The 57,671-nt window shown below is 41.3% G+C and carries 46 protein-coding genes and 1 pseudogene (2 of these 47 running past the window's edge); 22 read left to right on the top strand and 25 right to left on the bottom strand.

The genetic code is table 11. From position 1 onward, the window contains the following. On the bottom strand, positions 1 to 878 hold the 5' portion of the coding sequence (locus H6G83_RS09415) for a nucleoside hydrolase (protein ID WP_190470432.1). The gene continues 49 nt to the left of window position 1, outside the view; the window shows 878 of its 927 coding nt (coding positions 1–878); the start codon lies at positions 876 to 878; its stop codon lies off the left edge, out of view. A gap of 538 nt (positions 879 to 1,416) precedes the next feature. Between H6G83_RS09415 and H6G83_RS09420 the strand changes: the two genes are divergently transcribed. Then, complete coding sequence (locus tag H6G83_RS09420; RefSeq protein ID WP_190470437.1) at positions 1,417 to 2,898, top strand: cytochrome P450; 1,482 nt, start codon at positions 1,417 to 1,419, stop codon at positions 2,896 to 2,898. Positions 2,899 to 3,147: 249 nt separating this feature from the next. Here the strand turns inward: H6G83_RS09420 and H6G83_RS09425 are convergent, their stop codons facing one another. Continuing rightward, a complete protein-coding gene (locus H6G83_RS09425; protein WP_190470441.1) occupies positions 3,148 to 3,825 on the bottom strand; it encodes a response regulator transcription factor in 678 nt (225 codons plus the stop codon). An 896-nt stretch (positions 3,826 to 4,721) separates the two neighbouring features. On the opposite strand from H6G83_RS09425, the gene groES reads away from it, so the two are divergent. The 11 genes from groES to H6G83_RS09480 all read left to right on the top strand — a co-directional run bounded on the left by groES (position 4,722) and on the right by H6G83_RS09480 (position 17,451). Further along, a complete protein-coding gene (groES, locus tag H6G83_RS09430) occupies positions 4,722 to 5,033 on the top strand; it encodes a co-chaperone GroES (protein ID WP_066375868.1) in 312 nt (103 codons plus the stop codon). A gap of 108 nt (positions 5,034 to 5,141) precedes the next feature. Next, complete coding sequence (gene groL, locus H6G83_RS09435; RefSeq protein ID WP_190470443.1) at positions 5,142 to 6,776, top strand: chaperonin GroEL; 1,635 nt, start codon at positions 5,142 to 5,144, stop codon at positions 6,774 to 6,776. 148 nt (positions 6,777 to 6,924) lie between these two features. Continuing rightward, positions 6,925 to 7,320, top strand: a complete 396-nt coding sequence (locus tag H6G83_RS09440; protein ID WP_190470446.1) for a HEPN domain-containing protein — start codon at positions 6,925 to 6,927, stop codon at positions 7,318 to 7,320. An 11-nt stretch (positions 7,321 to 7,331) separates the two neighbouring features. Beyond that, positions 7,332 to 9,992, top strand: coding sequence for a ParA family protein (locus H6G83_RS09445; protein ID WP_190470447.1), 2,661 nt, complete (start codon positions 7,332 to 7,334; stop codon positions 9,990 to 9,992). Between the two features lie 95 nt (positions 9,993 to 10,087). Further along, the gene (locus H6G83_RS09450; protein WP_190470450.1) at positions 10,088 to 10,300 is read left to right on the top strand and encodes a DUF4351 domain-containing protein; all 213 of its coding nucleotides are present in this window, start codon (positions 10,088 to 10,090) and stop codon (positions 10,298 to 10,300) included. Positions 10,301 to 10,665: 365 nt separating this feature from the next. After that, positions 10,666 to 11,433 (top strand): class I SAM-dependent methyltransferase, encoded by a 768-nt coding sequence (locus H6G83_RS09455; protein WP_190470453.1) that lies wholly within the window; start codon positions 10,666 to 10,668, stop codon positions 11,431 to 11,433. Between the two features lie 209 nt (positions 11,434 to 11,642). After that, complete coding sequence (locus H6G83_RS09460) at positions 11,643 to 12,581, top strand: SPL family radical SAM protein (RefSeq protein WP_190470456.1); 939 nt, start codon at positions 11,643 to 11,645, stop codon at positions 12,579 to 12,581. Continuing rightward, on the top strand, positions 12,574 to 13,857 hold the full coding sequence (locus tag H6G83_RS09465) for a photosystem II assembly protein (protein ID WP_190470459.1): 1,284 nt from the start codon (positions 12,574 to 12,576) through the stop codon (positions 13,855 to 13,857). Before H6G83_RS09460 ends, H6G83_RS09465 begins: the two co-directional genes overlap by 8 nt. A gap of 50 nt (positions 13,858 to 13,907) precedes the next feature. Further along, positions 13,908 to 14,555 (top strand): hypothetical protein, encoded by a 648-nt coding sequence (locus H6G83_RS09470; RefSeq protein WP_242044508.1) that lies wholly within the window; start codon positions 13,908 to 13,910, stop codon positions 14,553 to 14,555. A 311-nt stretch (positions 14,556 to 14,866) separates the two neighbouring features. Further along, positions 14,867 to 16,012, top strand: a complete 1,146-nt coding sequence (locus tag H6G83_RS09475) for a hybrid sensor histidine kinase/response regulator (protein WP_190470462.1) — start codon at positions 14,867 to 14,869, stop codon at positions 16,010 to 16,012. Positions 16,013 to 16,068: 56 nt separating this feature from the next. Next, the gene (locus tag H6G83_RS09480; protein ID WP_190470465.1) at positions 16,069 to 17,451 is read left to right on the top strand and encodes an aldehyde dehydrogenase; all 1,383 of its coding nucleotides are present in this window, start codon (positions 16,069 to 16,071) and stop codon (positions 17,449 to 17,451) included. A gap of 69 nt (positions 17,452 to 17,520) precedes the next feature. Here the strand turns inward: H6G83_RS09480 and H6G83_RS09485 are convergent, their stop codons facing one another. The 3 genes from H6G83_RS09485 to H6G83_RS09495 form a co-directional block, all read right to left on the bottom strand. Beyond that, positions 17,521 to 18,111: a sulfite oxidase-like oxidoreductase gene (locus H6G83_RS09485; protein WP_190470559.1), complete on the bottom strand. Its 591-nt coding sequence runs from the start codon at positions 18,109 to 18,111 to the stop codon at positions 17,521 to 17,523. Between the two features lie 326 nt (positions 18,112 to 18,437). Beyond that, on the bottom strand, positions 18,438 to 18,611 hold the full coding sequence (gene rpmF, locus H6G83_RS09490) for a 50S ribosomal protein L32 (protein WP_190470562.1): 174 nt from the start codon (positions 18,609 to 18,611) through the stop codon (positions 18,438 to 18,440). A 332-nt stretch (positions 18,612 to 18,943) separates the two neighbouring features. Further along, positions 18,944 to 19,420 carry a hypothetical protein gene (locus H6G83_RS09495; protein WP_190470466.1) on the bottom strand — a complete coding sequence of 159 codons (477 nt, stop codon included), beginning with the start codon at positions 19,418 to 19,420 and terminating at the stop codon, positions 18,944 to 18,946. Between the two features lie 197 nt (positions 19,421 to 19,617). Between H6G83_RS09495 and H6G83_RS09500 the strand changes: the two genes are divergently transcribed. Beyond that, on the top strand, positions 19,618 to 21,567 hold the full coding sequence (locus H6G83_RS09500; protein WP_190470467.1) for a caspase family protein: 1,950 nt from the start codon (positions 19,618 to 19,620) through the stop codon (positions 21,565 to 21,567). A gap of 161 nt (positions 21,568 to 21,728) precedes the next feature. On the opposite strand, the gene H6G83_RS09505 is transcribed toward H6G83_RS09500, so the two are convergent. Then, a complete protein-coding gene (locus tag H6G83_RS09505; RefSeq protein WP_190470468.1) occupies positions 21,729 to 22,106 on the bottom strand; it encodes a Mo-dependent nitrogenase C-terminal domain-containing protein in 378 nt (125 codons plus the stop codon). A 391-nt stretch (positions 22,107 to 22,497) separates the two neighbouring features. On the opposite strand from H6G83_RS09505, the gene H6G83_RS09510 reads away from it, so the two are divergent. Further along, a complete protein-coding gene (locus tag H6G83_RS09510; protein ID WP_190470469.1) occupies positions 22,498 to 23,694 on the top strand; it encodes an anion transporter in 1,197 nt (398 codons plus the stop codon). A 423-nt stretch (positions 23,695 to 24,117) separates the two neighbouring features. Further along, positions 24,118 to 25,029, top strand: coding sequence for an AAA family ATPase (locus H6G83_RS09515; protein ID WP_190470470.1), 912 nt, complete (start codon positions 24,118 to 24,120; stop codon positions 25,027 to 25,029). 306 nt (positions 25,030 to 25,335) lie between these two features. On the opposite strand, the gene H6G83_RS09520 is transcribed toward H6G83_RS09515, so the two are convergent. The 4 genes from H6G83_RS09520 to H6G83_RS09535 all read right to left on the bottom strand — a co-directional run bounded on the left by H6G83_RS09520 (position 25,336) and on the right by H6G83_RS09535 (position 30,137). Further along, a complete protein-coding gene (locus H6G83_RS09520) occupies positions 25,336 to 25,896 on the bottom strand; it encodes a Uma2 family endonuclease (RefSeq protein WP_190470471.1) in 561 nt (186 codons plus the stop codon). A gap of 100 nt (positions 25,897 to 25,996) precedes the next feature. Then, on the bottom strand, positions 25,997 to 27,769 hold the full coding sequence (locus H6G83_RS09525; protein ID WP_190470473.1) for a ribonuclease J: 1,773 nt from the start codon (positions 27,767 to 27,769) through the stop codon (positions 25,997 to 25,999). A 303-nt stretch (positions 27,770 to 28,072) separates the two neighbouring features. Further along, positions 28,073 to 28,957: a 4-hydroxy-tetrahydrodipicolinate synthase gene (gene dapA, locus H6G83_RS09530; protein ID WP_190470476.1), complete on the bottom strand. Its 885-nt coding sequence runs from the start codon at positions 28,955 to 28,957 to the stop codon at positions 28,073 to 28,075. Between the two features lie 136 nt (positions 28,958 to 29,093). Next, positions 29,094 to 30,137, bottom strand: a complete 1,044-nt coding sequence (locus H6G83_RS09535) for an aspartate-semialdehyde dehydrogenase (RefSeq protein ID WP_190470478.1) — start codon at positions 30,135 to 30,137, stop codon at positions 29,094 to 29,096. Between the two features lie 952 nt (positions 30,138 to 31,089). On the opposite strand from H6G83_RS09535, the gene tig reads away from it, so the two are divergent. The 5 genes from tig to H6G83_RS09560 all read left to right on the top strand — a co-directional run bounded on the left by tig (position 31,090) and on the right by H6G83_RS09560 (position 36,344). Beyond that, positions 31,090 to 32,508 carry a trigger factor gene (tig, locus tag H6G83_RS09540; protein ID WP_190470480.1) on the top strand — a complete coding sequence of 473 codons (1,419 nt, stop codon included), beginning with the start codon at positions 31,090 to 31,092 and terminating at the stop codon, positions 32,506 to 32,508. Positions 32,509 to 32,883: 375 nt separating this feature from the next. Then, positions 32,884 to 33,582 (top strand): ATP-dependent Clp endopeptidase proteolytic subunit ClpP, encoded by a 699-nt coding sequence (clpP, locus tag H6G83_RS09545; protein WP_190470481.1) that lies wholly within the window; start codon positions 32,884 to 32,886, stop codon positions 33,580 to 33,582. Between the two features lie 9 nt (positions 33,583 to 33,591). Beyond that, a complete protein-coding gene (gene clpX, locus H6G83_RS09550) occupies positions 33,592 to 34,932 on the top strand; it encodes an ATP-dependent protease ATP-binding subunit ClpX (protein WP_190470483.1) in 1,341 nt (446 codons plus the stop codon). Positions 34,933 to 35,088: 156 nt separating this feature from the next. After that, positions 35,089 to 36,006 carry an alpha/beta fold hydrolase gene (locus H6G83_RS09555; RefSeq protein ID WP_190470486.1) on the top strand — a complete coding sequence of 306 codons (918 nt, stop codon included), beginning with the start codon at positions 35,089 to 35,091 and terminating at the stop codon, positions 36,004 to 36,006. Positions 36,007 to 36,110: 104 nt separating this feature from the next. Next, the gene (locus H6G83_RS09560) at positions 36,111 to 36,344 is read left to right on the top strand and encodes a hypothetical protein (protein WP_190470488.1); all 234 of its coding nucleotides are present in this window, start codon (positions 36,111 to 36,113) and stop codon (positions 36,342 to 36,344) included. A 186-nt stretch (positions 36,345 to 36,530) separates the two neighbouring features. Here H6G83_RS09560 and H6G83_RS09565 read toward each other — a convergent pair whose 3' ends face one another. Both H6G83_RS09565 and H6G83_RS09570 read right to left on the bottom strand, forming a co-directional pair. Next, the gene (locus H6G83_RS09565; protein ID WP_190470566.1) at positions 36,531 to 36,908 is read right to left on the bottom strand and encodes a hypothetical protein; all 378 of its coding nucleotides are present in this window, start codon (positions 36,906 to 36,908) and stop codon (positions 36,531 to 36,533) included. A gap of 849 nt (positions 36,909 to 37,757) precedes the next feature. Next, positions 37,758 to 38,786, bottom strand: a complete 1,029-nt coding sequence (locus tag H6G83_RS09570) for an NAD(P)/FAD-dependent oxidoreductase (protein WP_190470489.1) — start codon at positions 38,784 to 38,786, stop codon at positions 37,758 to 37,760. 231 nt (positions 38,787 to 39,017) lie between these two features. Between H6G83_RS09570 and H6G83_RS09575 the strand changes: the two genes are divergently transcribed. Continuing rightward, positions 39,018 to 39,860, top strand: coding sequence for a YaaW family protein (locus H6G83_RS09575; protein WP_190470492.1), 843 nt, complete (start codon positions 39,018 to 39,020; stop codon positions 39,858 to 39,860). A gap of 173 nt (positions 39,861 to 40,033) precedes the next feature. Beyond that, complete coding sequence (locus H6G83_RS09580; RefSeq protein ID WP_190470495.1) at positions 40,034 to 41,443, top strand: O-antigen ligase family protein; 1,410 nt, start codon at positions 40,034 to 40,036, stop codon at positions 41,441 to 41,443. 644 nt (positions 41,444 to 42,087) lie between these two features. On the opposite strand, the gene H6G83_RS09585 is transcribed toward H6G83_RS09580, so the two are convergent. The 13 genes and pseudogenes from H6G83_RS09585 to hpsE form a co-directional block, all read right to left on the bottom strand. Next, on the bottom strand, positions 42,088 to 42,903 hold the full coding sequence (locus tag H6G83_RS09585; protein ID WP_190470498.1) for a DUF3598 family protein: 816 nt from the start codon (positions 42,901 to 42,903) through the stop codon (positions 42,088 to 42,090). A 257-nt stretch (positions 42,904 to 43,160) separates the two neighbouring features. After that, positions 43,161 to 44,063: a cell division protein FtsX gene (locus H6G83_RS09590; protein ID WP_190470501.1), complete on the bottom strand. Its 903-nt coding sequence runs from the start codon at positions 44,061 to 44,063 to the stop codon at positions 43,161 to 43,163. A gap of 165 nt (positions 44,064 to 44,228) precedes the next feature. Next, positions 44,229 to 45,614, bottom strand: a complete 1,386-nt coding sequence (locus H6G83_RS09595; RefSeq protein WP_190470503.1) for a PP2C family protein-serine/threonine phosphatase — start codon at positions 45,612 to 45,614, stop codon at positions 44,229 to 44,231. A 682-nt stretch (positions 45,615 to 46,296) separates the two neighbouring features. Further along, a complete protein-coding gene (gene ftsY / locus H6G83_RS09600; RefSeq protein ID WP_190470508.1) occupies positions 46,297 to 47,904 on the bottom strand; it encodes a signal recognition particle-docking protein FtsY in 1,608 nt (535 codons plus the stop codon). A 65-nt stretch (positions 47,905 to 47,969) separates the two neighbouring features. Further along, positions 47,970 to 49,287, bottom strand: a pseudogene (locus tag H6G83_RS09605) (RNA-guided endonuclease InsQ/TnpB family protein). Between the two features lie 358 nt (positions 49,288 to 49,645). After that, positions 49,646 to 50,281: a transcription antitermination factor NusB gene (gene nusB, locus H6G83_RS09610; RefSeq protein WP_190470510.1), complete on the bottom strand. Its 636-nt coding sequence runs from the start codon at positions 50,279 to 50,281 to the stop codon at positions 49,646 to 49,648. Between the two features lie 214 nt (positions 50,282 to 50,495). Then, the gene (locus H6G83_RS09615; protein WP_190470513.1) at positions 50,496 to 51,218 is read right to left on the bottom strand and encodes a DUF502 domain-containing protein; all 723 of its coding nucleotides are present in this window, start codon (positions 51,216 to 51,218) and stop codon (positions 50,496 to 50,498) included. Between the two features lie 422 nt (positions 51,219 to 51,640). Next, on the bottom strand, positions 51,641 to 52,528 hold the full coding sequence (locus H6G83_RS09620) for a glycosyltransferase family 2 protein (protein ID WP_190470516.1): 888 nt from the start codon (positions 52,526 to 52,528) through the stop codon (positions 51,641 to 51,643). A 323-nt stretch (positions 52,529 to 52,851) separates the two neighbouring features. Then, positions 52,852 to 53,694: a hormogonium polysaccharide biosynthesis protein HpsJ gene (hpsJ-B, locus tag H6G83_RS09625; protein WP_190470518.1), complete on the bottom strand. Its 843-nt coding sequence runs from the start codon at positions 53,692 to 53,694 to the stop codon at positions 52,852 to 52,854. 356 nt (positions 53,695 to 54,050) lie between these two features. Continuing rightward, positions 54,051 to 54,701 (bottom strand): TIGR04282 family arsenosugar biosynthesis glycosyltransferase, encoded by a 651-nt coding sequence (locus H6G83_RS09630; RefSeq protein WP_190470520.1) that lies wholly within the window; start codon positions 54,699 to 54,701, stop codon positions 54,051 to 54,053. 527 nt (positions 54,702 to 55,228) lie between these two features. Then, positions 55,229 to 55,795, bottom strand: a complete 567-nt coding sequence (locus H6G83_RS09635; protein ID WP_190470522.1) for a pilus assembly FimT family protein — start codon at positions 55,793 to 55,795, stop codon at positions 55,229 to 55,231. 25 nt (positions 55,796 to 55,820) lie between these two features. Continuing rightward, positions 55,821 to 56,798 carry a glycosyltransferase gene (locus H6G83_RS09640; RefSeq protein ID WP_190470525.1) on the bottom strand — a complete coding sequence of 326 codons (978 nt, stop codon included), beginning with the start codon at positions 56,796 to 56,798 and terminating at the stop codon, positions 55,821 to 55,823. Next, on the bottom strand, positions 56,791 to 57,671 hold the 3' portion of the coding sequence (gene hpsE, locus H6G83_RS09645) for a hormogonium polysaccharide biosynthesis glycosyltransferase HpsE (protein ID WP_190470528.1). 142 nt of this gene lie beyond the right edge of the window; the window shows 881 of its 1,023 coding nt (coding positions 143–1,023); its start codon lies beyond the right edge, outside the window; it ends in the stop codon at positions 56,791 to 56,793. Before hpsE ends, H6G83_RS09640 begins: the two co-directional genes overlap by 8 nt.

Below are 57,671 nucleotides of genomic sequence, written 5' to 3' on the forward strand. Positions count from 1 at the left end.
GCCCAAACTACATTCATATTGGGCTGTTTATGTAGAACACCTAGCTGATCAACTACTGTAGCGCCCCTAGTTAGTTCACTCGTAATTTCCACATCTACAAAGTATTTGCCTTGACTTGTGACAATATCTGGATCAAGGGCAACTGCGATCGCTACAGGATCAGCTAAGGTTAAACCAACAGCACCTTGTATTTTCATGGAAGCCTCCAAGGCTGTTTGATTGCACTCCATTGCTAAACGCGCCCTTTGGGTTCCCAAGTTCATCACTGTTTCCACTTCCGCCGCCGTCAACGCTGCATCGTGGCGGCTCAACTCCCACCCTACCATCTCCATCGCCATCCCGCTATGAAAGACAATCTTGGCGGCTTCTGGGTCTACCCAAATGTTATACTCAGCCGCAGGTGTGACGTTACCGACTGTATTAGCAGCACCGCCCATAATTACGCAACGCTGAACTAATGCGGCAATTTCTGGGGCTTTTAACAGCGCAGCAGCAATATTTGTCAACGGCCCCAACGTCACCAGCGTAATTTCCCCTGGATATTTTTTAATAGTGTCAATAATTGCATCAATGGCGTGTTTTGATTCGGGTTTTCTTTTCGGTTCTGGATAGTACATATTACCCATACCATCTTTGCCATGAAACCAATCAGCATAACTAAATTCACGTAGCATTGGCTTAGTACAACCGACATATACAGGCGTGGAGGCGTTGCATACATCAAGGGTATATAAAGCATTCTTCACCCCTTGCTCAACGGGAACATTACCGTTAACTATTGTCACCGCGACAACTTCCACATCTGGCCAATGGTGCGCCATAATGAGCGCCACCGCATCATCCGAAGCCGTATCTGTGTCGATGATAAATTTACGCATATGATGAGGGTTAATAAAAACAACTAAAGAAAGAGTTTTGCTGATTCAGGACTTACCCAACTGGCACTTGGGGTAGGGTGCGTCAGATGTGAAAAATCCTTGAATGTGTACCAAATTATTAGGGCTGACGCACCCTACAGTTAGTTTGATTATGACAATGAAAAAAAGTTTTGCTGATTATAAAAAGCTACAACAAAAGAACACAATTAACAATTCGCGCATTCACGCATTCGCGCATTAAAGACATTTTTAGTTGGGGATTTAAACCCCAACTGAAAATTTGCTACGTACAGACGTAGGGGTCTTTAAACCTCGGAATTACGATAAAATCAAAATTCCACAATTAAAAAAACAACTTTCAACTGTCAACTGTCTAATAAAAAACTGACTCGAAAAGCACAATTTTAATGCTGTATTTTATTTAGCAAAAATCCATTAAATCTTTAACAGGTTAACCAGTTAATCGAGCATAAATTTTTATTATCTCACCAAATAATAATGAACTAACATTTTTATATTCCTGGTGTTTTATATAAAGATGGCAATAACCACTGATAGACCGAGATTAACTGTACCTGGGCCTAATCCTTTACCCATTTTTGGACGTATAGCACCGCTTATTGGATATGTCAAAGACTCTATCACTTTATCGCGTTGTCTATTTAAAAAATATGGTTCAGTGGTGTCTTTAGTGGCAGGAGGCGGGACAAATATTTACTCATCAGAAGATTACTGTCCCGGTACTGTGTTGGCTTATGGCCCGGAAAATGTTCGCCAAGTGACAACACAGCATGAGGTTTATCACAAATATCCTTTAACTGGAGGCTTGTATCGCAAGCGTCATGAGTCTCCACGCACGGAAACCTTAAAAAATTTTGGTGTGGGGTTATTTGGGGTTAACAGCACAACTCATCGTCAACACCGCCAGCTATTAATGCCGGCTTTTCATAGACAGCGCATTGAGTCCTATTGTGATGATATTGTGACTATTACCCAGTCGGCGCTAGAACAATTATCAATAGGTCAGTCTGTTAATCTTTGTGAAGTGATGCGAATGCTGACTTTGCGCGTGGCGACTAAAACCTTATTTGGTGCGGATATTGGTGATGAGGGGTTTAAGAGTGCGAGATTATTGCAGGAAATTGGCACTTTGTTGGGTTCACCTGCGATCGCCATCTTACCCTTTGATGTCCCAGGGCTACCTTTTCACCGTCTCCTCAGTTTGATGGCGCAATTAGATGAGCAGATGCGTACCCTCATACGCCAAAAACAAGCCCAAGGCTTAGACTCAAAGGATGTCCTCTCAATGCTTATCCAAGCGCGGGATGCGGACAGTGGTTTGGGACTAACGGAAAATGAATTGCTAGGTCATGTCAGCGTCATCTTTGCGGCTGGTCATGAAACTAGCGCCAACGCCTTAACCTGGACGTTATTTTTACTTTCCCAACATCCCCAAGTAGCCGCCGACTTGCTTGATGAGTTAGAGAGTGTTTTGCAAGGCGCAGCACCTACTGTAGAGAAGTTGCAGCAATTACCCTTGCTAGACCGAGTAATTAAAGAAAGTTTGCGAATTTTACCGCCTGTACCTTGGAATGCGCGAGTAACATCGCAACCAACATCTTTAGGAGGGTATGAATTACCGACAGGGACGGAAGTTTTCGTCAGCATTTACCACACCCATCATATGCCGGAAATCTTCCCCAACCCAGAGAAGTTTGCTCCCCAGCGCTGGGAACTCAAAGAACCCACAATGTATGAATACAACCCTTTTAGCGCTGGGTCTCGCATTTGTATAGGCGCACCCTTTGCGCTGATGGAGATAAAAATTGTCTTAGCAATGCTGTTAACTCAATATCGCCTGCAATACCTTTCTCAGCAACGGTTAGACAGGGATGCACTAATTGTCATGGCTCCCAAATATGGAATGCAAATGCTGATCCACAAACAAGACCGCCAATTTACCCAGGGTGTGGGGAAAGTGCGAGGTAATGTATGTGAGATGGTAGAACTAAATAATTAAGTCAGGAGGCAGGAGGCAGGAGATTTTGAGCTTCTTGACCTTGACTTATGTAGTTCAGTCTATTTGCCTGTTCCTACTTAATACCAATTCCCCAAAATTCAGCAGCAGACACAAACTTTAAAACTCAAATCAGATGTGAATTTCTGAATTTTTGAATTTTGAATGAGCGAATTTTGAATTGATATGAGCTATCAGCTGTCAGCTGTCAGTTAATCACTATCAAGCTGACGGCTGAATGCTGATAGCTATTTAAGCCATTTGGTTTTCAATCGCCCACCGTGCGAGTTCGGTGCGGTTGTGGAGATTGGTTTTGCCCAACATATTGGACACATGGCTTTCAACGGTGCGCTGACTAACGTTTAATTCTTCAGCAATTTCGCGGTTAGCTAAACCCCTGGCGACAAACTGCACTACCTTGAGTTCGGTGGGAGTTAACTGCACATCGAAAGGAACTTGAATGCGGGAGCCGTTTTCCCCGCCTTTGACTTGGTGTTCCTTCCAACGGATAGTTTGTTTCAGTGAAGATTCTACTTGTGCAACGAGTTCTTCTGGTTCAAAAGGTTTGACCATGTAAACATCTGCACCTTTGTTCAGACCTTTAACTCGGTCTGCACTTTGTCCTTTCGCTGAGAGGAAAAGAACAGGAATCCAACTGGTGCGTTCATTTTGCCGGACTTGTTCAACAAAGGTATATCCGTCCATTTCTGGCATCATCACGTCACAGATGATCATGTCTGGAACATCATGTTCGAGAATTTCCAGAGCTTCTCTTCCGTTTTCTGCCGTGATGACTTCGTATCCTCTAAATTCCAAGTAGTCCTTCACCAGCAAGATGAGGTTAGGGTCATCATCAATTAATAGGAGTCGTTTGTGATCTTTCATGCTGGGCTCTTTCATAGCAGTGGCACTTGTCGCGCTTCGATCCATCAAGGTCTTGAATGGTTATCCTTATATGGTGGATTGTTGAGATGTTGTCATTTTTCCCACTTAAGTTGCCCTTTCTTCCTTGGAGTCTTCAAAGTGGTTTTCACTTTCGATGACATCACCAGTGCATTGGCAAAATTCCAGTAAGGATACGCAGAGCAATAGTATTATAATGCGCTATTATATCTCCCTTTGAAAATTGCGGGTGAAAATACACTGATTAAATAATAATCTTTCTAGTCACAAGTAAGTATTGGCTTAAGATGACCCTAGCTGCAACACAACCCGCGTTTTCATTGGCTTACTGCTCTACAAATACCCTTCAGATTTTAAGCCTTTGTTAGATGTTTACAAGCAAGTAAGGGAACTTTCGGCAAAGGATGGGTTAAAAATGATATTCTTGCACCACCATTATGCCTATCAAGTGTTCTTGGATGATCCGCTCAATAACCTCCGGGTTTGCTTGGCGAAACCAGACACTTCCGGGTAGACAATTATTATCGATCTAGAACAACAAACACGCAAGCTCTAAACCTTGAGTTTTGTTGCACTACATGACTGTATTGTTACTCATTGAGCGTCTCTCTGATTACTGTTCTATAACAATTTCCCCACTTTGCAAATAAAGTTGTCCATATAAAAATATTCGTTACTTACAGAAAAAAACCTGAAAAATACGAATAATTGAGTATTATTACTTACGGGGCTGTTAAATCAGTTATCAGTTATCAGTTATCAGTTGTCAGTTATCAGTTATCAGTTATCAGTTATCAGGTTATTTCCACTGTTCACTGTCCACTGTTCGGAAACCCGTACCCATGAAAACATTGCCATGCTAGGATGGTTTTCGGTAAATTAGCACTCAGGAGTTGAGAGTGCTAACTCTGGAGAAATTAAATATGGCAGCTGTATCTTTAAGTGTATCGACAGTCAAACCTTTAGGCGATCGCGTTTTTGTGAAAGTGAGCGCCTCGGAAGAAAAGACCGCAGGTGGTCTGTATTTGCCCGACACCGCTAAGGAAAAGCCCCAAGTAGGCGAAGTAGTCGCCCTTGGCCCTGGCAGGCGTAATGACGACGGTAGCCGTCAAGAGTTGGAAGTAAAAGTAGGCGATAAAGTGCTGTACTCCAAGTACGCTGGCACTGACATCAAGCTCGGAACTGAAGAATACGTACTGCTTTCTGAGAAAGACATTCTAGCAGTGGTTGGGTAATAGGTAATGGGTAATGGGTAATAGTGAAACCAATTACCAATGACCAATTACCAATGACCAAATTTCATGACACAACAGTTGATTTAACTTCCTGAGATTGACACAACTATGGCAAAGCGCATTATTTACAACGAAAACGCTCGTCGCGCCCTGGAGCGTGGTATTGACATTTTAGCTGAGGCTGTAGCTGTTACCCTTGGCCCCAAAGGTCGGAACGTAGTATTAGAAAAGAAATTTGGTGCGCCCCAAATCGTGAACGACGGTGTAACCATCGCTAAAGAAATCGAATTAGAAGATCATATTGAAAACACTGGCGTTGCTTTGATTCGCCAAGCTGCTTCCAAAACCAACGATGCAGCAGGTGACGGTACAACTACCGCTACCGTTTTGGCTCATGCAATTGTCAAAGAAGGTTTACGCAACGTAGCTGCTGGTGCTAACGCGATTCTGTTGAAGCGCGGTATTGATAAAGCTACCAGCTTCTTGGTTGACAGAATCAGAGAACACGCTCGTCCTGTAGAAGATTCTAAGTCGATCGCCCAAGTTGGGGCAATCTCTGCTGGTAACGACGATGAAGTCGGTCAGATGATTGCTGAAGCAATGGATAAAGTCGGTAAGGAAGGCGTTATTTCCTTAGAAGAAGGTAAGTCTGTAACTACCGAATTGGAAGTAACAGAAGGGATGCGCTTTGACAAAGGCTATATCTCCCCCTACTTCGCCACCGACCCAGAACGGATGGAAGCGATTTTCGATGAGCCTTTCTTGCTGTTGACCGACAAGAAAATTGCTCTGGTGCAAGATTTAGTCCCAGTTCTTGAGCAAGTAGCGCGTGCTGGTCGTCCTCTGGTGATTATTGCTGAAGATATTGAAAAAGAAGCTTTAGCAACTTTGGTAGTTAACCGTTTACGCGGTGTACTGAATGTAGCTGCTGTCAAGGCTCCTGGTTTTGGCGATCGCCGTAAGGCTATGCTGGAAGATATCGCTATCCTCACCGGCGGTCAACTAATTACCGAAGATGCTGGTCTGAAGCTAGACAACACCAAGCTAGACAGCTTAGGTAAAGCTCGCCGCATCACCATCACCAAAGACAGCACCACAATTGTTGCTGAAGGTAACGACGTTGCAGTTAAAGCTCGTGTAGAACAAATTCGTCGCCAAATGGAAGAAACTGAATCTTCCTACGACAAAGAAAAACTCCAAGAGCGTTTGGCTAAACTTTCTGGTGGTGTAGCTGTAGTGAAAGTTGGTGCGGCTACCGAAACCGAAATGAAAGACAAGAAACTCCGCCTAGAAGATGCTATCAACGCTACCAAAGCTGCTGTTGAAGAAGGTATCGTTCCTGGTGGTGGTACAACCTTGGCTCACCTCACCCCCGACCTCGAAGCTTGGGCTACCAGCAACCTCAAAGATGAAGAATTGACTGGTGCTTTGATTGTTGCTCGTGCATTACCCGCACCATTAAAGAGAATTGCGGAAAACGCAGGTCAAAACGGCGCAGTAATTGCTGAACGTGTCAAAGAGAAAGCTTTCAACGTTGGTTTCAACGCTGCTACCAACGAATACGTTGATATGTTCGAGGCTGGTATCGTTGACCCCGCGAAGGTAACACGTTCTGCACTGCAAAATGCTGCATCTATCGCAGGTATGGTGTTAACAACCGAGTGCATCGTTGTTGACAAACCAGAACCCAAAGATAATGCTCCTGCTGGCGCTGGCGCTGGCGGCGGTGACTTCGATTACTAAGATTCTGTAGTTAGATAAGTGAAAAACAGCCGCTTCCACAAGGGAAGCGGCTGTTTTTTGTAGCAATATTTCAGTATTCCAAAGTATAAAATAAATAATTATTGTTTAATAATATACTAATCAAGCTTCAATTCTCAGTTTGCTAAGTATGGAAGATTACCAAGCCGCTTTTATGTACCGTCGCCTTGATACTGACAGTCTAAGTCAATCAGGAAGAAGAGTTGGAGCTATGCACTTTGGAGGTATAACCATTGAGTGTTTAATAAAAGCAATTATTTGTAACACTTTACGCGGAGTTACAAGTGATAACTTAAGAACACATAGTTATACAGAACTTCTAAGCAAACATAACAAACTTAAATCTAGAATTGATAATTTTGCCGAAGCAAGGAAATGGCTAGATCAAGTTGAAAATCCAATGGGTCAACATTTTATAGATATGCGTTATTCTGGCCTTGAGCCTGATGATTCCAATTACAGACGCTGGTTACACGCATACAATAGCATTACAAGTTGGTTAATGAAGCAAGCCACTCAACTTTAAAGAGGTGAAAAATGCAGGACAATTGGCAAGTTTTGCTAAAACAGCAGATTAATAATCAGTATGTAAATAATTTGCAAGAGTGGGTTGATATCAATATTTCTACGTCAGGCTTGCTAAATTTAACAATTGTGAGTGAAAAATTTATTAATTTATCTATTCCTCAGCGTAAAGAACAAATTTTTAACTTACTAAAATCTCAAGTTCCTCATTTATCTCCTGGGTTTATTTCCTTATATACACCTCAAGAAGCAGATTCACTAAATCTTTCAGCACCGCAGGTTTCCAATACACCTTCAGTACAAACTTGGCAAGATTTAGCAATTCAAGCTGCAAATCCGCAAAATCAACCTCAAATTCCCCATAGTGAACCTCGAATACCCAGAACAGTCACATTTTATTCCTTTAAAGGAGGTGTAGGCCGAACTACTGCCTTAACTCATGTTGCTTGGATTTTAGCAATGCGGGGACGTAAAGTTGTCGCCGTAGATTTAGATTTAGAAGCACCTGGTTTGAGTACAGCATTTAACCTTAAACCACAACCCAAATACGGAATTGTTGACTATTTTTATGAACGTTCCTACTTACCAAAAGGAGTAAAACCAAGTATTTCAATTGCTGAAATATTTGGTGAAGTAAGAATACCTAATGCCACAGGAAGATTATTCGTTGTTCCTGCTGGTTATCTTAATCTTGATTATGTCTCTAAGGTTGATGATCTTCATGCCACTACTGTTATTGATGGAGATCAAAATCTGTGGTCTGTTTTTAAGCGTGAAATCTATGAACAATTAAAACCTGATATTCTCTTAATTGATTCAAGGACTGGAATTAATCAATGGGGAGCTTTATCTTTAATTCAAGCTGCTGATGAAGCAATTATTTTTCTTTTCCCTAATGAACAAAATAGACAAGGAATAGAAGTACTTTTACAATCATTACAAAGTATTAAAAATTTATCAATTAATTTTGTTTTTTCTCCTGTACCTGATGTTAATAAATCTGGTTTATCTAAAGTAAAAAAAATATGGAATTTTTTGTTTAAGCAAATGAAAATTAAGGAAACTGATGAGGAGGAAGATTTAGATAATTTTCAATCAGAAATAGAAGAGCCTTTAGTGGTTCCTTATCTTTCCCTAATTGCTTTAGCTGAAAACTATCCTGTACCAGCTTTACTAGATTACTATAATAAAATTGCCAACTTGATTGATGAAGAGACAGATGAACTCCAACGCAGAAATATTTTAACTAATTCAGAGAAACGTTGGTCAATTATTGAAAGCCTACATTTTCCTGAAATAAATGCTGCTAATACAAAAGATTTGAGTTTCCTATTTCAGCGTACTACTGATTTTGAAAAATTTTTAGATGATACAACCTGTTTGATAAGAGGACGAAAAGGAACAGGTAAAACTGCTCTATATTCGCTTTTTCTTAAACACAAAACTGTTGCTCAGAAACTAGCTCGTGGACGCTTAGATAACACTATATTCTTATCAGCACATGGTAGTTTTAATGAACGTCGTCCCTCTCGTGATGAGTTTCAAACCATTCATCAATATTTGCAGCAGAATGGTGGCTCATGGGAGTCTTTCTGGAGGGCTTATTTACTGTTAAGATGTTATCAGGAAGGCTTGTTTAAGGTTCCTAGAGGTGATAAATTTAGGGAACTTAAAGAAATTATTAGTAATTTGCCTAAAGACCGATGGCCTTCTGAATCTACACAAGCTTTACAACAATTATCTATTCATCCTCATTTTATACTGATAATTAAGGATGGAATAGATATGATTAATCAAGAAATTAAAAATAAATCTCAAAAGCTGTGGTTTCTTTACGATGATTTAGATGAAGATTTTCGTAAAGTAGGGGAAGTAAGACAGGAAGCGCTTACTGGACTATTTCAATTAATACAATCTTGTGATGCTAACAAATTAACAGCAATTAGATTTAAAATTTTCTTGAGAGAAGATATATGGAATAGTTTGATTTTTGACAACAAAAGTCATTTTAATGGACGTGATATTCTTTTACAATGGACTAGAGTAGATTTTTTACGATTAGCCCTGCGTCAAGTAATACAATCTGAACAGTTCAAAAATTTAGTTGATCGATTTTCTCCCATTGCTGTTGAGAGCATTGATCAAGCCAGTGAAGAAGCGATTGATAAATCCTTAGAATTACTTTGGGGGAGTCGTCGTAGAACAGGGGACAAAGCTAAATATGTATCCAGATGGGTTTATGAGAGATTAACAGATTCAAGTGGTACAACTTTTCCTCGAAGTTTAAGTATATTACTAGAAGGAGCAAAAGAACAAGAATTAAGCTATAAAGGAAAATCATCAATTCAACCTCCTAGCGATCGTTTACTACGAAGTAAATCTCTAGAAAGCGGCTTGAAAAAAGCATCTGAAAAACGGTGTGATGAAATAAAAGAAGAATATCCCAATTTGGCTAATTTTTTTGATTCTCTTAAGCAAAAATCAGCTTTTTTACAAAGAGAAGAATTACATAATATATGGCAGGAATCAGTACAGGAGATAGAGGATTTTGAAGAATTTTCTTCTTTGTTAATTCAAATTGGCATTATTGAATGGCGCGAAAACCGTAAATGCTATAAGGTTGCGGATATATATGTATACGGTTTTGAGATGATTCGGCAAGGTGCGGTATAAAAATTGTTTAACTTGATATTGCAGGTTGCATAGAAATTCTAGCGGGTTTACGGTTTGAGAAAGGCTTGATTCGTCAATTGTTACGGGAGGACATTATGAAAGAGTCAGTGATTTATCAAGACATCGTTCAAAAGGAAGCATTTAAACTGATTAGTCGTATGCTTAGACGGCGTTTTGGCGATATCGACACTGCATTATTTGAACGTGTTGGGAATTTATCTGCTGATCAGTTAGAAGATTTAGGAGAAGCTTTATTTGATTTCACTGAGGTTCGTGATTTAGAAGCTTGGTTAAATCAGCAAAGCTAGGGTTAAGTTAACAAATACTGGAAACCAGCTACTTCAAAAAGGTGGCTGTTTTTTATGGGCAGGACTTACGCAAGTGTCACAATTGGTGCTTGGTGCGTGACGCTACAAGTCTGATTACTACGTTCAAATATTTTCGCAGCGTCACACACCCTACAGAAAAATATGCCAGTTGCGTAAGTCCTAATGGGAACAAAAGTAAATATCCTCAACTTTAAGTACAAGAACGTTGTCAATTAGTGACGGGAAATTTCTTTGAGTCTGTACCCAGTGGCGGTGATGGCTACTGTAATTGTGGAAAGAGAGCGAACAGCAACACCCCAACTCCCATATATTAAAAATTGACTCTAAGTTTTGCAGCAACATATATGAGCGAAACAGACACCACACTCCTACACACCCTCAACCCCCTGGATAGATTTTCCGATAGAGCTGAAGCTTATGTAAAATATCGTCCCAGCTATCCAGCCGCAGCTATTGATACTATTATTGAAGGCTTATATTCGCCAGTTGTAGCCGCAGATATTGGTGCAGGTACAGGAATTTCCTCACGCTTATTAGCTGAACGTGGTGTGAGAGTTATAGCTATTGAACCAAACGCAGCGATGCGAGAAGCTGCTGAACCTCACCCATTGGTAGAGTTGCGTGAGGGAACGGCAGAATTTACCCAAATAGCCGATAATTCGGTTGATTTGGTCACTTGTTTTCAAGCCTTCCACTGGTTTAACCCAGAACCAACTTTATTGGAGTTTCACCGCATCCTCAAACCATCGGGACGGTTGGCTGTGGTGTGGAATAACCGCGATCAGGAAGATGCGTTAACCGCAGAGTATAGCCGCATTGTCCGCCAAGCATCCAATAACCACCCAGCAGAATCAAGGATGCAGTCGGTAGAACCTTTGTTAGCTACTCCGCATTTTACTAATATTCGTGAGTATACATTTATTTATCGTCAAGAATTAGATTTATCTGGCTTAATTGGTCGAGCGATGAGTGTATCTTATTTCCCGCGTGCAGGTGCTGCTTATGAACAAGCGATCGCTCATTTACAAGATTTATATCAACAGTTTAGCAATGAGCAAGGTTTTGTTTATATGGTTTATCGTACTAGCGTACATCTTGGGGAAGCAGTTTGACAGTTATCAGTTATCAGTTATCAGTTATCAGTTATCAGTTCACATCCCCCACTCTAAACTTGATAACTGTTCACTGCTTTAATAGTAACAGTGGGAATTATGGCTACTGCAACATAGATTATGACATAAACAAATCATAAAATCTATATAGACAGCAACTTATCCATCTGTTTCCTGTCCCTTGTTATACATAAATATCTTTACTGACAATGGCAAAAATCAGGTATGAAGGTTACTGCGAAGGTGAACCAACTAGATTAGTCCGGGAAAAATTTGGTAATGCTAATGTTTATGGACAGCAGACTAAATCTTTGCTAACAAAAGCAACTGGTTTTATTGCTGCTTATGATTTTACATTAAATCCCTATCGTGGTTGTCAATACGGTTGTAGTTATTGCTATGCTGCGGCTTTTAGTCCCAATGATAAGATGCGCCAAGATTGGGGTAACTGGGTGATTTTTAAAGAAAATGCTGAGGAGGTTTTATCTAAGGAATTATATAAATGGTATGCAAAAAATCCCCAAACTCCTCCTCGGATTTATATGAGTAGTGTGACAGATCCTTATCAGCCATTTGAATCTAGATATGGACTAACTCGGAGGTTGTTGGAGGTGATGCTTGAGGTTAGAGATAATGGTTATCCTACACCGACTTTGGTGATTCAAACTCGCAGTCCGATTATTACGAGAGATATTGATTATTTGCAACGGTTTCAGCGCTTACGCATTAATATGAGTATCCCTACTGGGAGTGAGTTGGTACGGAAGGATTTTGAACCGCGATCGCCTAGTATTAAAGCTAGGTTTAATGCCATTTCTATAATTCAGCAAAAGATAGATGCTTTCAAAGGTTTTGTCCCGAAAATTTCCATTACTATTACGCCTTTACTGCCTACTTTACTAACTGATGAAACAAGTTTTATTGACAAACTTGCTATCGCTGATAGGATTGTAATTCAAGATTTCCATCCTAGCCATAATCGCTCACTTATAGCCTCAACTCGTCCAGAAGCTAATACAGTTAAGCCAAAATATGCTTGGTGGTATGCAAGTGAAGAATCAAGTTATATCAAATTCAAAGAAAAGTTAGTTTCTCGGCTGACTCATGTAGAAATTAAAGAAGGTAAAGAGGGTTTTGGTTATGAGTAACGTTATCGCCAATTGGTGGCGGAGTCAGCAGTTTAAGTTAGCTGTCAGCCGTGGTGAAAACAAAAAAGCAGTCAAAATATTACACGAAATTCAAAAGTCAGGTGCAAAATTATCTTGGATAGAAAAATTATTTATTGATAAACTACGACTTGAGCGTTTATCCCAGGAATATCAAGGTGAAATTACCAATTTAAGGCAGGCTATAACAGCAATACCAGAATCAGAGCCTAGTTTAACATTAAGCCCAAATCCAGATTTTATCGAATTTATTTATCAGAGGTTTAATTTAATTCAACATGATAAATATAAACTGCAAGCAACTGGTATTGAAGAAAGGATGTTTGAACATCTGGAAACACAACTTGTTGATTATCTCACCGATGAATTTGGTAAATTACCTGAACAGCAATTGGCTAAAAAATTGGCAGATGCGATAGATGATATTAATAATTTAAAGAAGGGGAAAGACCCAGACTATCGTTTTAGCCTGACACCCCATGTCTATTTTATGAAATATTTTCTAGAAAATGTCTATTGTTTATATTTAGCTTGGTTTCTCATCTACCAGCATGGGTTACTAAATCATAAAATGAATGTCCTTGATATTGCAGCAGGCCCTGGAACAGTTGCTTATGGTTTAGCGTTGCTTCTGCAAAGTGTGAATGATTTTGTTACTTTACCACAAATCCACATATCTTATTACTCTTTAGAGAAACAAGATACTTTTCAGTACAGAGGACTCCAGTTTTGGCGAAAATATATAGAGTCTCAGGCTAAACCGATAAATACTTACTATCGATTTGTGACTAATGATATCTTAAATTGGCAAAATCAAACTAGCAGCGTCCCAGAGAAGTTTTTTGATTTCATTGTGGTTTCTCATTGCTTCTTTTCTGATTCAGATGCAAGAGTTAAAGCACATAATAATTATAAAGAAATATTTGCTAATGGACTCAATGAGCAAGGTTATGTATTATTAATTATTCAAGATAAAAAATTATTCAAAATTTATAATTGTCAATTAAGTGAAGACCAAGAACAGGAAAAAAATATTGTATGTCAGTTTCTGACAGAGTTAGGTTTAAACTTAGTTTGGTATCAATATTTAACTTCCACAGATACTAGAAAGTCTTGTTCTGCTATAGAGTTTGGTAAATTTGCTGAACAAAATCTACCTAAGCAAATTTATATGTTTACTCTGATACAAAAGTATTTTAATCAAAAGTATCCGGCACACTATACGTTAGATGATTACGTGATTGTAGGAAGGAGGTGATGAGAGGTTATATCTTTTTTTAAACCTAGAGGAACACCTACAATTACCGTTTGTTTGACCGTCATAAACAGCGAGTTATCAGCTTGGCTGTCTTAGCCGATGAACAAGCAAATTGGCGACCTAGTAATTACAGCTATCAACTAGGTGGATGTCGCGTCAGTTTGGAGTTCCCCATAGCGAAATTGTTAGACTATGAAGCAACTTGGGAAACCCTAGAACAAACCACCAACCCCTTTGGGATAATTGTCATGGCGCATCTTAAAACCAAGGCAACGCAACGAAACCCAGAAAATCGGCTACAGTGGAAATTAAGCCTAGTGAGAAGGTTATTTGAACGGGGATACAGCCGAGAAGATGTTCAGGAATTATTCCGGTTTATCGACTGGATAATGGTTTTACCAAGAGAGTTGGCGCTAAGTTTTACAACAGAAGTCAAGAGTTACCAGGAGGTACAAAGGATGCGGTACGTAACCAGTATTGAAAGATTTGCAAAAGAGGAAGGAATTGTTGAAACTGCTAGAGAAAGTGTGATCGAAGTGCTAGATACCAGATTTGGCGAAGTACCAACTTCTATTGTGGAAGCGATTAATAAAATTGATCAGCCATCCTTACTCAAGACACTGCTGAAAAGAGCGATCGCAATTCCATCCACTACCGAATTTCAGCAACTTCTAGATAATCTCACATCTGGAGAATAAATACTCATCTTATATAGCAGTAGCCAGATATGTTAAGACATGGATGAATCATAAAATCTTTACAGCAAGCATCTTCAGTGGCTGTCACCTGTCCCCTGTCACCTGTCCCCTGCTATATGTAGATTTGTGAGGATTTACGGGTAATAGTTTCCTCAGCTAAATCAAGTTGACAGTTAATTGCCAGAATATCCATAGGAAGCTATCCTACTCTACGGGACAGCTAAATATAGCATATCAGAAAAACGCCCTTTATTTCTGGCGATCGCTTGTTTAACAGCAAAATTCCCTATTACCCTATAACTTAGTTTCACATGGTTGCACAATCTCCTCAATCTGGCAAAATACTGGTAGTTGACGATTCTCCCGATAACGTCTTTCTCATCAAAACCATTCTAGAGGGAGAAGGTTACACAGTTAGCACCGCCGAAGATGGCTTTTCCGCATTGGCGCAACTGCAAGCATCTCCTTGTGATTTGGTGCTGTTAGACTTAATGATGCCGGGAATGGATGGTTACGAAGTCACTAGGCGGGTGCGTGGGGAGATGAAGTTGCAGCAGTACATCCCCATCTTACTAATTACTGCCCATGATGCCCCAAATGTGGCGCATGGACTAGATTTGGGCGCTGATGATTTCATCCGCAAGCCTGTGACAATGGACGAATTACTCGCCAGGGTGCGATCGCTGTTACGCTTAAAGCATAGTATGGATGAACGCGACGAAATCGCCCGTCAGCGTGAGGATTTTGTCTCTCGTCTCACCCATGATTTACGCACACCTTTAGTTGCAGCTGATCGGATGCTGGCGCTATTTCAACAAGGTGCTTTGGGAGATTTATCGCCGCAAATGTACGAAGTAATTACCATCATGGCGCGTAGTAATATCAACTTGCTGACGATGGTGAACACTTTATTAGAAGTTTATCGCTTTGAAGCTGGTCGTAAAACTTTGGCATTTCAACCAGTGAATCTTAGTCAACTATTAGATGAGGTAGTTGGAGAACTGACACCCTTAGCGCAGGAAAAGCGTTTGGCGATGAATCGAGATTTTGGGGATGTATCGATAAAGAGTATAGTGAGTGGCGATCGCTTAGAACTGCATCGCTTATTTACCAATCTTATAGGTAATGCCATCAAATTTACAGCCTCTGGTTCAGTCACTGTCCGCATCAAAACCGTAACCATCAGTCCTCAAACAGATTTTGCTGACTCTTCTTTATCCCCTACCCACAGCAACTATATAAATGTGGAAATAGCAGATACAGGCCCAGGTATTCCATTAGAAGAACAAGCAACATTGTTTGAAAGATTTCGTCAAGGTAATCATAAAATTACTGGTAGTGGATTAGGTTTGTATCTTTCTCGGCGCATTGTGGAAGCCCATCAAGGTAATATTATAGTTAATTCAGACATAGGTAAAGGCAGTGTATTTACTGTTAGCTTACCAGTAAAAATATAATTTAAAGTATAATTTATATGTAGTTGCATAAACCAACTAATCAAGGATGCAAATCAATGATTACCATTACAAAATCCGAGGTTACTCAAATAATCGAGAAACAACGTAATTTTTTTGCTAGTGGTCAGACCAAAGATGTGAATTTTCGTCTGGAACAATTGCACAAACTTAAACAATTAGTTACAGAAAATGAACAGCCAATAACTCAAGCCTTAAAAGCCGATTTAAATAAATCAGAATTTGAAGCATATTTATCAGAAATTAGTGTTGTTCAAGAAATTAATTATGCTATCAAAAATGTCAAAAAATGGGCTAAACCCAAAAAAGCAGATGTTCCCCTAGACTTTTTTTCCTACTCAGGAAAAATCTATCCTGAACCTTTAGGACTTGTTTTAATTATTAGCCCTTGGAATTATCCATTTAGTCTAATAATTTCACCTTTAGTTGGAGCGATCGCCGCCGGAAATTGCGCTATCATCAAACCTTCAGAACTTGCGCCTCATACCTCTAGTTTAGTCGCAGAACTCGTTCCTCAATACTTCCAGAGCGAGTATATTGCAGTAGTAGAAGGTGGGGTGGAAACTAGCCAAGAATTACTAGCTCAAAAATTTGACCACATCTTTTTTACTGGTGGTACAGCCATAGGTAAAATTGTCATGGAAGCCGCCGCCAAACACCTCACACCAGTGACATTAGAGTTGGGTGGTAAAAGTCCTTGTATTGTTGATACTGACATTAATCTCGAACATACAGCCAGACGCATCACTTGGGGTAAGTTCATGAATGCAGGACAAACTTGCATTGCGCCTGACTATCTATTAGTGGATCAAAATATTAAAAAAGATTTAATCGCCGCCTTACAAAAAACAATCAAAGAACTTTATGGCGAGAACCCAGCCCAAAGTCCAGATTATGGCAGAATTATTAGCCATAGACATTTTGAGCGTTTAACTAAGTTTCTGAACAACGGGAAAATTATCGTTGGTGGTGAAACAAATTATGAGGAAAAATATATCGCTCCCACAATTTTAGATGACGTTGCTTTGAGCGATCCTGTCATGCAGGAGGAAATTTTTGGGCCGATTTTACCTGTGATTGAATACACAGATATTAAAGATGCGATCGCCTTAATCAACTCTCAATCAAAACCCCTAGCTTTATATTTATTTACGCAAAATCAAAACCTGCAAAAACGCATCTTGCAAGAAACCTCATCTGGCGGAGTTTGTCTTAACGATACAATTATGCAGGTAGGCGTTTCATCGTTACCATTTGGTGGCGTGGGTGATAGCGGTATGGGTAATTATCACGGTAAAGCCAGTTTTGACACCTTTTCCCATTACAAAAGCGTCTTGAAAAACTCCTTCTGGTTTGACCTAAATTGGCGTTACGCTCCTTACAAAGATAAATTATCCCTACTCAAGCGAATAATTAAGTAGGGACTAGGGACTGGGGACTGGGGACTGGGTAAAATAACTATGGACTGTTGACTATGGACTAATGACCAATTAACTATACCGTTCTTCCGCCCAAGGTTCACCGCGACGGTTATAACCATTGCGTTCCCAAAAACCCAGTTCTTCCTTATTAAGAAACTCTAAACCATTAATCCACTTGGCGCTTTTCCAGGCGTAAAGGTGAGGTACAACTAAGCGCATCGGCCCGCCATGTTCTGAGGGAAGGTCTTCACCAAATAATTTAAAAGCAAAGAAGTTTTCTTCCCGCACAAAGTCTTCCATTGCAATATTTGTAGTGTAATCACCATAGCAATGTTGCATCACATGAGCAGCTTGAGGATCTACCTCAATCAGACTCATAAAATCTGTGACCTTAATCCCTGTCCATTTGACATCCAGCTTAGACCAACGGGTGACACAGTGAAAGTCTGCCGTAAATTCGTGATGAGGTAAAGCCATAAAATCCGACCATGTAAAAATGGCAGGTTTTACCAAACCCCAAACCCGAAACTCCCACCCGTCGATACTGACTTTAGGCGCTGCGCCATAGGTTAAGACAGGAAAACCCTTGGCTAAATGCTGTCCAGGGGGAACGCGGTCAGCATTTTCTTGGTCTGGTTTCTGAAAAAATTTTCCGAGCATACCTGTATAATAGCTAACAATATAGAAGTTTCTTAATAGCAGCCCCACTGGCGGCACACCACCCGCTACGAATGAAACAAACAAGTAAAATCCTCTTCCCTCCTGCCTTCTGCCTTCTGCCTCCTGCCTTGTTTCTTAATAGCAATCAATACTCTTCATTTTCCTTGCTAGGAAATTTCTATCGATAAATATTAATTTTAATAAACACTAAAAAATCAGGAGCTAAGGATAAATTACTCTTTACTTTATATGATTATTTGATCATCAGTCATGGGTGAGAGGTAATGGGTAATAGGTTCTGCCGATTACTCATTACCTCTTTTTTACTATTCTTCCTCGTCTTCTTCTTCGGCAGATGGATAGACAAATGTAGAACGTCCAGTCAAAATAGATTTGCCCAAGGAGAGAGCTTTTTGCGCTTCCACAGCAGCCTTATGTCTCCAGGTAGCTCGACGTTTATCGCGTTTTGATTTAGATGTTTTCTTCTTAGGAACCGCCATACTAGCTGATATCGTAATTCTTGACAACCTTTCTATTCTAAGCGATCAAATAGCGATGATCACTATTGGGGGGAAAAAGGGGACAGGGGACAGGGGACAGGGGACAGTGGACAGTGGACAGTGGAAATAAACTGACAACTGATAACTGATAACTGATCAGGACTTACGCAAGTGTCACAATTGGTGGTTGGTGCGTGACGCTACAGGTCTCATAACTACGTTCAAATATTTTCGCAGCGTCACACACCCTACAGAAAAATATGCCAGTTGCGTAAGTCCTACTGATAACTGATAACTGATAACTGACAACTGATAACTGACAACTGTCCCCTCTACTTCGCGGCTGGGTTGGGTGAGGTTTGTAGTTTGTCAAAGCCTAAGAGTGATTGGGTGCTTTTGAAGTAGGTCGCCCAGCGTTGGGGGTCGGGACGATTGCGCCATTGTTGACGGCTGACATCTAGGAGTAAGATTGGTGCGATCGCACCATAACTTTGTACGGAGACATACACAGAAATATCTGTAACTAAAATATCTTTGTCGAAGCTGCGTTGAGCTGCGGCCCTAGCTGCCATTTCTGCCCGGCGTAGTATGGCTTCGTAAGTTTCATCAGGTAATCTATCAATAGTCAAGTCAACTCTGGCTGTGTAAGCTCGCACAATCCCAGGAAAAGCTATTTCTGTTACAAGCCATACAGGAATAGGAAATAAAAGCCAAAAAATTAGTGGAAATGTCCGGATTTTTTTGGCAAGTTGGCTAATAACTTGAAAGGGAATGATTAATGATAGTTGTTGAGGACTACTCTTACTCATGACCTGATAGCTCCTTAATTGAGGTTCTTTAATTTGAATAGCTTGAGAAATTTTCCGGAAACGGAAAGTGATAAAAAGTACGTTTCTTTAAAGACTCGATAAGAATCTCCTAGACTATTAGACATAGGTTAGCTTTGTTTTTTCAGCAAAGCCAACCGCAATTTTAGGCAACCATACAACAACCTACAAAGAGCGGGATGGCAAACTACTGGGCGATCGCCATAGGCGTTAATCAATATCATTTATTTCAACCTTTACGTTGCGCCCAAGCCGATGCGGAGGCGCTAAAAGACTTCTTAGTTCAACAAGCAGGCTTTTTCCCCCAACAATGCCTGCTGATGACGGATACTTCCCCACCAATTGAAGACAGACCGACATACCCCACTAAAGACCATATATTGCTGTGGCTGGAAGATTTAGCCGCAGTTTGTTGGCAACCAGATGACCATTTATGGTTCTTCTTTAGCGGTTATGCTGTCCACTGCAACGGCAGAGATTATCTGATGCCCGTAGAAGGTGATCCCAAACTACCAGAAGAGACTGGTATCGAAGTGCGATCGCTAATGCAAAGTTTGCAGCTAGCTAACCTCAATGTCTTACTCATCTTCGATATCAATCGTGCTTGTGGCAGTCAAGGGGATATTCCCGTAGGTAAGGAAATCATCGAACTCGCCGAAGAATTACAACTCGCCACCATTTTGTCCTGTCAGCCAGACCAATTTTCGCAAGAAAGTCGGGAACTCGGACATGGGATATTTACAGGCTCATTGTTGTCGGCGTTGCGTTCCGGTTACGGTAGCGACTTAACCCAATTAACACAACACTTAAGTGTTCTTACTCCCGAATTATCTCAGCATTACTGGCGACCTACGCAAAACCCCGTAGCAGTTATTCCTTTTGATGAACAGACAATTTTGCCGCCAATAGAAACCACAAGCGATACAGAAGTAGAACAGAGCAAAGCCGTTCCTAGCACCATAGAACCATCGGCATCCGAACCGATTATTTTTTCCGAGGAAAACTTTGCAGTAGCCTTCACAGCACCCTCCATCGGCGAATCGTCAAGAAACAATGACAATCAGCCAAAATTCCGCATCTGGAGGCAATCTCCAGGGCTGGAAACCAACGGTAATGGCAAATCACCAACCGTTACCCTAGATAAACAGCCATTACCAGATGAAAATACTGAACCCCAGCCCGATGAAGAAGGGACGGGTGGGAGATTCATCCCCAACGCTCCCCAACCATATATTTCTCGGCTACCCGAAAATAAAGTAGAGCCGCCATTATGGAGACAGTTTCTCCTGTGGGGTGGCGGTACGATGGTAGTTGTGTGTTTAATTTCTATTGTTTTACTTCGCAATCAAGTTAAAATTTTAAAAGCGAGGCAGCAATTAGCCGCTAACAGTGATGCACAAATCATCAAAACCCCCTCAACTCCTCGCCCACTCCCTCAGCTATCTCCAGCGCCATTAAACATACCCAACAATCAAATACCCAAGAACCAATCAACTGCCCAAATAGCGCCTATTTCTGAATCAAAAAAGCGTAATCAAGCTGTCTTAGACCTAGCAAAAATGTCCCTGAAACAAACACAAGCTAGTGATCTAAGTTTAGCGATCGCCACGGCAAAAAAAATCAAACCCGGCGAACCTTTATATGCACAAGCGCAGGAAAATATTCAGATTTGGAGCCAGATGATTCTAGACTTAGCAGAAGGTCGCGCCAAACAAAGACAATATGCCCATGCGATCGCAGCTGCTAAATTAATTCCTCAAGACGAAATCCTATATACTAAAGCACAAAAGTCTATTGAACAGTGGCGCACCGAAGCCAAACAGTTTCTCGCCAATCAAACTCTTATAGATGCTGCTAGCGCCTTAATTAGACCAGGACAAGCTTCCACTTATAACCGGGCGATCGAAGTTGCCAAAAGAGTCCCCGAAGGTCAACCAGGCTCTGATTTAGCCAAAACATCTATTAATCAATGGAGTGAAAAAATTCTTGACCTAGCTAAAAATCGCGCCGATCAAGCAAACTTTACTGCTGCAATTGCCACCGCTACCTTAGTCCCCGAAGGAACAGCCGTCTACGAAGATGCTCAAGAAGCCATCCAGAAATGGGAGGCGAGGAAGAAGAGTCAATAGTCCATAGTCCATAGTCCATAGTCCATAGTCCATAGTCCATAGTCCATAGTCAACAGCCAGACACCTTTCACTGTTGACTGATAACTGATAACTGTTGACTGATAACTGATAACTGATAACTGATAACTGTTGACTGATAACTGATAACTGATAACTGTTGACTAACAATACTGCGACACATCTTCGCCGCACTCATCAGCTAGATAGCACAGCGCACGGAAACGCAAGCTGACGACTTCTTCATATAAAGGGTTAAGTTTACACATAGGCGGAATGTGTAACAAGGTCTGATTAAATAACTTAATGTCGCGCTCAAACGGACATTGTGCAGGGATAATTTTACATAAACGGTGAGCTAATTGGCGATCGCTCACTTTAATACTATCTAACCAGCGTCGTAGGGGTTTGAGAATATCCCACCGTGACTGAGCAGGAGAAGCTGGCAACTGGGTTAAATGACTATTGTTAACTTCTGCGTGATTTATCGCAACCCAGCTAGCAACAAAAAGCTTTTTTGTGGTATTATTAAATACCTTCATGGTTATGCCTCTTTTTTGATGAGGGTATTCACCTTTGCGATCAACTTATACAGCGTGACAACTACCTTGTCGGGAAAAAAACCATTTTGATAGCGATATAACGTTAATCTTTGGCAAATACTGAAGTTAAAACCTAAATTATGACTACGTTCAGTTAATCGCAAATTTCTCGGAAGCGGTAGTGTAATTATCGGATCTTGTTCATAATTTGACCCAGTTTAAATTTTAGTAAAGACATCTATCTTTAGATAGAAGAGCAAGCAGTTTTTACAACTCTTAACATAAATAATTCTAACAAAAAGAGTATTTGATAACAAATAGTTCTGCTGCTAGCTAGCTACTGTAGAAGCTATCTTGAGACATTAGCACTGGCAAAAACTCAGTAAACACAGTGATTTATATCAAATTTGCAGTTTATGGCGTATTGGGGCTGACATATTTCGGGTTAGCCTTGGGCTACATTCCAGGTTTACGGATGAACCGCGCCACTATTGCCTTAGTTGGTTCTGCCTTCTTAATTGCCTTGGGAGTGCTGAATTTACAGGAAGCTTGGCAAGCCATAGATGCTAATACCATCGTGTTTTTGTTAAGCATGATGGTAGTCAATGCTAACTTATCTTATGCAGGCTTCTTTCGCCTTGCCTTATCGGTGTTGTTGAGCTTAACCCGTAGTCCTTTAGGCTTGTTGATAGCTTTAACCTTTGGTAGCGGGATACTTTCCGCCTTTTTCCTCAACGATACATTGGCGCTAGTGTTTACGCCTTTGACTTTGAGTTTGGCGCAAACTTTGGGCTTAAATCCCATACCCTATTTACTAGCGATCGCCGGAGCAACTAACATAGGTTCTGTGGCTACCCTAAGCGGTAATCCGCAAAACATCCTGATAGGTTCATTTTCTGGCATACCCTACTTAGATTTTCTTCGTGTTTTAACCCCGGTCGCCTTCACAGGGTTGATAATTCAGATAGGGTTACTATGGCTACTATATCCTGATGTGCGATCGCTCAAACCTTGCCAAATTTTACCCATCAATAATCAAAGAATATATAAACCATTATTTAATAAAACATTAGTCATTACTACTGGCTTACTGATTGCTTTTACTGTCGGCTTACCTTTAGCACAGTCGGCTTTAGTAGCAGCTAGCCTATTACTAATTACCAGAAGAATTAAACCAGGGCGAATATTAAAAAAAGTAGATTGGAATTTATTAGTAATGTTTTCCGGGTTGTTTATTCTCACAAAAGCCACCCAAAAATTGAACTTACTACAGCCATTTACCCATGCAATTAACTCTGCTGCCAGTTTGTTAGGGATAACAGCTATTTTATCTAATCTAATTTCTAACGTTCCGGCTGTATTGCTATTGCAACCTTTGATTTCTCCAAGTGATACAAAATCCTGGCTATTATTAGCAGCAGGTTCAACTTTAGCGGGTAACTTAACTTTATTTGGCTCAGTTGCCAACTTGATAATTGTCGAAGCTGCTGCGGATTTAGGTTATAAACTCACCTTTTTAGAACATCTACGTTTTGGTGTGCCATTAACAATCTGTACTTTAATTTTGGCTTACGTATTTATCCAATAGGCGATTAACAATAAAGACATTATATTGAGTAAATATCTATTGCTGTAATGTCTCAATTTTCTATGTATTCATTCTAATCAAAAGTTAATTTATTATACATCAGCCTTGTCACGGGATTTGGAAAACCCCTCTCCAAACCTCTCCGTTTCGGTTACAGGCTTTAAATTTTTACCCTTCCTAGTAGAGAAGCTGACTTTTCACGTTATGTGGAAAAGCGCTCCGTCAGACCTAACCCCCCAGCCCCCTTCCCTACAAGGGAAGGGGGAGAAATCAAAGCCTCTCTCCTTGTAGGAGAGAGGTTTGGAGAGAGGTCTTCCAGATCCCGTGAAAAGTCAGGTAAAGAAGGGGGTTAGGTTAAGCGTAGATTTTTCCACATAACGCTTAGTAGAGACAAAAATTACTTAAGTATGGAGGCTATGAAAGATGACTATTTGGAATAAGAGTAGCTGGGATAGAGAAATTGATGCTGAATTAGAACAACTAAAAAAAGAACTCCAGAAATCCTCTATTGATGGGAAAAATCACGCGAAAGGCTTGGATGGTGTTCTTGAAAAATTAAATAATCTAGTAGGTATGCAAAATGTTAAAGATGAAATTAATAATCTGATTAACTTTCTGAAAATTCAACAACTCCGCAAAGAACAAAAACTCGCTACTATTTCTGTGACATTACATTCCGTATTTTGTGGCCCACCTGGAACAGGAAAAACTACTGTTGCCCGTTTGATAGGTGAAATATATAAAGAGTTAGGGCTACTTTCTAAAGGTCATCTTATCGAAACTGACAGATCGGGCTTGGTTGCAGGTTATGTAGGACAAACCGCTATTAAAGTCGATGAACTTGTCGAGTCAGCATTAGATGGCGTGTTATTTATTGATGAAGCCTACGCATTAAAACCCGAAGGTTCTAGTAACGATTTTGGTCAAGAGGCTATAGATACTCTTCTAAAAAGGATGGAAGACTATAGAGATAGGTTAGTAGTAATAGTCGCTGGTTACAGTGAGGAAATGTCTAGATTTATCGATGCTAATCCTGGCTTACAGTCAAGATTCAATAAGTATTTCTATTTTGAAGATTATCAGCCTGATGAGTTGCTAAACATATTTGAAAAAATTTGTGAACAAAACCATTTCCAATTGACTGAAAAAGCAAAGCAAGTATTACTGAATAAACTAACTGATTTATATACAAATCGAGACAAAAAATTTGGTAATGGAAGACTCGTTAGAAATATATTTGAAAAAACTATAGAGAAGCAAGCAAATAGACTGGTAAAACTTTCTGAAGTTAACAAAAAAATGATGATGACAATTGATCTAGAAGATATACCTTAACTTAAAAAGAGTAACACCGTTTCTTGATGAAGTTGCACTGTATTCTTAGCTGTAGAGATGTTGCATTCAACGTCTCTACATGATTTATTTGGTGCAACTTCATAGATAATCAGTATAAATAGGATGTATTACTGCTTTGGGTGAGGTAGCGGTGTTCAGTCGCTTAGATAATTTTGTTCGTGAGAAACCATCTCAAAAAATGCGACTAACACACCCTACTGGCACAACTAATCATAGTGCATAAATATCTCTGTAACTCTGTGTCTCTGTGGTAAATTAATACTATATTTTACCATTGCCACAGCACTAAGCTAACAGCAACTCTTGAACAGTCAAAGATAACTCAGGTAATAACATAGAAATAATCTGTTGATTTTCCATAAATACCGTTTGCTGATAGCTATTTTCTGCCAACAAACAGACTGTAACTTTATTTTCTAAAGGGTCAACAATCCAGTATTCTCCAACACCAATAACCGCATATTCAGAAGTTTTTTGGATATAGTCTCGCTCTACAGATTCAGGACTGACAACTTCAACTATAAGCGGTGGTGGAGTCTTGAGGATAGCTGAAGTCTTTTCAATAGTTTGTGCTTGTTCATTGGTAATTACACAAACATCAGGTCGCCTTGGTTGTTTGTTAGTTAAAACCTCTGTACCATTAGGACGAGGTTGTAAAGGCAATGCCATCTTTTGAATTTCCAAAAAAAAGCGAACCACCAACAAAGTAATAATGGCCTCGTGTTTACCAGTCCCAGGAGGCATTTCTACAAGCACCCCATCCTCAAGTTCATAACGCTTATCCGTACCATCATCAAAGTTTAAATACTCCTGCAAATTAGTAACTTTAAATGGGCTTTTCGTCATAGCGATCGCCTCACCAACTCATCTACAATAAATATCGCACAACAAAACGCAAAGACACCTTATGTGCCTTTGTGCCTTTGCGCCTTTGCGTGAGCTTATCTTAAGAAGCCACCTGTGCAGCCGTGCGAGTCCGCCGCCTTCTACCATCAGTAGCCACCTTGACAGGCGGTTCATCAGGAATTTGCATCAAGAAAGTCACCGATGGCTGACATTGCAACTCACGACGCAGAGAACGTTGCAATTCACGTTCTAAAGTTGCTTGCAAACCACCCCAGTCAACTTCCGGCTGTTCACCAACAGTAGATGCAAACTCCGACCAACGCACAGTTAAAATTTCTTCTATGCGTTGTTGCACCCACTTTTGTAATAGCGATCGCTCTACACTAGTAACAACACCACGCAGATGAATCTCTGGTTTAGCTAGTAGTTTACCCTGCCAATCGATAGCAGCTGCAATAGTTACAATACCTTCTTCTGCCATGCGTTGCCGCTCTTGCAGCACCTTGGCACTCACCATACCAGAACTTGTAGTATCCACCAACTCGATACCAGATGGCACTTTTCCAGCTACAGCAATTGAGTTTTCTGTCAATTCGATGACATCGCCATTCTGAATAATCACCATATTCTCGGCGGGAACACCCATCTTTTGGGCGGTTTGCGCGTGTTTTACCAACATCCGATGTTCACCGTGTACTGGGACGAAAAACTTAGGACGGGTTAAGGCTAGCATCAATTTTTGGTCTTCCTGACAGCCGTGACCGGAAACGTGAATGCCTTGTTCCCTACCATAAACCACTTTCGCCCCTTGCAACATCAACTTATCGATGGTGTTGACTACTGCAATGGTGTTTCCGGGAATGGGGTTAGCAGAGAAGACAACGGTATCACCTTCACGAATTTTGATGTGGGGGTGTTCTTTGTTGGCTATTCTCGTCATCGCCGCCATTGTTTCACCTTGAGAACCAGTGGTGAGAATTAACACGTTCTCATCTGGCAAACCACGAACTGTATGCAGGGGTTGAAACAGATTATCTTCGCATTTGATGTAACCCAAATTCCGAGCATGGGCAATCAAATTTAACATGGAACGTCCGACCACTGTCACCACACGGTTATGCTTTTTCGCCAGTTGCAAAATCATGTTGATGCGATGCACACTGGAAGCAAAGGTAGTGACAAATAACCGCCCTTCCGCTTGACCAAATACTCTATCGAGGTTGGGGAAAACTGCTGCTTCCGAAGGTGTAAATCCGGGAACCTCGGAGTTAGTAGAATCACTTAACAAACACAGTACACCTTTTTCCCCATGTTCTGCGAGGCGTTGAATATCGAATCTTTCCCCATCGACTGGGGTATGGTCAAATTTGAAGTCCCCGGTGTGAATGACTACACCCAGAGGCGTGTGAATGGCTACCGTAAAACTATCGGCGATGGAGTGGGTGTTGCGAATGTACTCAACAAAAAATGATTTACCGATGCGGACTACATCACGGGGTAAAACTGATCTTAATTCTGTGCGATCGCGTACTCCTGCTTCTTCCAATTTACCCTCTAGCATTGCCATTGCTAGTCTAGGGCCATATATCACCGGAATGTCAAATTGTTTGAGGTGAAAAGCAATCCCGCCAATATGGTCTTCATGACCGTGGGTAACAATCATACCCTTAATTTTGTGGCGATTTTCCCGTAGGTAGGTTGTATCTGGCAGGACGATATTCACACCGTGCATTGCCTCTGTGGGAAAAGCCAACCCTGCATCTAACAGGACAATTTCATCATCGTATTCAAAAACACAGGTGTTTTTACCAATTTCATGTAAACCGCCCAAGGGAATAATTTTTAGGCTGGTACTAGTTTCGTTGTTAACCATTTGCTCCTTAGTTTTGTCGTTTGTCGTTTTAAAGTTAATCAAGAAAATTCAGCTTCTTTTAGTAATGACAACATTTGCCTGCTTGTACCAAGCAGTCATTTAATTAAATCTGCAATTTTTGGGTAAATAAAAAGGATTTTATGTCGAATAATTCATTCTATATTTATTAGGTTTTAGCACAAGTTTTAAGATTATTAGCAGCCAAGCAGTAATAAAAATTTCATCATCAATTTTGCTAATTTTAATTTCTGCCAAGCTCCATAAATAATTGATATCTTGTTTTAGCAACCGCAATAATGACGATTAAATTAAATCGAGATTTTTCAGCACGGCCTCTAATTTTTGGCTGACTTCTGCATCAGCTTCGCTTAGTGGCGGACGAGTAGAACCAACCTCCCAACCTTGAAGTTTTAATGCTTGTTTAATGGGAATCGGATTTGTTGTGATAAATAGAGCTTTAAACAATGGTAAGAGTCGAAGATGAATCTCACTGGCGACTGTCACTTTTCCAGCATTGTAAGCTTGAATCATCTGTTGTAGTTGGTTCCCTACCAGATGGGAAGCCACACTAACTACACCTTTCGCCCCGATCGCTAACAAGGGCAGGGTTAACGAGTCATCTCCAGCGTAAATCTCGAAGTCTTTTGATGTCAAGCGGCGGATTTCCCCCGCTTGGTCGAGATTGCCACTAGCTTCTTTAATACCCACAATATTGTCGATTTGGGCTAACCGCACAACTGTCTCTGGGCTGAGATTTTGACCAGTGCGCCCTGGAACGTTATACAACAATAGCGGTAGCTCTGGACAGGCTTGAGCGATCGCCACAAAATGCTGGTATAAACCTGCTTGCGGCGGTTTATTGTAGTAGGGTACAACCTGTAATGTACCATGTACTCCTATTTTAGCGGCTTTTTGTGTAGCTGCGATCGCTTCTTTTGTGGAATTAGAACCACACCCAGCTATGACCTTGGCTTTCCCGGCTACTGCCTGTAAAATTTCCACAAATAACTGGTATTCTTCATCCCAACTTAAGGTAGGTGATTCTCCAGTTGTACCACAAACCACTAATGTATCTGTCCCATTTTCTGCCAAATGGGCTGCTAGTTCTGCCGCTAAAGCATAGTTAACACTTCCGTCCGCTTTGAACGGTGTAATCATAGCGGTTAAAACTGTGCCGAAATCTCCCACCCTTTTGTTACTCCTTTATATTTTTTATCAGTTATCAGTTATCAGTTATCAGTTATCAGTTGACATTTATCAGTTGACAGATTATTTCCACTGTCTACTGTTCACTGTTCACTGTTCACTGTTCACTGACCAATGACTAACTTGCAACATACGCCTTTGCAGGTTGGAGTAAATTCTTTTCTACCAACAACTCGGCTATTTGTACCGCATTCAGTGCTGCACCTTTGCGAATTTGGTCGCCGCACAGCCAAAGTTCTAAACCGTAGGGATGAGAAATATCTTGACGGATTCTCCCAACTAAAACTTCATCACGACCGCTTGCTTCTATGGGCATGGGGAAATAATTTCTACCCCAATCTTCTAATAATTTTACTCCAGGTGCGTTGCTTAAAATCTCTCTAGCTTCATCTGGAGAGAATGGTTGGGCGAACTCTAGATTAATTGCTTCTGAGTGGGCGCGGAGTACGGGAACCCGTACACAAGTTGCGGTAATTCTAATTTCTTGTGTGCCGAAGATTTTGCGGGTTTCGTTGACCATTTTCAACTCTTCCTCACAATACCCGATATCTGTCAGGGGGGAGTTGTGGGGAAATAAGTTAAATGCTAAGGGGTAAGGTAATACTTCGGCTACTGGTTCTTCACCGTTTAAGATGGCGCTGCTTTGGATTTTGACTTCTTCCATTGCTTTCGCACCTGCACCACTGGCAGATTGATAGGTGGCTGCCACGATGCGCTGCACTGGTTTAACTTGATGTAATGGCCAGACTGCCAAGGTCATCAAAATGGTGGTGCAGTTGGGGTTGGCGATGATGCCTTTGTGGTTGGCTGCGGCTTGGGGGTTGACCTCTGGCACTATCAGGGGTACATCTGGGTTCATACGGAAGGCGCTGGAGTTATCGATGACCACTGCACCCTTTTCTACCGCTACCGATGCCCAAGCTTTAGATGTGGAACCACCCGCACTGGCTAAGACTATATCGACGTTTTCTAAGGCGCGATCGCTCACTGCCTCTACTGGGATATTTTCTCCTTTAAATGGGAGCGATCGCCCTACACTCCTTTCTGATGCCAATAATTTTAAATCTGCCACCGGAAAATTCCGACTTGCCAGTAATTCCAGCAACTCCGTGCCAACAGCACCAGTCGCCCCTAAAATAGCTACACGATACGTTTTAGACAAATTAAATTCCTCCTTCCTCAGAGGTTATGGTTGATTTTTGCTCTTTTGTAAAGATGTATGAAAATAACAATAGTTGAGTATTTGAAATTAAGTTTTTCTGATTTTTAGCAATATTTCTTAAATTATTTACCCTAACCTTTTAACTTTTTTTTACATAACTTAATCAATTCAAGAAGTTTACAATATTTTATGTTTGAGTTGGCGACCAAATCTAAAAAAATTATATTTATTATACAATAAATCGCTGTCACCCAGAAAAATCAGGAGAAGAGTATTATATTCTGATGACTGTTTACTGTCATTCCCCTACCACCTATCCTCTTGGAGAGAAAAATCTGAGGAGTAGGATTCATAACATGAGCTAGAAATTCATTCTGCCAGCAAATCACAATCACACATATGATGTGGGTAGCTGGGTAAGCAATGTACTATGATGCAATGTGAACCAAGACAGTATAATCAACCAACTGTGAATTTTCAAGCGGCAACTTGGGATTAACCCTAACAACAGATTCAACATTCTAATATAGGATACAGACTGTTGGTTTATTGGTTGTGAAAACCAGGATATCACGATAACCGCCCGACACAACTGATGCAGTAGCTTTAACTATGACTGTTTCGGTAAAGTTATAGGGCTAAAGCGTCAAGTCCTTTGCCATTAGCAGTAAAGTGGATGTTGAGCGCAGAGTAAAAAACACTCGCCCCTAGCCTCTGTTTCACAGTTGGCGGTGAATCTTGTTTCATCAGGACTGCTTAGTAAACACCTCCCATTCTCACCAAGAGACATTAACTCAAAAGAAGCGATGAAAAGTCATGAGTGCCGAGTTCTAACTGAAAAGCTGAGTGGAAATTTCACTCAAAACTCAGCACACAGCACTCATCACTAAATTTAGTCAATCGCATCTAGGATGTACTTGGAGTTACAAACCCAAAAATTTAGAGACGAAGCATGAAAGTTACCCAGGAAAAACTCCCCGCCAGCCAAATTGGGCTGGAAATAGAAATTACACCAGAAATTACGCAAAAAACTTACGAACAGGTAATTAAAAACTTATCCAGCACTGTTAATATTCCTGGGTTCCGTAAAGGTAAAGTACCGAGAAATGTCTTGTTACAGCGTTTAGGTACAACTCGCGTCAAAGCCGCAGCTTTGGAAGAGTTACTGCAAGATGGCATCGAGCAAGCGATCAAACAAGAATCCATCCCCGCCATTGGTCAACCACAGCTGCGTTCATCGTTTGATGATTTAATTAATAATTACGAACCTGGAAAACCCCTGACTTTTACGGCGGCTGTTGATGTAGAGCCAGAAGTCAACCTGACAAAATACACTGGGTTAGAAATCAAAGCCGAAGAAATTCAGTATAACCCCGCCCAGGTTGATGATGTATTAGACAAAGAACGCCAGCAATTGGCGACATTAATTCCTGTGGAAGGAAGATCCGCCCAGTTGGGGGACGTGGCGGTAGTCGATTTTAAAGGCGTGATAGCCAAAGCGGAAGGCGACGATGAAAACACCGAACCCGAACCCATTCCAGGGGGTGAAGGCACTGATTTTCAAGTAGAATTAGAAGAAGATAAATTTATTCCAGGTTTTGTAACTGGCATAGTCGGCATGAATCCTGGGGAAACCAGGGAAGTATCAGCACAATTCCCAGATCCCTACGCTAACCAAGAATTAGCCGGAAAACCCGCTATTTTCACGGTGACACTCAAAGAAATCAAAGAAAAAGAACTGCCAGAATTAAATGACGACTTTGCCCAAGATGTCAGTGATTTTGAGACATTAGAAGCCTTGCGTGCATCTTTGGCAGAGCGTTATCAAAAAGAAGCCGAAGACAAAACCAAGGCGAATAAACAAGAGGCGTTGTTAGCGGAAATTCTCAAGCATCTAGAAGTAGATTTGCCTGAAACCCTGATAGATAAAGAAGTAGACGCGATTATCTCGCAAACAGCAATGCGCCTAGCCCAACAGGGTATGGATGTGAGGAAAATATTTACCCAAGATATTATCCCCCAGTTTAGGGAGCGATCGCGCCCGGAAGCTGTAGAACGCATCAAGCGGTCTTTAGCATTGCAAGAAGTGGCTAAACGCGAGTCTATCGAAGTCACCGCCGCAGAAGTTCAAGCCAGAGTCACAGAACTCATACAACAATATCCTGATGAAGATATAGACCAAGATAGATTGCAAGCAGTAGTCGAAAACGAACTGCGATCGGAAAAAATCATCGATTGGCTCTTGGCAAATTCTACCGTGGAACTTGTACCCGAAGGCTCATTAACTCAGCAAGAAGAAGCAGAGACAACTGCACCTGAGACTGAGGCACAAACCCCAGAAGCTGCCGCAGAATCAACAACAGGGGAATAAATTAAGGTTATTGTTGTCGGTGTGTTATGCCGTAGGCTAACGCACCACAGATTTTCGGGACGTTAGAATCAAGCCATCACACCCTATCAACCCGCAACTAACAGTGCTGACACCCCCTAACACAAACAGGGAATTTTAGGTTATAAATGCTGAGTCATGAGTATTAAAAATTTTTACTCATCAATCAACGCCAGACGTAGGCAAACTAGCCAATGGCAAAGTTTACACTCGCCCTTGTCTAGTGAGGGGTCACACGAGAACAATGTAGATGAGGCATAATGGTTAACACATAGGTAAATCAATATCTCATTTATGAACCTATAGGCAGCTTTTGTTGCCAAAATCTCTGTACCAACTATATTTAACCGTTCTCCTATGCTTGTATCGCAGTCGGCAAATTACCCCATCAACAGTTTAAGTCGATTTGGTATGTCCTCTCACCTCAACGGCATAAGTAACATTGTGCCAATGGTTGTAGAACAATCAGGTATGGGGGAAAGAGCCTTCGACATCTACTCCCGTCTACTGCGAGAGCGGATTATTTTCTTGGGAACGCCCATCGACGATGCTGTAGCTAACACTATTGTCGCCCAGTTATTATTCTTGGATGCCGAAGATTCGGAAAAAGACATCCAACTTTACATCAACTCCCCCGGCGGCTCTGTCTACGCAGGCATGGCAATCTATGATACAATTCAACAAATTCGTCCCGATGTTGTTACCATATGTTTTGGATTAGCAGCAAGCATGGGGGCATTTTTGTTAACCGCAGGAACTAAAGGTAAACGTATGTCACTACCTGATTCCCGCATCATGATTCACCAACCCCTGGGGGGCGCTCAAGGTCAAGCTATTGATATTGAAATCCAAGCGAGGGAAATTCTTTACATCAAGGGTCAATTGAACCAGCTATTGGCTGATCATACTGGTCAACCCCTAGAAAGAATTGAAGCAGATACCGATCGCGACTTCTTCATGTCAGCAGAAGAAGCCAAAAATTACGGTTTGATCGATCAAGTCATCTCCAGACAAAATCTTCCCACAGCTGGGGAAAACGTCACCATCGTGAAATAAGAGGCTGGTATGTCTAAGTACGACTCCCATTTAAAATGTTCTTTCTGTGGCAAGTCTCAAGAGCAGGTGCGAAAATTGATCGCAGGGCCGGGAGTTTACATCTGCGATGAATGCGTAGACTTGTGTAATGAAATACTAGATGAGGAGTTGCTAGATACAAGTGGTGCGGCGACACAACCAGCACCAAAATCAGAACCACCTCAAAAACGCCGCACCCGTTCCGCTAATCTCTCCCTCAGCCAAATACCCAAGCCGAGAGAGATTAAAAAATACCTAGACGAACACGTTATAGGTCAAGATGAAGCGAAGAAAGTTTTATCTGTAGCAGTTTACAATCACTACAAACGCCTAGCAATCTTGCAGTCTAAGGGTAGTGGCAAAAATGGCGCTGATGATGCCGTAGAACTGCAAAAATCCAATATTCTCCTCATCGGCCCTACAGGTTGCGGCAAAACTCTCCTGGCGCAAACCCTAGCCAAAATCCTTGATGTCCCCTTCGCTGTGGCTGATGCCACAACCCTCACAGAAGCAGGTTATGTAGGGGAAGACGTAGAAAACATTTTACTACGATTATTACAAGTAGCAGATTTGGATGTAGAAGAAGCCCAACGGGGCATTATCTACATCGATGAAATCGATAAAATTGCCCGTAAGAGTGAAAATCCCTCAATTACCAGGGATGTTTCCGGCGAAGGTGTACAACAAGCTTTGTTAAAAATGCTGGAAGGCACAATTGCCAACGTTCCCCCCCAAGGCGGAAGGAAACACCCTTACCAAGACTGCATCCAAATCGATACCAGCAATATATTATTCATCTGTGGGGGAGCCTTCGTCGGGTTGGAGAAGGTAGTAGAGCAGAGAGGGGGCAAAAAGTCAATAGGTTTTGTGCAACCAGGCGAAGGGCAATCTAAAGAAAAACGGGCAGCAGATGTGCTACGTCATCTAGAACCAGATGATTTGGTGAAATTTGGCATGATTCCCGAATTTATCGGTCGTGTGCCAATGGTAGCCGTGGTAGATCCTCTGGATGAAGAAGCCTTGATGGCGATTCTAACTCAACCACGCAGCGCCCTAGTGAAGCAGTACCAAAAACTGCTGAAGATGGATAACGTCCAATTAGACTTTAAACCAGATGCGTTGCGAGCGATCGCCCAAGAAGCCTATCGTCGCAAAACTGGCGCAAGGGCATTACGTGGTATCGTGGAAGAACTCATGCTAGATGTGATGTACGAGTTACCCTCCCGTAAAGACGTAACGCGCTGCACAGTCACTAGGGAAATGGTAGAGAAGCGTTCCACAGCAGAATTGCTAGTACATCCTTCTTCACTGCCTAAACCAGAATCGGCATAATAGTTATTAGTCAGTAGGGGCGGGTTGATGGAGAAATTCATGGCGAAAACAAATATGTCAGTTAAACCCGCCCGTACAACAGTCCATAGTCCGTAGTTAATCAACTGTTAACTATGGACTATGGACTGTTGACTGTTGACTATGGACTCTTGACAAATGGCTTATATTACTGTTCGTGGCGTTGAGCATTATTATGAGTGGATCAAACAACCATCTGGGATAGCAAAACCTGTGATGGTGTTTATTCATGGTTGGGCTGGTTCGGCTAGGTATTGGCGGAGTACAGCTCATGCTTTATCAGAGCAATTTGATTGTCTACTCTACGATTTACGGGGGTTTGGACGTTCCCAGGGGAAACCCACTGTTGTTGGTGCTAGTGAGTCTGTAGCTGAGGCCCAGACAAATCAACAAAAGTCTCAAGCCATCCAAGAATTAACTTATGAATTAACAGAATACGCCGAAGATTTAGCCGTTCTACTTGATGAGTTGCAGCTTGGGCGCGTTTATATCAATGCTCACTCAATGGGTGCTTCCGTCGCCACAATATTTTTCAACTGTTATCCCCAAAGAGTGGAACGGGGAATTTTAACTTGTAGCGGAATTTTTGAATACGATGAGAAAGCTTTTGCGGCTTTTCATAAATTTGGCGGTTATGTAGTCAAATTCCGCCCCAAATGGTTAGGAAAAATCCCCTTTGTTGACCAGATGTTTATGGCGAGATTCCTACATCGTCCCATACCCAAAAGCGAGCGTCAAGCCTTTTTAGAAGACTTTCTCTCTGCCGATTATGATACAGCTTTAGGAACCATTTTTACTTCGGTCAGTAAAGCCCAATCTGAATTAATGCCCCAAGAATTTGCTAAATTACAAGTTCCTACTCTACTGGTGGCTGGAGAATACGACCAAATTATTCCCGCCCAAATGGGAAGACAAGCCGCAGCCTTAAATAATCAGGTGAAATTTGTCGTAATTCCTGATACAGGACATTTCCCAATGCTGGAAGATGCAGCTACTTATCTGCAACAAGTGCGGGAGTTTTTGCAAGTAGCTACACCCGAATTACAAGCTAATTAAATTGTGCAAAACATTACTGAAGTTGAACATTACACCTAAATTCACCTACTTTTAATAATTTGCTTTTACACTAAAGATGTAATTTCAACCATCAGGCTATCCTCATGCACTCTCAGCAAGCCTACACCACAGTGAATCGTCCAGGTGATAATGGTACATTTGTTGCACCCATGTCAACAATATCGGCTTATCATCCCTGGGGTAAAACACCTGATCAAGCTCGTGGTGAACTTATTGACGTTGTTGAAATAATTCATCAACAATACGAGGGAAATGAACGTTCTCTGCCGGAAAATGTTTACATAAGCGCCGAAGAAGAGCGTTATCAGCTAAGGTAATTATTTTTCTGTATACAGGGTTTTTTTACATAATTAGTCCACAGTCAATAGTCAATAGTCCAGAGTCTATATTCGTTAATTTTTGTTAATTTACTCATGACTATGGACTGTTGTACGGGCGGGTTTAACTGACATATTTGTTTTCGCCATGAATTTCTCCATAAACCCGCCCCTACTGACTAATAATTAACCAAACCAATGGGATGGTTCACTGCCTAATTGTACTGATTCACAAAGGTGACGACTAATCCAGTCTGATTTTTCTTGAAAAATAGAATAAATGCCTTCGTGAATCAAACGTTGTAGGTGTTGTTGCTGTTCTAAAGGACTACGAGGTAACTTGTTGTTCAACCAGCTTTCTTTGTCACAGCTTGCTATTAGTAATTGCTCGTCCGATATGACGCTATACAAGCAGGGAATACGGTTGAGGACAAAAGCAATTAACTCTTGGCGCAAATCAGGAATTGCAAATGCTTGTTGATAAGGATGATAAGCATAAGTATCTAAAACATTTTCAATTTCTCCCAGAACTGATTGCTGCGTTAAATTTACTACTGTTTTCATCATTTTTTAACTCCTTTTTTATCTGTTTAGTGATTAAATCTGTGCAGAGAAACACCCTGCTAAATGGCAATCTCTTCTAGGCAACAATTTAGAAGTTATTTCTATTTTGATATTCCAGTCATAAACAAACTTTTTATTCTTGTATATTTCCAGCTACTTGTCCATATACATTTTTGTAGTTAAGACTGATTGACAGTATAGCTCTTACAAAAGAAGACTTAACAGAGCAGTAAAGTCTAATGTTTTCTATTTATATTTTAATTTTTACAAATTGACGAGCTTTTAACGAAAATCTACACAAAACGCAGCAAAACTATGAGGGATCAGCAAAAAATGGTCTTGATGACCATTAAAAAGAGTAAATTATCGATAAAAGTAAGACTTACTTGTTTTGTTTACATTACTTATTAAACATATAGGAATCCTATTTCAATTTTGAAAAAATCTCAGTACCTGTAGTATTGCCCACCATATCACGGTTTTGGTGGGCAGTGTATCGGCCTACCTATGTTTCAAACATCAAGTAGTCATCTTATATATTTAACCCATCTATACAGTTTAGTGTGAGCGTTATTTTTTTTTTAAATCATCTTTATAGATGAATCTAATAAGTATAGCAGGGGACAGGTGATAGGTGACAGGTGACAGGTAAAGAAGCTTTTCTCTGTAAGGATTTTATGATTCGTTAATGTCCTAACCTATGTCTCGCTTGCTATAAAAAAATAATGTTTTTTACATGGACTAAACTGTCTAATGATAGATGCAGATGCAAAAAATTTTATGTGCATGAGTTACACGCAGTATTTAGAGAAACTCTTCTCCCAATATGGGAGAAGAAAGGGGTAAAAATTAGGCAAAAACTTTAAGAAAGTTTTCCCCAGGTAGAACTAGCTGCTTTAAATAATTGTTAATCTCTACAGATGCGGCCAGTCCAGAAAGCATTGCCCCTTCTACAAGATTGCCACCACACCAATCACCACAGCAAACTAAAGGTAGTTCAGCTTTTGCGGATAGAACTTTATCTTGCCAAGGGTTACTGGGGAAAGCATAGCGCCAGCGATGTACTTGTAACCATTCTGGTATTTCTAGCCAAGGTATTTCTAAAGTCTGGGCTGCATACTTTAACATCTCATGTCCTATGGGTTGTAAATCTGAAGCTTCTAAATGAAGTTGGGCAAAATTGGCGCTGCTTTGCAAGACAAATACTGGTTGTTGGGGTTGAGGACGCTTGCTACTATCTAAACCAATCCATCCCAAAATAGCATCATCAACAAAGCTAGAGGCTCTCCAGTTTGGTAGGGGGTGAAATGAAGGAGGATATCCAGCGATCGCACTCATACAGGGATAATATTCTACAGAACTCAAATCTGTTAAAAATTGTTTACCCAACACAGCTTCACCCAACGGAGTCAATAACATCGCCGCTTGAGGTGCAGGAATAGCTATCACTAAAGCTTGAGCAGTTAATTCTTCATTGCTGGATTCTAAAGTTAAACGCCAATTTTTTGCCGATGTTAAGTTAACTTCTGTAACGCGCTGATTGAGGAGAATATTTAAATTTTGGGCGATAAATTTAGCGATCGCACTCATACCCGCAGGCGCAACATAACGCGGCGTGGCGTTCGGCTGGAGTTCTGACCAGTTTTCTAAGATATGGCGATCGCATAATAACTCTACAAAACTAGTGAATAACTCACCCTTGGGCTTTAAATAACAAGCTCCATGATCTGCCCAAGTTCCATGTAAGCGCCGCGTAGCCATTCGTCCCCCTAAACCACGGGACTTTTCCACAACTAACACCGAATATCCAGCTTGACTTAACTGCTGGGCGCAAACTAAGCCAGCGATACCTGCACCGATAATTACAACGTCATTCATAGGATTGGGTAATGGGTAATGGGTAATGGGTAATGGGGAAGGGGGAAGGGGGAGGGGGGAAAGGGGAAAGGGTAAAGACTTTCTCCGGTGCGCCTCTGCTCATCTCCCTCATCTTCCTCATCTCCCTCATCTCCCCCTACTCCCCAATCCCCAGTCCCCAATCCCCATATATTCTGATAGCTAATAGTAGAATAGGGTACAGAAAAGCTGCATGGAAGGGAGGAAGGGACATTGGATGAACTGAGGGCGGCGCTAGAGTTAGCAACTGACGAAGAATTGCAGGATTTAACAGCAATTCTGTTTAGTCGTAAGTTTAATCCCCTTGATTATGTTCAGACACCTGAACCAATCGAAATTCAAAGCCAAAACAGACAAGCTTGGCTAGATTCGCTAGAAAATCGCTTTCGGTTTTTAGCCGCCGATGGAGTGACGGTATTACGAGGAAAAACAAACCAAGTAACTTACCGTCAAGCATTAATTCAAGTCTGTAAATATTTAAAAATTCCTTACTCTCAAGATTTAACAACAATTGATTTAGAAGCAGAAGTATTTTTACATCTGCTAGGACAAGTGTGGAAAAGATTACCAGAAAAAGAAAAACAAAAATTGGCTACGCAAGTACAGCGTCAACTTGTGAAATCGGAGGTACAAGAACCTTTACCTCTGTTGTTGCAACCTGATCCTTTGGGCTTGCTGTTAAAAGGTGGTAGCGCCTTAGCTGTTACATCCGTTGTTAAGCCATTGGTTTTACAACAAATTGCCCGTCAATTTGCTATTCACTTTGCTACTTATCAAGTAGCTAAAGATGCCTTAATTCAAGGTTCACAAGCAGCAACAACACAGTTTCAAAGCTATGTCACGTTACAAATGGCGCGTCAGGGTATGACTGTGAGTGCAGCCCGTTATGGAGCAGTTCGCAGCCTCTTCGCCTTTGTTGGCCCGGTTATGTGGGCTTGGTTTTTCGCCGATTTAGGCTGGAGAACCATCGCTACAAACTACGGTCGCATCATCCCGACTATTTTTGCTCTAGCACAAATTCGGCTTACCCGTGCTGAATGTTGGGAATTGGCTTGAAGACAGGGACTGGCTATTAGGGACTGGGGACTGGGGGAAGATAGGAGAAAGGGAAAAGGGTAAGGAATAAAGGATTCAAATTCTTTCCTTTCCCCTTTCCCCTTTCACCTTTCCCCCTCATCCCCCTCATCTCCCCTACCTTGATTTCGTGACTATTAACCTGGGGTTTTAGCTTGAAGTTAGCTTTTTATCATCCCAAACCTGAATGCCAATTTTCTTGGAATTGCTTTCAACTGGGACTATTATTATTTCCGCTCACTCCTTTTGTGGGATTTGTGAGCATCATGTTAGGGGCGTTAGTAACTTGGATACGCCAATACCGCAGTATTATCCGCCGTCCCATTAATTGGGGATTTGCGTTACTGAGTTTTTTGCTGTTTATTTCCGCCTGCTTTGCTAATGACAAAGCCGCAGCTTTTGTTGGGTTATTTAATTTACTGCCATTTTTCTTATTATTTACAGGTTTGGGTTTCCTGATTCAAACAACTGCACAATTACGCCATATAGCTTGGATTTTAGTCATTGGTTCTGTACCAATGGTAATTATGGGCTTTGGGCAGTTGTTTTTTGGCTGGAACTTGCAAATACAAGTTTTGTGGATTTTATTAGACTGGTCGATCGCACTCGGTGGTAGTCCCCCTGGACGCATGGCTGCTCTGTTCATGCACGCTAATATCTTTGCAGCTTATTTAGCGATCGCCTTTACCCTCAGCATCGCACTACTGCTAGAACAATGGCAAGCGAGGAGCAGAGGAGCAGGGGAGCAGAGGAGCAGAGGAGCAGGGGAGCAACCCACCCCTAGCCCCTCCCAGGAGGGGAACGGAGCAGAGGAGATAGTCTTTTCCCCTTTCCCCCTTCCCCCTTCCCCCTTTCCCCTTCCCCCAGTACCCATCATCTTCCTCACATTCTCAGCTATTGCCGACTTTACCGCCTTGATTTTAACTAACTCGCGTAATGGGTGGGCGATCGCTATTATTGCTTGTTTAGCTTTTGCATTTTATCAAGGTTGGCGTTTACTAGTCGGTGGTGTTGCTGCCTTAACCACCAGTGTCTTATTAGCGGCTTTTGCACCCTCCCCAATTGCCCAAGCTTTCCGCCAGATTATTCCCGCTTTCTTTTGGGCGAGATTAAACGATGAAATGTATCCAGATAGACCAGTTGCCTTAATGCGGAAAACTCAGTGGCAATTTGCTTGGTCTTTGACTCAACAACGTCCCTGGACAGGCTGGGGATTGCGTAATTTTACTGACCTTTATAAAGCCCAAATGAATATTGATTTGGGACATCCCCATAATTTGTTTTTAATGCTATCTGCGGAAACTGGATTGCCTAGCACTTTACTATTTTTTGGCATACTGAGTTGGATATTATTTGCTGGTTTTCAACTGATATGGAAATCAGACTATATACCTAATAAAGATAGATTAATATTTTTCAGTTATCTTGTAGTTTTTGGAGAGTGGTTATTATTTAACACAGTAGATGTCACCCTTTTTGATTTCAGAGTAAATACCTTATCTTGGATGATCATGGCGGCTATTGGGGGAAATGTATATTATTATAACCAACCAAAAAAAATGTAAATTTTTCAGGTTAGTATGTTGTTTTTATAAACCATAAACAAAGCCATTAATATAGCAATCGTCACATAGGTTAGGAAATTGATGAATCATAAAATCTTTACAGAAAAAAGCTTCCTCACCTGTCCCCTTTCCCCTGCTAAACATAGTTTTTTATTAATGAAAATTAACCAAAAAACTACCATGAATATATTTAACTAAACCTTCATTTTTAGCAGCCGCAACATAGGTTAGGACTTTAAGGAATCATAAAATAGTGATAGCAGGCAGCTTATGCACCTGTTTCCTATCCCCTGCTATGTATCTAAAATAAATTTTCAGTGGTTACACTGCGGCATCCAGAGTTAGTCGTGACTAATATGAATATATTCAAGTTTGTGACTGTGAGTGTGGCTAACAGTAATTAGCCACTGTTGCTGATTGTTGGGAAGGTGTAGGGATAACCCTAAATGGGTTTTCCTGCATAACAGGCATCTTTTTTAGATGCCTTTTTTTAATATTATTTTCTGTTATGTTAAAAGAGAAAAAATTCTCTAATATATAGTAGGGAACAGGGGACGACCTCACAATATATTTGTTATCAAGATTATCAAGCTATGATATCACTAAGCTGTTTAGCCTCTTACCTGTCACCTGTCACCTGTTACCTATCCCCTACTGACTCGTTGTTCCGTTACTAAAGTTAGGCTGACCCATTCGCCTTTATCGTTGTAGCTACGAACCATGCGTTGGCGTAAGTTTGGTTTAATTAGCCAACCCACTTCTAAAATAAAGCTTTGACGTACCTGCACTTTGAGGGGAGAAGTAGCAGAAGCACCGTTAGGTAATAATAGTACTTGTACTTGTTTTTGCGGGTCTTGGTCGAAGAGAATAATTGAGCCATTAATAGTAGCGGTTGTGGCTATGGTGTGTCCGGCAAAATTCAAACTTTGAATTAAGCGACCACTATCATCAAGTTGTAATTTGAGGTTTGTAGAAATAGTATCAGGCGATCGCCAATCAGGATAGATGGTTGTCGCTTCCCCTTGCCATTCTCCTAATAAATCGTCCACTTGTAGAGGTGGATTTTCTTGTGCTTGTGTACCTGCTAAATGTTCACGAATTAAAGTAAGTTGGTTCAGATGACCGTTTTTATCAAATAACTGCACCAAACGCAAGCGGCGATTTTCAGCAATTAAACCCAGTTCTGCACCAAATTCCGAAAATGGCCCCAACTGAATGGAACCTTGAGAAAAAGCGCCATTTTCAAAAAATAAAACACTTTTCGCCAAAGAGCTATATTCTAAAACCTTTTCCGTACCTTCTTGGCGAATAATCTGGCGGACTGTCTGATTGTTATTTAACCCTTCTAGAGAAACAACGGTGGGAATGTCATTTAAAAGTTGACCTTGGGGTGAAAATTGGGTGAATGAACCTTGCCATTCACCGAGATTTTGTAATAACCGTTCCCATTGAGATGACATAGTGATTAATGAGTGCTAATTGCTGAGTAGCATATCAGTTTTCCTGACTTTTCACGTCATGTGGAAAAGTTAACGCTCCTACCTAACCCCCCAGCCCCCTTCCCTTCAAGGGAAGGGGGAGCAATTAAAGCCTCTCTCCTTCTAGGGGAGAGGTTTGGAGAGGGGTCTTTTAGATCCCGTGAAAAGTCAGATCAGTTTTCATGGTTTGTAGTCAGGACTTTAGTCATGATTGAAAATAAGGACTAAAGTCATGACTACTAACTTCTGGCAAAACGCCGGACTGCGAATAAACTACCCATTAAGCCTACTGTCGCGCCAAAGCCTAGAAGAATTAGAGGTAATAGTAAAACTTGGGCGGTGGTGAGTTGTAAACCATTGGTAATAAATTGGATAAACTCTGGTTGATTGGCGAGTAGCTTACCGATAAACTGTTGGATGAGAGAAATGAAACTCCAGGCGATCGCACCGCCAAGTAAACCAAAAGTTATTCCCTGCAATATAAACGGGAGATATATCCAAACTGAAGTTGCTCCCACTAACTGCATAATTTCAATTTCCCGACGACGCGCCAGCACAATTAAGCGAATCGTGGTTGTGGTCACGGCGATCGCAGTTAAAGTTAAAATAATCGTAATTGTCAAAGTCACCCAATTTAGACCCCGATGCAATTGGGCAATGCGTTTAACCGCTTCATCGACATACTGCACCGTATCAACTCCCTGTAACTTAGCTAATTGAGTCGCTAAAACTGGCACAGCCTGAGAGTTACGCGCTTTAACTTTAATTTCATCAACCAAAGGATTTTCCCCAAGCTGTTGGGTAGCCCCCTCAATATCGGAAATGCCTAATTCTTTAACTAACTTAGTCCAAGCTTGTTCTTTAGTAATAACCTCCATTCCTACCACCTCTGGCATTTGTGCCACAAATGGTTCAATAGTTGGCGCTGATCTGCCAGAATCAAGATAAACGGAAACTTCTAATTGACTACCATACTGATTCAGGAGTTTTTCTACTTGCCAAGAGGTTTGCAAACTCAAGCCAAATAAAAATAGTAGCACTGTAACAGTACTGACAGCCGCCCAATTCATCCAACCGCCACGCAACAAACCCAAGAAGGTTTCTTTCAGTAAATAGTCAAGCTTCGTGAGAAATTTCAACACAACCCACCCTAATAATTCTGTGATATCAATCGAGAAGTGTGGGGAGTACTTGTGCCAGTCAACAGTTATGAGTTAACAGTGAACTCACCTGATAACTGATAACTGATAACTGATAACTGATAACTGATAACTGATTAATTCCCCAGTCCCTTTTATACTCCAAGATTATTCAATTTGTAAGACAACTAATGTCATATCATCATTATTTTGTCTGTCATCACCGATGAATTGCTGAACTTGGTCGAATAGGTAATCTACTATTTCCTCTGGGCCGTTACAGTATCGGCAAGCTGTACTAAAGGCTGTCACAAAGTTCTCTTCATCGAAGCGATCGCCACTTGCCGCCGCCGCATCGGTCAATCCATCTGTATAATAAACTACTGTATCCCCAGGTTCCAACTGTACTTGAGCATCTTCATACTGACTATTAGCATCTAAGCCAATTAACATCCCCAAGGTATCCAAACGGGTGATACTTTTTGTGGCTGCGTGCCACCACAAAGGGGGATTATGGGCTGCATTGCTGTAAGACAAAATTCGTTTGTGCGGATTATATTCTGAGTAAAATAACGTGATGAAGCGGTGAGAATTTTCTAAGTCCGCATACATGACGCGGTTGAGGTTTTGCAAAATCCCGGCTGGCGAGTTACCGTGTAACACTTCTCCCCTCAGCATCCCTCGCATCATGGTCATAATTAACCCTGCCGGCACACCTTTACCCATGACATCGCCAATTACTAAACCCCAACGACCAGAATCTTGACGGACTCCGTTATGGGGATAGATTTGATTATGGCTGGTGGGAATAAAATCATAATAATCTCCACCGACACGATTGGCAGGTCTACAGCGTGCCGCTACGCTAGCCCCAGGAATATAAGGGCATTGACGCGGCAGTAGTCGTCTTTGAATCTCCGCACCAATTTCTAGTTCTTGGTCTAAACGTTCTTTTTTCTTCAGTTCTACGGCTAGTTCGTCGTTTTCAATGGCGACTGCGGTTTGGTCTGCTATTAACCGTACTAACTTTTGTCGAGTTTCTGTCCAGGTATATTCAGGATCGCGGCTTAATACATACAGCCAACCCCGTTCTGTATGCTTCACCAAAATTGCCGTACCAAAGATTTGCACATCCGGCCCCAGGTGACGGTGCATCTGGTCGTCTAACATTCCTGTGGCGGTGGCTAGAGGCGCGGTGTTGGGCAAAAGTGTGATTTGACTGCTAGCTGTTTCTAAGGCTTTGCGGATGTTCTTGCGCTGGCGGCTATCTTGCCAGTGTAATTGCTCTAATCTCACCTGACCATTGGGTTTGTAGAGAAACAGAGCGCTACCATCGGCATCTGTAACTCTGGTTGCCATCAAAGGAATCAGTTCCAAAAACTGATTCAAATTATTGAAGCTTCTGAGGGCAAATCCCAGAGAACTTAGCAAGTCTTGGATTTTGTTCTGTTCCCGATGCAATCGTGCCACGAGTTCTTTGAGCGCTACGACTGGTGTGACATCTGTCGTAGCACTATTATTGTTGTCCGTGGGTGGGGTAGGAAATTGAGGCACTGAATTTATTGCACTGGAAAAGGTGAATGTTAAAGCAAAAATGAAGAAATTTTTAATTAGCGATCGCTAAACAATATTGAGTTAAAGATTAACCCTTTAGCAAGAGTAGAAAGACGTAAGACTTAATTTGACATAAGTATTACATTTGCTCAAAAAATTTCTATCTCCAGAGAGGAATTTAATTCATGTACTTTAATCTACTGATACTACATGAAATTTTCTTAAAATTCCTAGCATCAAGTAAGTAGCTGTATGGCAGTGAACAAGCAACAGGCTTGACGAGCATTTAAAGTAAAGTTTGATAATTGATTGATGTCCTATCTATCAGGTGATTCTTATAGCTTTATGGCAACTCCTATTACTAGCCAAAATTCTTCATGCTGCCTTTGATAACTTCCGTAGGTCGCTATCGAAACAGCATTAGAGTGAAATTTTAGCAAATAACATCAAAAATGGGGACTGGGGATTGGGGACTGGGGAAAGGGGGAAAGGGGAAAGGGGAAGGGGGAAAGGGGAAAATAACAACTGTCAACTGTCACCTGTCACCTGTCACCTGTCACCTGTCACCTGTCAACTGTCAACTGTCAACTGTCACCTGTCACCTGTCAACTGTCAACTGTCACCTATCACCTGTCACCTGTCACCTATCACCTATCACCTGTCACCTGTCACCTGTCCCCTATCAACCACTCAAGAGAGCTTCGACAAACTCGTAGCTGGAAAAGGGGCGTAAGTCTTCAATGCCTTCGCCTGCACCAATAAAGCGGATGGGTAAACCGAGTTGCTGCACTACTGCTAAGGCTACACCGCCTTTGGCTGTGCCATCTAACTTGGTTAATACTACACCACTCAGTTGAGCGGCTTGGGAGAAGATTTCCGCCTGTCTCAAGCCATTTTGACCTAGAGTTGCGTCTAATACTAAAAGTGATTCTATTTTGGCATCAGGAGCTTTTTTGTCAATGATTCGGCGAATTTTACTCAATTCATCCATTAAGTTTTTTTTGTTCTGCAATCGCCCGGCTGTATCTACGAGTAATAATTCAGTATTTCTTGCTTGAGCTGCGGCGATCGCATCAAAAACCACGGCGGCTGGGTCTGTATTCTTTCCGGGATTGGAGATTACTTCTACCCCACTTCTTTGACCCCAAACTTTTACCTGTTCCACAGCCGCCGCCCTGAAGGTATCGGCTGCACCGATTAAGCAGCGATAGCCTGATTTATGGGCTAGGTGGGAGATTTTGCCGATGGTGGTAGTTTTACCTGCGCCATTGACTCCTGTAATTAACCAAATATTTAAGCTGTCTTTTTCTGGGGCAAAACTGCCTTTGTGGGATGTCTTGAGGGGTGAGTCTAGCATATCCCGCAAGATTTGTTTCAGGTAGGCGATCGCTTGTTCTGGTGGAGTGACTTCTTCCCTTAGTTTGTTCTGGAGAGAACTAATAATATGATCTGTTGCTTCTACACCCACATCGGCTTGCAGAAGTAAAGATTCAATTTCCGCTACAGCCGCTTGGTTAAGAGGCCCCTGTCCCACAATTGCCTTAAGTTGGTTGAGGATATTGCGGCGGGTTTTATCTAATCCTTGACGTAGCTTTTTCAGCCAAGTAATTTCTTCAATAGATATATCTTCTGCTCGTCTACCTTGAGCCGCTAATACTTCTGCTGACCAAACAAAACCTTCATCAAAGGTTATTCCCTCAATTTCTGGGGCTGCTTCCTGTGTAGTAGCTGCTGGCTGTACTACTTCCGGTTGTGGTAGTTCAATGGCGCTGGCTATGAGTCTTTCTTGCCTAGCTTCTCGTTCTGCGGCTGCTCGTTCTAGGAAGGATAATGCAGGTGCTGGTGTTGCTTCTACTGCTAGTGATTCTACTGTTTCTGGTTCACTTTCTCCAGCTTGTGGTGTAATTGCTGTTACTTCTTCTGCTTGGTGAGTAACTGCTTCTACCTCTTGATTTTGAATAGTTTCTTCTACTTCAGTGACCGTATTATCTTGTACTGATTCTGGTATATTTTCTATCTGTTCAGTTGCGGTTATTTCATCTTCAGTTGTTGCTGCTGGCGGTTGAGAATCTGCTAATTCAGGTTGAGATTCTACTTCCTGAGATTTTTGTTTTTCTTGAATGTTTTTATAAGCAGCTTTTGCAAACGCCAACAAATCTGTTGTTGAGTCTGGTACAGTAGCGGCTGGCTCTGGTTGAGATTCTGTTACTGGGGGTGTTTGTTGTTCTTGTGTCTCCGGGGGAGTTGGCGCGGAATTGTCTTGTTGACGACGGAACCAATTAAAAACCATTGCAGCTAGCGGTGATAAGTTGTTAACAGAGTTATGAGTTATGAGTCCTAAGTTATGAGTGTGAACTACCCACACTGACTGGGAGTACCAAGTACAGTGTCGGCTTCTGTAATCACGGGGGAATGCCCAAACTTAGACTTTGCCTAACGGCACGCTACGCGAACGCCCAAGTTTAGGACTTACTTCCCCTCCTACAGCAGAAACGGCTGAACCTTCCGCCTTGATCATTCTGATGCCTTCGGCTCTAATATTTATAGCTGCATTTCCATCTCTGTCATGATGAGTGCCACAACTAGGACAAGTCCACTCACGGACATCTAACGGCATCTCAGCAATTTGATAGAAACAATGAGAGCAGAGTTTAGAACTGGGAAACCACCTATCAATCTCAACCAACTTTCCACCCTTGCGTTCTAGCTTGTAGGCTAAAAAGTTGGTGAATGTTCCCCATCCTGTGTCAGATATTGATTTCGCCAATTTGTGATTGCGTACCATGCCTAGAAGGTGAAGATTCTCTACTATGACAGCTTGGCTATCGCTGACCAACTTATAACTAAGTTTATGTAGAAAATCTTGCCGCGAATTACTAACTCGCTCGTACACTTTGGCAACAACTTTTCTATATCTATTTCTTGAATTACTCCCCTTTTGTTTACGGGCTAACTTCTTTTGTTTACGCTTGAGGTTTTTCTCATGCTTGGCAATGTGTTTAGGATTATCGTATTTAGAAATCTTTTCACCGTCAGAGACAACAGCGAAATGTTTCAGCCCTAAATCAATACCGTAAATCTTCCCCTCCGTAATAGCAGGCTTTTCCCCCGCAGTCGCTCCACTTGGGCAAAGCCCTTCGCGTAGCGTCTCGTAGAGAAGACCGCGCTGCTCCTCTACTTCAGTCAGGATAGATGCCAAGTATTTTCCTGATGGCGTTTTGCTAACAGTGACAGTCTTTATTTTTCCTTCAATCGGTCTATGTATTTTGGCTTTGATGATCCCAATATTGCCTGGGAGTTTTACATTACCATCCACAATCTTGACGTTTTGAGGGTATTGAATTGACTGCTTACCATGCTTGGATTTGAACTTAGGAAAGCCAGCACGTTTCTCAAAAAAGTTCTTATATGCAGTAGTTAGGTTGAGCGTTGTGGCTTGCAAAACTTGGCTATAACAGTCAGCTAACCAACAAGTATCTTCTGCTTTTTTGAGATCAGGAAGTAGTGCGTTGAGTGCTGCGCGTGTAAGTCCTTTACCCGTTTCCTTATAAGTCTCAATTGACTTATTTAGAGCGTAATTCCACCACCAACGAGAGCAACCAAAAGCTTGAGCTAACTGAATTTGCTGCTCAATTGATGGGTATAAACGAACTTGTACAACCTTGTGCAACACTCAACATCACCTCCTTATATATCTATTTTCACATGATATATAATTCGTGGTAAGCAACCAAAAGAAAATAATTGTTGATTCGTCATACATATAATATTTGTCTTTGCACAGCAAAGACAAATATTATATGCAATCCTTATCAACCACCTTATATCCCGCCACTGAGCGCGGAGTACCAAATGAGCGTGGGGGACGAGGGCGTAATAGTTAATTTAACTTTTGACCTCTACCTAGTGTGAAAACTTCCCGGTTTTCCTCACCTGTCAGGATTGGGGGTTGGGGACTGGGGATTGGGAAAAAATATTACTGAAACTCAGCACTCACAACTCAACACTCACAACTCACGACTCAGCACTGACTAAACACTCAATGCTTTTTTCTGTTCGCTGACTCGGCGCAATACACCGTTAATGAAGCGATGACCTTCATCGCCACTGTAGCGTTTAGCTAACTCTACAGCTTCGTTGATGGCGACGCTATCGGGTAGATTGAAGAACATCATTTCTGCTACGGCGATGCGGAGAATATCACGGTCGATTTGGGCTAGGCGGGTAACTTGCCAATCTACTAACGCGGCGGTGATTTGCTCATCAATCACGGTGCGTTCTTCGCTGACGACTTTGACAAGTTTGATAGCATATCTACCAACTTCCTTGTCCTGATTTGCTAGCTGAATTAGTTCGGGAAATTCCACGGCTGCGCCTAGCTGATTGATGGCTGTTTGTGTATAGGCGATCGCTTCTTGCAGCATAGTCCGAGCTGTATTCAAATCTGCAGCCCTGGTTTGACTGGTTAACAGGCGATCGTTACTCCGTTGCAATTCCGCCGCCGCATTATCTAAAGTATCCTGTACTTCTGCTCTCAAGGTGCGTACTGTGGCTAGTACTAACTTAGGCAGGTGTTCCTCTGTTAATTTTTTAGGGTTTAATGGTAACTGGCTCAAGCTTAAAAGAGCCAGTTCACGCGCGATTTGCTGGGGTTTACGGTCTTGCATAAAAGTAAATATTTCAGTAGTAATTTAATTTCTGGGTGACAAATTAATCAATTCTGACAAAGCCAGACAACCATCTTATCTGTAATAGGTGTGAATTTACCGGATTTTTTTAGGAAAGGGGAAAGGGGAAAGGGGGAAAGAGGAAAGGGGAAAGGGAAAAGACTATCTCCTCTGCTCCTCTGCTCCCCCTGCTCCCCCTACTCCCTCATCCCCCTCATCCCCGCCCTTTCTGGGCTAGCTCTAGGGGCGGTAAGGGGGTATTTGGTGCTACAATTCCGCCGGAAACTATAACTTTGAAGGCATCTTCTACGGACATGGAAAGGTTAACTACCTCGTCTTCTGGAACTACGGCGTACCAGCCTGTAGTCGGGTTTGGTGTGGTAGGAATAAATACACTCAACATTGGACGAGACATTTGAGACTGAATTTCACTGCTCATCACACCTGTCACGAAGGCGATCGCCCACACTCCTCGACGGGGATATTCTACCAATATCACCCTGCGAAACCTACCATTGGAATCTTTAAGTAGTGTTTCTAACAGCTGCTTCAGGGTTTTATATACCTGCCCAGCCAAGGGTATCGCCTGTAATAATCGTTCCCCAAAGTCTAACAACCAGCGTCCAGCAATATTCCTCGCCATCAACCCAATCACTAAAATACTCAGTAGTGGTACAGCTAGACCCACTGCCAAGTTCAGTACATTTACTAAGATGGGATGTAGCCCATCAAAGGGGTTTAGTTGTTTAGGAATTTGAGTGAGAAAATTAATTACCCAATTAGCAATGGTAATCGTTAACCAGATGGTGGTTGCTAGGGGAATTACTACTAACAAGCCAGCAATCAGGTCGTTTTTTAAGTCCTGCTTTAAGCGGTCTATTCCCAAGCCTCTATTCTCTTTTTTTAGGATAGTGGAACTTTCGTTATCGGTACTCATTCCAGTAAATTTGTCTAATAGCCCAGGTTTTGTTGCAATATTTGCTACTGCAATTTTTAGCCCAAATACTAAGTATTAGAACTGTAGCTAGGAAATTATCAAGCATTTAGCTGGCAATAGGTTTTCCCTACCACAGTCTATACAGGCACATTCCAAATAAAACAAAAGCTAGTTTGTCTGTGAAGACGTTACTTTTCTTTGTACAAATTGTAAATTATGGTTGCAAATCCTTAGTAATTACAATCCTACCGCTTTCTGTTAAAAGCTGCTATGCCTATAAAAATAAGTCCAGTACATTGATGATAACGAGACGCTGTTAACCTACAATGACTGAACGGGAATGCTTTTATGAAAATAAAATGTTACAAATTTTAACTTATGGTTGGTGAGGTTAAGAATTGGTCAGAATAAATCAGTAACCCCTAGTCTCTAGCTCCTAGCCCCTCTTTCTGGTTGCTGTCTTTGCTCACACCCACTGGTGCGTCTAAACTAGGGGTAGGTAAATATTTCATTTCCCAGGCTTTCAACAAAATCAGGTATTCATAAAAAGCCTGTAATGTACACCATGCTAATCCCGCACGTCCATCTAGACATCCGCCTAAAAGGAAGTACATATACAAAAAACGCAACACAGGTCTAGCGGGTAGTCTTAAAGACAAGTCTTTTAAAGCACGTCGTCTAGCAACTTCCGATTTACCAAAGAATAAATCACGCCACTCAATCTTACCGTTTGATAATTGGTATAAAGTTTCTTTGGCTTCATCAGTAGAATAACGGTTGTGCTTTTCTATCCAACGGCTCAGACCTTTACTGCAAGTGTAGTGAGGATAGGTTTCTTTTAAAAAGCTGGTAGCACCTTCACATACTTCTCGTTCCGTATGTCCGTAGTCAGTGAACCACACCTTCCCGTGACGGAAAAGGCGCATTTGATAACGGGGATATTGAGTGCTGTAACGAATCCAGCGATTCATAAATATAACACGTTCGGCAACGTAGTAACCGATGTATTCGGAACTTTTAATTGCTTGTTCGCACTCAGCAAACAATTCTGGTGTCATCCGTTCATCAGCTTCGAGAATGTACACCCATTCGTGTTTGGGTGGGAGGGACTCCAGCATCCAAGTGCGTTGGCGACCGTGGCTTTCAAAGGCGTGCTGCACAACGCGGACGGGATAGCGACTGGCAATTTCCACAGTGCGATCGCTACTACATGAGTCTACAACAATGATATCGTCCGATAACATCGCTGATTCTATACAAGCTGAAATATCTAATTCTTCGTTATAAGTCAATATGTAAATCGAGAACATTGCCAAGTCTTATAGTAATTTTTTTAATTAGTCATTAGTCAATAGTCATTAGTCATTGGTCATTGGTCAGTAGGGACGGGTTTACCCCGAAATTCATGGAGAAAACAAATATGTCTGTTAAACCCGCCCGTACAACAGTGCATAGTTGTTCTCCCTCATCTCCCTCATCTCCCTATTCCCCTCCTGAGAGGGGTTAGGGGTGGGTTACTCCCTCATCTCCCTCATCTCCCTCATCTCCCCCCACTCCCCCATCTCCGACTGAGGGCTAAGAGTGCTGTGGCAAAAATTAGCCTCTCGCCCCTCTAGCCTGATGAGTCAATAAGTTAACGTGCTGGTGCTTTATTTTTGCGTCCACCGCCTTGGAGAGCGCCTATACTTCTGAGTCCTGACCAGCCGATAATGATGTAGCCGATGGACAATATTAAGCTGCTGATACCAATTCGCAGTCCTGATTTCCAAGAATTGTCTCTAGCTTGTCTGATTGCGTCGTCTCTACGCTGACGGATTTGGGTTAATCTTTGAGTAGCGAGTCCTTGAGGATCTGTTTGCTGGGCGATAAACTGATCCAATTCTTGAGGATTAGCTTTAAATTTCTTGAGTAATTCTTTCTGTTGTGCTGGAAGTCGAGGGTTACTTAACGCTTGTTGATATCTTTGGTCATCTTTGAGCAGTTCACTGAATTGAGCTTTAGCTTGGGTGCGTAACTGCTCTAATTGAGCCTTTCCTTGCTCAGTGTTGGCTTGGGCTTGGAATTGTGCTAACTGATTTTTGAGTTGGTTTTCTGCCTGTTCTGCGTCTTGAGTGATTTGGTTAACTGTTTGAGTACTAGCTTGTCTGACGTTGTTGAGATGTAATGGGAAAATCAGCAAGAATATCAATCCCAAAATGCTGGAAAGTATCAGAACTGGCAACCTTAAATCAAAACCTTTGGCAGTCCCATCATTAGCACCGTCTATCCAATAACTAGTGAATAATGCCCCCAAACCTACCAAAGGCACAATACCTCGGTCAACTAATGCTGTTGCTACGTTAATTTGCCATCCCCTATCTGTAGGTTGAAACGGCAACAACAAAATTAAGAAATCTATTAAGAACGAAACAATTAAGACTATCCCCACAACTTTGAGGATCAGCGAGGCATTTACAGAAGCAAAGCGATTAACCATAGTTTTTCAAATGTCTACAGGATTCAGATTGAGTGATGATTCTATCTAAAGCTACTTGAATATTTTTACCCTAGCGCTAGTTGTTATATGAATCTACCCATATTTTGGAGATCAATTGCAATGCTGTTATATGACAAATTTTTTGTTCTTGAGTTTCAAGCTACACTGCGTTAGCATTGCGGCTCTAAATATTCCAGCAATATTTTAGTGTTATATAATACACAGGTAATCCATAGGACTCCCATTTGATTTTTGAATAAAATTCAGTGCATATCTATTCCTGCTTCACTTTTCCCTCTTCTCTACCTACGCAAATTAATTCAGAAATCAAACCAGATGACTAAAGTTTAAATTTGCTACTTCATCTTAACTTCTGTTTCCCAAACTTGCTGCCAAATGGGTAAATCTTCTGGTCTGTCAACATCAGCTAACTGTGGTAAATTATGATATGAGAGGTTGAGTTGGTTGGCAATCTCCACAGTTTGGTGTAATACTTGCGAACTTCCCCAGTTGATGTTGATGAATAATTCTGGGATGAAGCGACGCAACCCGATTAAATAATAACCCCCATCAATGGCTGGGCCTAGTACTAAATCAACCGTATGTGTTGCTTCAAAAGCTTGAGTAAGAATTTGCGAATTCAATCCAGGGCAGTCAGTGCCGATAATCACTACTTTTTCTGCGTGACCTTGAAAGCTATCATACAGCGATCGCCTCATCCGTAAACCCAAATCTCCATCGCCTTGAGGCTGGTAAACTAAATCTGCACCCAGCCAGTCTTGCATGAGTTGCAAATCACCACCTGCAAACCGCACTTGGGAAGATACCTCAATTACCTTTTGCAGTTCTTTGACTTGAGATATTGTGTATTGAGTCATTTGCCGTTGCAGGTTCGCAGCACCAACAGTACCCAAAGCTGGTATCAATCTAGTCTTCGTCTTTCCTGGTTCTGGATAGCGGGTAAAAATGATTAGGTGCTGTTGAAGAATTTTTAATGATTGCAGCACATGATACCTTGTTTAATTTTACGTCTGTTTAGATACTTCTGACTTTTCACGGGATGTGGAAGACCTCTCTCCAAACCTCTCTCCTTTTAGGAGAGAGGCTTTGATTTCTCCTCTGATATCTTGCACCTTCTCAATAAGCAGGTGGTGGGCAATGCCCACCCTACGAAATCATAGGGGTTTCAGGCTTCGATTTTCGCAATAAACTAATGGTGCAAGATATAAGTCCTCCTTCCCTTGTAGGGAAGGCAGGGTGGTTTCATACAATCAGAGAAAAAACTCGTCTCTTTCAAAGCCTCTCCCCCCGTGGGGGAGCCAGTTGCGTGGGCGGGTTTCCCGACTTGAGCAAACTGGCGTGAGAGGTTTGGAGAGAGGGCAAAATCTCTGCTACAACACCAGAAATCAGAACTTATAAATTTTTCTTTTTCTGTATGAAAGCACCCAGCCCTTCCCTACAAGGGAAGGGGGCTGGGGGGTTAGGTCTGACGGTGCGCTTTTCCATATAAATTACCCACCAAATCAACTATATTTTAATAGCAATAGCGACCACTATCATCAGCTCTGGTACGCTCCTTTGCTGTCCGCATTGCTCCTAAAATGGTGGAAACAAAGACGCAACGCTTAATTCTGCTGCGAGACTTGCTAGATAATGTAATCCTGCAAGGCAGTTGTTCCAAATCTCCTTGATAGCCAAATCGAACTCGACTCACACCGTTTGATTCGGGTAAAGTTGTTTCTGCATCAAGATGTACGCGAGAATCAAGATTATTCCAATTAGCAACAGTGGGGCTAACTGTAGCCGGATGAACCGCCCATTGAACCACACCATTCTGTTCCCGAAAGCTAGCTTGCCAAGTCAATTTTTCCTTACTAGCTTGGCTTTGGGCTTGTCTAATAGCATTATAAACTTGGCTTTGCGCCTGATTAAGGCGTTGAGTATCTACAAAAGCTAACCAGTTAGGTAGGGCTAAAGTTGCTACTACACCAATAACTAAAACGCTTACCAAAAATTCTGGTAATGTGAAGCCATCCACAACCCGAATATTTTGACAAGATTTCTTATCAATAAAACATAAAAGATGCACCTGTCGAGGCATTTTGAGATTCAGATCCTACTATCTACTATTGTTGAAAACTCTTTTTGGGGTTTTCAGCTTTTATTTTAGATAGGATGTTAGTATATATAGAAGTAGGTAATATCAGAATCGCAAGAATTTTTAATAATAATTTTATGAGGAAATTTGTCTGATTCAATCTATGGTTATCATTGATAAAATATTTACATAAAAATTTTAATGCTATAATGCCTTTTGGTTTACTTAAAGGCTCTTGTAAAGCTTTACAGGTTAAATATTTATATATATTTGCCTTGCTTGAACTTAAAGTACTTTTACTATTTGGTGGTCTAAGCTGAGATAAATTTTCCAGAACTTGTAAACAATATTTTTCTTGTCTCGTTAAGTTTGCAGATAATGACTTAGAACTTACTCGATATAAAATTTGTACTTTGGGTACAGCTACAAACGAATATTTAGCAGCTAATCTTAACCACATATCCCAATCTTGAGCAGCTTTGAGGGCTTCATCAAAACCACCCAACTCGATTATTGCTTCTCTACAAATTAAAGGATTAGAACCATTTTCCAAAAAATTATTTACTAATAACTTTTCATAAACATCTCCATTAACAGATACACGTCTACCTGATACTATAAAATTACCTTCCTCATCAATATAATCAGTCCAGCTATAGGCGACATGAGCATCTGGGGTTTTTTGTAGTGCTGCTAATTGAGACTCTAGTTTATCCGGTGTCCAAATATCATCAGCGTCTAAAAAACTGACATAGTTTCCTACTGCAAGGTTTAAACCACGATTTCGGCTAACATTACCGCCAGCATTCTCATAGGAAAATACTTTCAGCCTTGTATCTGGAATTTTACTAATAACATCTAAGGTTGCATCTTGTGAGCCATCATTAATGATAATTAACTCAAAATTAGCAAATATCTGTTGTAAAACTGAGTTAATTGTTTCTTTGATGGTCTTTTCGCAATTATAGGCTGGTATAACTACAGAAATTTCTGGTGAATTATTCATGGTTTATCTTCATATCTTTATTGGTTAAATTATGGAAATAAAATAATAATGAGTAGAAAGGACTCATGAGACTTCCCAAATAAAAATTAACTTCAACCAGCGCAATGATATCGTTGTTTAAACTATTTCTATACTTAATGATATGGTGGAAGATTCTCCGCATATTTCCTAAAACTGTTTTCAGTAGAATTATAGGTAATTGCCATCTTTTAGCATTAATTAACCTAAGTTGAAAAATACATAAGCCACAACCACGCGCAATTTTGAGTAAGTAATTTCTCTCTAGCCGCCAGTGGGGAATTTTATGATAAATTTCCATTTTTGGGTTATACCAAATTTCCCAACCTGATTTGTATATATGTAGGAGAACTTCTGTATCTTCTCCTGCAACCATTAAGTTGCCAATTCTGCCCTTAAAAACTAACTGCTGAGGTACGCTTTCTAACCAAGCTTGTTTACGGATGACAAGACCTGCACCTGGTGGTAGCTTTAAATTATCAGCATCAAATATATATGCTTTTTGCCCATGTTCTCGAATGGCTAAAAAAGGTTGGATTTGGGAAAAATTATCTGGTGGTTTTACTTCAAAATCACCATGTATTTGACCACTCCATGCACCTGCGAGGGGATATTTTTCCCCAAAATTATAAGATTGTAAAATCCAGTCAGTTTCTGCTAAGTTGTCATCATCTAAAAAGGCGATGAATTTACCTTTAGCTTCGTTGATAGCTCTGATTCTGGCAAAGGTTAAGCCCTGTTGTTTTTCCAAACAGTATTTTAACTCACATTGAGTAAATTTTGTTTGGTAATCTTTCACTACTTCAGGTGTGCGATCGCTGCTATTATTATCGATAACAATCACTTCCCAGCGTA

The sequence above is a fragment of the Anabaena azotica FACHB-119 genome, from assembly GCF_014697625.1.
GTDB lineage: Bacteria > Cyanobacteriota > Cyanobacteriia > Cyanobacteriales > Nostocaceae > Trichormus > Trichormus azoticus_A.

Bases quoted from the DNA above. Each gene is read 5' to 3' on its own strand.
- H6G83_RS09450 (WP_190470450.1), top strand. From the start codon at position 10,088: ATGAAAGAGTCAGTGATTTATCAAGACATCGTTCAAAAGGAAGCATTT.
- H6G83_RS09505 (WP_190470468.1), bottom strand. From the start codon at position 22,106: ATGAAGGTATTTAATAATACCACAAAAAAGCTTTTTGTTGCTAGCTGG.
- H6G83_RS09480 (WP_190470465.1), top strand. From the start codon at position 16,069: ATGATTACCATTACAAAATCCGAGGTTACTCAAATAATCGAGAAACAA.
- tig (WP_190470480.1), top strand. From the start codon at position 31,090: ATGAAAGTTACCCAGGAAAAACTCCCCGCCAGCCAAATTGGGCTGGAA.
- H6G83_RS09525 (WP_190470473.1), bottom strand. From the start codon at position 27,769: ATGGTTAACAACGAAACTAGTACCAGCCTAAAAATTATTCCCTTGGGC.
- H6G83_RS09640 (WP_190470525.1), bottom strand. From the start codon at position 56,798: ATGAATAATTCACCAGAAATTTCTGTAGTTATACCAGCCTATAATTGC.
- H6G83_RS09615 (WP_190470513.1), bottom strand. From the start codon at position 51,218: ATGAGTACCGATAACGAAAGTTCCACTATCCTAAAAAAAGAGAATAGA.
- H6G83_RS09445 (WP_190470447.1), top strand. From the start codon at position 7,332: ATGCAGGACAATTGGCAAGTTTTGCTAAAACAGCAGATTAATAATCAG.
- H6G83_RS09485 (WP_190470559.1), bottom strand. From the start codon at position 18,111: ATGCTCGGAAAATTTTTTCAGAAACCAGACCAAGAAAATGCTGACCGC.
- H6G83_RS09635 (WP_190470522.1), bottom strand. From the start codon at position 55,795: ATGCCTCGACAGGTGCATCTTTTATGTTTTATTGATAAGAAATCTTGT.
- H6G83_RS09465 (WP_190470459.1), top strand. From the start codon at position 12,574: ATGAGTAACGTTATCGCCAATTGGTGGCGGAGTCAGCAGTTTAAGTTA.
- groL (WP_190470443.1), top strand. From the start codon at position 5,142: ATGGCAAAGCGCATTATTTACAACGAAAACGCTCGTCGCGCCCTGGAG.
- H6G83_RS09585 (WP_190470498.1), bottom strand. From the start codon at position 42,903: ATGTCATCTCAATGGGAACGGTTATTACAAAATCTCGGTGAATGGCAA.
- nusB (WP_190470510.1), bottom strand. From the start codon at position 50,281: ATGCAAGACCGTAAACCCCAGCAAATCGCGCGTGAACTGGCTCTTTTA.
- H6G83_RS09570 (WP_190470489.1), bottom strand. From the start codon at position 38,786: ATGAATGACGTTGTAATTATCGGTGCAGGTATCGCTGGCTTAGTTTGC.
- H6G83_RS09455 (WP_190470453.1), top strand. From the start codon at position 10,666: ATGAGCGAAACAGACACCACACTCCTACACACCCTCAACCCCCTGGAT.
- H6G83_RS09460 (WP_190470456.1), top strand. From the start codon at position 11,643: ATGGCAAAAATCAGGTATGAAGGTTACTGCGAAGGTGAACCAACTAGA.
- H6G83_RS09475 (WP_190470462.1), top strand. From the start codon at position 14,867: ATGGTTGCACAATCTCCTCAATCTGGCAAAATACTGGTAGTTGACGAT.
- H6G83_RS09620 (WP_190470516.1), bottom strand. From the start codon at position 52,528: ATGTTCTCGATTTACATATTGACTTATAACGAAGAATTAGATATTTCA.
- H6G83_RS09520 (WP_190470471.1), bottom strand. From the start codon at position 25,896: ATGACGAAAAGCCCATTTAAAGTTACTAATTTGCAGGAGTATTTAAAC.
- H6G83_RS09560 (WP_190470488.1), top strand. From the start codon at position 36,111: ATGCACTCTCAGCAAGCCTACACCACAGTGAATCGTCCAGGTGATAAT.
- groES (WP_066375868.1), top strand. From the start codon at position 4,722: ATGGCAGCTGTATCTTTAAGTGTATCGACAGTCAAACCTTTAGGCGAT.
- H6G83_RS09420 (WP_190470437.1), top strand. From the start codon at position 1,417: ATGGCAATAACCACTGATAGACCGAGATTAACTGTACCTGGGCCTAAT.
- H6G83_RS09565 (WP_190470566.1), bottom strand. From the start codon at position 36,908: ATGAAAACAGTAGTAAATTTAACGCAGCAATCAGTTCTGGGAGAAATT.
- clpX (WP_190470483.1), top strand. From the start codon at position 33,592: ATGTCTAAGTACGACTCCCATTTAAAATGTTCTTTCTGTGGCAAGTCT.
- H6G83_RS09515 (WP_190470470.1), top strand. From the start codon at position 24,118: ATGACTATTTGGAATAAGAGTAGCTGGGATAGAGAAATTGATGCTGAA.
- H6G83_RS09440 (WP_190470446.1), top strand. From the start codon at position 6,925: ATGGAAGATTACCAAGCCGCTTTTATGTACCGTCGCCTTGATACTGAC.
- hpsJ-B (WP_190470518.1), bottom strand. From the start codon at position 53,694: ATGGTTAATCGCTTTGCTTCTGTAAATGCCTCGCTGATCCTCAAAGTT.
- H6G83_RS09555 (WP_190470486.1), top strand. From the start codon at position 35,089: ATGGCTTATATTACTGTTCGTGGCGTTGAGCATTATTATGAGTGGATC.
- H6G83_RS09425 (WP_190470441.1), bottom strand. From the start codon at position 3,825: ATGGATCGAAGCGCGACAAGTGCCACTGCTATGAAAGAGCCCAGCATG.
- ftsY (WP_190470508.1), bottom strand. From the start codon at position 47,904: ATGGTTTTTAATTGGTTCCGTCGTCAACAAGACAATTCCGCGCCAACT.
- H6G83_RS09500 (WP_190470467.1), top strand. From the start codon at position 19,618: ATGGCAAACTACTGGGCGATCGCCATAGGCGTTAATCAATATCATTTA.
- rpmF (WP_190470562.1), bottom strand. From the start codon at position 18,611: ATGGCGGTTCCTAAGAAGAAAACATCTAAATCAAAACGCGATAAACGT.
- clpP (WP_190470481.1), top strand. From the start codon at position 32,884: ATGCTTGTATCGCAGTCGGCAAATTACCCCATCAACAGTTTAAGTCGA.
- H6G83_RS09495 (WP_190470466.1), bottom strand. From the start codon at position 19,420: ATGAGTAAGAGTAGTCCTCAACAACTATCATTAATCATTCCCTTTCAA.